Source organism: Kineococcus sp. NPDC059986 (assembly GCF_040702905.1).
In the GTDB taxonomy this organism is placed as follows: Bacteria; Actinomycetota; Actinomycetes; order Actinomycetales; family Kineococcaceae; genus Kineococcus.
In genome coordinates this window covers 227057-284598 of record NZ_JBFBND010000003.1, presented here as the reverse complement: position 1 = coordinate 284598, position 57542 = coordinate 227057, and the positions used below count along the sequence as shown (strand labels likewise).

The 57542-nt window shown below is 73.3% G+C and carries 54 protein-coding genes (2 of these 54 running past the window's edge); 17 read left to right on the top strand and 37 right to left on the bottom strand.

Going from position 1 to position 57542, the window contains the following annotated elements; all coding sequences use genetic code 11:
• The 4 genes from AB0637_RS04845 to AB0637_RS04830 form a co-directional block, all read right to left on the bottom strand.
• Window positions 1–693: the 5' portion of an ABC transporter substrate-binding protein gene (locus AB0637_RS04845; protein ID WP_366170031.1), read on the bottom strand. It extends 360 nt beyond the left edge of the window; only the first 693 of its 1053 coding nucleotides appear in the window; its start codon is at window positions 691–693; the stop codon falls past the left edge of the window.
• A 170-nt stretch (window positions 694–863) separates the two neighbouring features.
• The gene (locus AB0637_RS04840) at window positions 864–1589 is read right to left on the bottom strand and encodes a YcnI family protein (RefSeq protein ID WP_366170030.1); all 726 of its coding nucleotides are present in this window, start codon (window positions 1587–1589) and stop codon (window positions 864–866) included.
• 22 nt (window positions 1590–1611) lie between these two features.
• Window positions 1612–2241: a hypothetical protein gene (locus AB0637_RS04835; RefSeq protein ID WP_366170029.1), complete on the bottom strand. Its 630-nt coding sequence runs from the start codon at window positions 2239–2241 to the stop codon at window positions 1612–1614.
• Window positions 2242–2332: 91 nt separating this feature from the next.
• The gene (locus AB0637_RS04830) at window positions 2333–3304 is read right to left on the bottom strand and encodes a hypothetical protein (protein WP_366170028.1); all 972 of its coding nucleotides are present in this window, start codon (window positions 3302–3304) and stop codon (window positions 2333–2335) included.
• Between the two features lie 173 nt (window positions 3305–3477).
• Here AB0637_RS04830 and AB0637_RS04825 point away from each other — a divergent pair, with 173 nt between their 5' ends.
• Window positions 3478–4329, top strand: a complete 852-nt coding sequence (locus AB0637_RS04825) for a hypothetical protein (protein WP_366170027.1) — start codon at window positions 3478–3480, stop codon at window positions 4327–4329.
• 67 nt (window positions 4330–4396) lie between these two features.
• Here the strand turns inward: AB0637_RS04825 and AB0637_RS04820 are convergent, their stop codons facing one another.
• The 6 genes from AB0637_RS04820 to AB0637_RS04795 form a co-directional block, all read right to left on the bottom strand.
• Window positions 4397–4837: a chemotaxis protein CheW gene (locus tag AB0637_RS04820; RefSeq protein WP_366170026.1), complete on the bottom strand. Its 441-nt coding sequence runs from the start codon at window positions 4835–4837 to the stop codon at window positions 4397–4399.
• A 1-nt stretch (window position 4838) separates the two neighbouring features.
• Complete coding sequence (locus AB0637_RS04815; protein WP_366170025.1) at window positions 4839–7211, bottom strand: chemotaxis protein CheW; 2373 nt, start codon at window positions 7209–7211, stop codon at window positions 4839–4841.
• A gap of 240 nt (window positions 7212–7451) precedes the next feature.
• The gene (locus tag AB0637_RS04810; protein ID WP_366170024.1) at window positions 7452–8075 is read right to left on the bottom strand and encodes an ATP/GTP-binding protein; all 624 of its coding nucleotides are present in this window, start codon (window positions 8073–8075) and stop codon (window positions 7452–7454) included.
• Complete coding sequence (locus AB0637_RS04805; RefSeq protein ID WP_366170023.1) at window positions 8056–8451, bottom strand: DUF742 domain-containing protein; 396 nt, start codon at window positions 8449–8451, stop codon at window positions 8056–8058. The genes AB0637_RS04810 and AB0637_RS04805 overlap by 20 nt, the downstream gene beginning before the upstream one ends.
• 6 nt (window positions 8452–8457) lie before the next feature.
• Window positions 8458–8904 (bottom strand): roadblock/LC7 domain-containing protein, encoded by a 447-nt coding sequence (locus AB0637_RS04800; RefSeq protein WP_366170022.1) that lies wholly within the window; start codon window positions 8902–8904, stop codon window positions 8458–8460.
• Window positions 8905–9027: 123 nt separating this feature from the next.
• Window positions 9028–12228 carry a sensor histidine kinase gene (locus AB0637_RS04795; RefSeq protein WP_366170021.1) on the bottom strand — a complete coding sequence of 1067 codons (3201 nt, stop codon included), beginning with the start codon at window positions 12226–12228 and terminating at the stop codon, window positions 9028–9030.
• Window positions 12229–12420: 192 nt separating this feature from the next.
• Between AB0637_RS04795 and AB0637_RS04790 the strand changes: the two genes are divergently transcribed.
• From AB0637_RS04790 to AB0637_RS04780, 3 genes are read left to right on the top strand one after another with little or no spacing between them, the layout of a single operon-like run.
• Entirely contained in the window at window positions 12421–13026 is a 606-nt protein-coding gene (locus AB0637_RS04790) for an NTP transferase domain-containing protein (RefSeq protein ID WP_366170020.1), read from the top strand.
• A gap of 47 nt (window positions 13027–13073) precedes the next feature.
• Window positions 13074–14057 carry an NAD(P)H-quinone oxidoreductase gene (locus AB0637_RS04785; RefSeq protein ID WP_366170019.1) on the top strand — a complete coding sequence of 328 codons (984 nt, stop codon included), beginning with the start codon at window positions 13074–13076 and terminating at the stop codon, window positions 14055–14057.
• Complete coding sequence (locus AB0637_RS04780; RefSeq protein ID WP_366170018.1) at window positions 14054–15814, top strand: glycoside hydrolase family 15 protein; 1761 nt, start codon at window positions 14054–14056, stop codon at window positions 15812–15814. Before AB0637_RS04785 ends, AB0637_RS04780 begins: the two co-directional genes overlap by 4 nt.
• Before the next feature lie 190 nt (window positions 15815–16004).
• Here the strand turns inward: AB0637_RS04780 and AB0637_RS04775 are convergent, their stop codons facing one another.
• From AB0637_RS04775 to AB0637_RS04760, 4 genes are all read right to left on the bottom strand, one after another.
• Window positions 16005–17687, bottom strand: coding sequence for a hypothetical protein (locus AB0637_RS04775; protein WP_366170017.1), 1683 nt, complete (start codon window positions 17685–17687; stop codon window positions 16005–16007).
• Window positions 17688–17742: 55 nt separating this feature from the next.
• Entirely contained in the window at window positions 17743–18690 is a 948-nt protein-coding gene (locus AB0637_RS04770; protein WP_366170016.1) for a carbohydrate ABC transporter permease, read from the bottom strand.
• A complete protein-coding gene (locus AB0637_RS04765) occupies window positions 18687–19562 on the bottom strand; it encodes an ABC transporter permease subunit (protein ID WP_366170047.1) in 876 nt (291 codons plus the stop codon). Before AB0637_RS04765 ends, AB0637_RS04770 begins: the two co-directional genes overlap by 4 nt.
• A 258-nt stretch (window positions 19563–19820) precedes the next feature.
• Window positions 19821–20693, bottom strand: coding sequence for a sugar phosphate isomerase/epimerase (locus AB0637_RS04760; protein ID WP_366170015.1), 873 nt, complete (start codon window positions 20691–20693; stop codon window positions 19821–19823).
• Window positions 20694–20860: 167 nt separating this feature from the next.
• Between AB0637_RS04760 and AB0637_RS04755 the strand changes: the two genes are divergently transcribed.
• Window positions 20861–21829: an aldo/keto reductase gene (locus AB0637_RS04755; protein ID WP_366170014.1), complete on the top strand. Its 969-nt coding sequence runs from the start codon at window positions 20861–20863 to the stop codon at window positions 21827–21829.
• A 21-nt stretch (window positions 21830–21850) separates the two neighbouring features.
• Here the strand turns inward: AB0637_RS04755 and AB0637_RS04750 are convergent, their stop codons facing one another.
• From AB0637_RS04750 to AB0637_RS04740, 3 genes are all read right to left on the bottom strand, one after another.
• Complete coding sequence (locus AB0637_RS04750; RefSeq protein ID WP_366170013.1) at window positions 21851–22093, bottom strand: DUF6458 family protein; 243 nt, start codon at window positions 22091–22093, stop codon at window positions 21851–21853.
• A 78-nt stretch (window positions 22094–22171) separates the two neighbouring features.
• Window positions 22172–22672 (bottom strand): ATP-binding protein, encoded by a 501-nt coding sequence (locus AB0637_RS04745; protein WP_366170012.1) that lies wholly within the window; start codon window positions 22670–22672, stop codon window positions 22172–22174.
• Window positions 22669–23652 carry a sugar-binding domain-containing protein gene (locus AB0637_RS04740; protein WP_366170011.1) on the bottom strand — a complete coding sequence of 328 codons (984 nt, stop codon included), beginning with the start codon at window positions 23650–23652 and terminating at the stop codon, window positions 22669–22671. The genes AB0637_RS04745 and AB0637_RS04740 overlap by 4 nt, the downstream gene beginning before the upstream one ends.
• Before the next feature lie 333 nt (window positions 23653–23985).
• On the opposite strand from AB0637_RS04740, the gene AB0637_RS04735 reads away from it, so the two are divergent.
• The 5 genes from AB0637_RS04735 to hisS all read left to right on the top strand — a co-directional run bounded on the left by AB0637_RS04735 (window position 23986) and on the right by hisS (window position 30167).
• Entirely contained in the window at window positions 23986–25335 is a 1350-nt protein-coding gene (locus AB0637_RS04735) for a sugar ABC transporter substrate-binding protein (protein WP_366170046.1), read from the top strand.
• Window positions 25336–25463: 128 nt separating this feature from the next.
• Window positions 25464–26318, top strand: a complete 855-nt coding sequence (locus AB0637_RS04730; protein WP_366170045.1) for a sugar ABC transporter permease — start codon at window positions 25464–25466, stop codon at window positions 26316–26318.
• Window positions 26315–27193, top strand: coding sequence for a carbohydrate ABC transporter permease (locus AB0637_RS04725; protein WP_366170010.1), 879 nt, complete (start codon window positions 26315–26317; stop codon window positions 27191–27193). Before AB0637_RS04730 ends, AB0637_RS04725 begins: the two co-directional genes overlap by 4 nt.
• Before the next feature lie 44 nt (window positions 27194–27237).
• Window positions 27238–28725, top strand: coding sequence for a mannitol dehydrogenase family protein (locus AB0637_RS04720; RefSeq protein ID WP_366170009.1), 1488 nt, complete (start codon window positions 27238–27240; stop codon window positions 28723–28725).
• A gap of 176 nt (window positions 28726–28901) precedes the next feature.
• Window positions 28902–30167, top strand: a complete 1266-nt coding sequence (gene hisS, locus AB0637_RS04715) for a histidine--tRNA ligase (protein ID WP_366170008.1) — start codon at window positions 28902–28904, stop codon at window positions 30165–30167.
• 37 nt (window positions 30168–30204) lie between these two features.
• Here the strand turns inward: hisS and AB0637_RS04710 are convergent, their stop codons facing one another.
• The 6 genes from AB0637_RS04710 to AB0637_RS04685 all read right to left on the bottom strand — a co-directional run bounded on the left by AB0637_RS04710 (window position 30205) and on the right by AB0637_RS04685 (window position 36526).
• On the bottom strand, window positions 30205–31200 hold the full coding sequence (locus tag AB0637_RS04710; protein ID WP_366170007.1) for an alpha/beta hydrolase-fold protein: 996 nt from the start codon (window positions 31198–31200) through the stop codon (window positions 30205–30207).
• Window positions 31201–31317: 117 nt separating this feature from the next.
• On the bottom strand, window positions 31318–32268 hold the full coding sequence (locus tag AB0637_RS04705; protein WP_366170006.1) for a glycerophosphodiester phosphodiesterase family protein: 951 nt from the start codon (window positions 32266–32268) through the stop codon (window positions 31318–31320).
• A gap of 55 nt (window positions 32269–32323) precedes the next feature.
• Entirely contained in the window at window positions 32324–33685 is a 1362-nt protein-coding gene (locus AB0637_RS04700) for an ABC transporter substrate-binding protein (protein ID WP_366170005.1), read from the bottom strand.
• Between the two features lie 31 nt (window positions 33686–33716).
• Window positions 33717–34622 (bottom strand): carbohydrate ABC transporter permease, encoded by a 906-nt coding sequence (locus AB0637_RS04695; protein WP_366170004.1) that lies wholly within the window; start codon window positions 34620–34622, stop codon window positions 33717–33719.
• On the bottom strand, window positions 34619–35539 hold the full coding sequence (locus AB0637_RS04690; RefSeq protein WP_366170003.1) for a sugar ABC transporter permease: 921 nt from the start codon (window positions 35537–35539) through the stop codon (window positions 34619–34621). Before AB0637_RS04690 ends, AB0637_RS04695 begins: the two co-directional genes overlap by 4 nt.
• A gap of 159 nt (window positions 35540–35698) precedes the next feature.
• Window positions 35699–36526, bottom strand: coding sequence for a DNA-formamidopyrimidine glycosylase family protein (locus AB0637_RS04685; protein WP_366170002.1), 828 nt, complete (start codon window positions 36524–36526; stop codon window positions 35699–35701).
• Between the two features lie 135 nt (window positions 36527–36661).
• On the opposite strand from AB0637_RS04685, the gene AB0637_RS04680 reads away from it, so the two are divergent.
• Window positions 36662–37984, top strand: coding sequence for a hypothetical protein (locus AB0637_RS04680; RefSeq protein ID WP_366170001.1), 1323 nt, complete (start codon window positions 36662–36664; stop codon window positions 37982–37984).
• Window positions 37985–38066: 82 nt separating this feature from the next.
• Window positions 38067–39038: a glycoside hydrolase family 43 protein gene (locus AB0637_RS04675; RefSeq protein ID WP_366170000.1), complete on the top strand. Its 972-nt coding sequence runs from the start codon at window positions 38067–38069 to the stop codon at window positions 39036–39038.
• A gap of 10 nt (window positions 39039–39048) precedes the next feature.
• Here the strand turns inward: AB0637_RS04675 and AB0637_RS04670 are convergent, their stop codons facing one another.
• From AB0637_RS04670 to AB0637_RS04645, 6 genes are all read right to left on the bottom strand, one after another.
• Window positions 39049–41274: a cation-translocating P-type ATPase gene (locus AB0637_RS04670; protein ID WP_366169999.1), complete on the bottom strand. Its 2226-nt coding sequence runs from the start codon at window positions 41272–41274 to the stop codon at window positions 39049–39051.
• A 4-nt stretch (window positions 41275–41278) separates the two neighbouring features.
• Complete coding sequence (locus tag AB0637_RS04665; protein WP_366169998.1) at window positions 41279–41557, bottom strand: DUF1490 family protein; 279 nt, start codon at window positions 41555–41557, stop codon at window positions 41279–41281.
• A gap of 74 nt (window positions 41558–41631) precedes the next feature.
• Window positions 41632–42717 (bottom strand): aldose epimerase family protein, encoded by a 1086-nt coding sequence (locus AB0637_RS04660; protein ID WP_366169997.1) that lies wholly within the window; start codon window positions 42715–42717, stop codon window positions 41632–41634.
• 10 nt (window positions 42718–42727) lie between these two features.
• Window positions 42728–42982, bottom strand: coding sequence for a hypothetical protein (locus AB0637_RS04655; RefSeq protein ID WP_366169996.1), 255 nt, complete (start codon window positions 42980–42982; stop codon window positions 42728–42730).
• Complete coding sequence (locus AB0637_RS04650) at window positions 42979–44547, bottom strand: PspC domain-containing protein (protein WP_366169995.1); 1569 nt, start codon at window positions 44545–44547, stop codon at window positions 42979–42981. Before AB0637_RS04650 ends, AB0637_RS04655 begins: the two co-directional genes overlap by 4 nt.
• A 46-nt stretch (window positions 44548–44593) precedes the next feature.
• Entirely contained in the window at window positions 44594–45058 is a 465-nt protein-coding gene (locus AB0637_RS04645; RefSeq protein WP_366169994.1) for a PspC domain-containing protein, read from the bottom strand.
• A 114-nt stretch (window positions 45059–45172) separates the two neighbouring features.
• Here AB0637_RS04645 and AB0637_RS04640 point away from each other — a divergent pair, with 114 nt between their 5' ends.
• From AB0637_RS04640 to AB0637_RS04630, 3 genes are all read left to right on the top strand, one after another.
• On the top strand, window positions 45173–46417 hold the full coding sequence (locus AB0637_RS04640; RefSeq protein ID WP_366169993.1) for a PspC domain-containing protein: 1245 nt from the start codon (window positions 45173–45175) through the stop codon (window positions 46415–46417).
• Window positions 46418–46479: 62 nt separating this feature from the next.
• Window positions 46480–47133 (top strand): response regulator transcription factor, encoded by a 654-nt coding sequence (locus tag AB0637_RS04635; RefSeq protein ID WP_366170044.1) that lies wholly within the window; start codon window positions 46480–46482, stop codon window positions 47131–47133.
• A gap of 216 nt (window positions 47134–47349) precedes the next feature.
• Window positions 47350–48360 (top strand): Gfo/Idh/MocA family oxidoreductase, encoded by a 1011-nt coding sequence (locus AB0637_RS04630; protein WP_366169992.1) that lies wholly within the window; start codon window positions 47350–47352, stop codon window positions 48358–48360.
• Window positions 48361–48424: 64 nt separating this feature from the next.
• On the opposite strand, the gene AB0637_RS04625 is transcribed toward AB0637_RS04630, so the two are convergent.
• The 4 genes from AB0637_RS04625 to AB0637_RS04610 all read right to left on the bottom strand — a co-directional run bounded on the left by AB0637_RS04625 (window position 48425) and on the right by AB0637_RS04610 (window position 52030).
• On the bottom strand, window positions 48425–50023 hold the full coding sequence (locus tag AB0637_RS04625; RefSeq protein ID WP_366169991.1) for an MDR family MFS transporter: 1599 nt from the start codon (window positions 50021–50023) through the stop codon (window positions 48425–48427).
• Complete coding sequence (locus AB0637_RS04620) at window positions 50020–50616, bottom strand: helix-turn-helix domain-containing protein (RefSeq protein WP_366169990.1); 597 nt, start codon at window positions 50614–50616, stop codon at window positions 50020–50022. Before AB0637_RS04620 ends, AB0637_RS04625 begins: the two co-directional genes overlap by 4 nt.
• Window positions 50617–50648: 32 nt before the next feature.
• Window positions 50649–51485, bottom strand: a complete 837-nt coding sequence (locus tag AB0637_RS04615; RefSeq protein ID WP_366169989.1) for an alpha/beta hydrolase-fold protein — start codon at window positions 51483–51485, stop codon at window positions 50649–50651.
• A 107-nt stretch (window positions 51486–51592) separates the two neighbouring features.
• Complete coding sequence (locus AB0637_RS04610; protein ID WP_366169988.1) at window positions 51593–52030, bottom strand: DUF6069 family protein; 438 nt, start codon at window positions 52028–52030, stop codon at window positions 51593–51595.
• 130 nt (window positions 52031–52160) lie between these two features.
• On the opposite strand from AB0637_RS04610, the gene AB0637_RS04605 reads away from it, so the two are divergent.
• On the top strand, window positions 52161–52760 hold the full coding sequence (locus AB0637_RS04605) for a TetR/AcrR family transcriptional regulator (RefSeq protein WP_366169987.1): 600 nt from the start codon (window positions 52161–52163) through the stop codon (window positions 52758–52760).
• Between the two features lie 393 nt (window positions 52761–53153).
• On the opposite strand, the gene AB0637_RS04600 is transcribed toward AB0637_RS04605, so the two are convergent.
• The 3 genes from AB0637_RS04600 to AB0637_RS04590 form a co-directional block, all read right to left on the bottom strand.
• Window positions 53154–53471, bottom strand: a complete 318-nt coding sequence (locus tag AB0637_RS04600; RefSeq protein WP_366169986.1) for a hypothetical protein — start codon at window positions 53469–53471, stop codon at window positions 53154–53156.
• 41 nt (window positions 53472–53512) lie between these two features.
• Window positions 53513–54163 carry a hypothetical protein gene (locus tag AB0637_RS04595; protein WP_366169985.1) on the bottom strand — a complete coding sequence of 217 codons (651 nt, stop codon included), beginning with the start codon at window positions 54161–54163 and terminating at the stop codon, window positions 53513–53515.
• A 93-nt stretch (window positions 54164–54256) separates the two neighbouring features.
• Window positions 54257–55765, bottom strand: coding sequence for an MDR family MFS transporter (locus AB0637_RS04590; RefSeq protein ID WP_366169984.1), 1509 nt, complete (start codon window positions 55763–55765; stop codon window positions 54257–54259).
• A gap of 80 nt (window positions 55766–55845) precedes the next feature.
• Between AB0637_RS04590 and AB0637_RS04585 the strand changes: the two genes are divergently transcribed.
• Complete coding sequence (locus AB0637_RS04585; protein WP_366169983.1) at window positions 55846–56466, top strand: TetR family transcriptional regulator; 621 nt, start codon at window positions 55846–55848, stop codon at window positions 56464–56466.
• A 123-nt stretch (window positions 56467–56589) separates the two neighbouring features.
• On the opposite strand, the gene AB0637_RS04580 is transcribed toward AB0637_RS04585, so the two are convergent.
• Window positions 56590–57542: the 3' portion of a methyl-accepting chemotaxis protein gene (locus tag AB0637_RS04580; RefSeq protein WP_366169982.1), read on the bottom strand. Its footprint extends 634 nt past the window's final position; only the last 953 of its 1587 coding nucleotides appear in the window; the start codon falls outside the window, past its right edge — the gene reads right to left on this strand; it ends in the stop codon at window positions 56590–56592.

Here is a 57542-nt window from a genome sequence, read left to right as displayed (position 1 = left end):
GAGGTTGGTGAACCAGAACGCGACGCTGCGGCCGCCGAAGTCGACGCCCGCGGTGGCCTCCGTCGCCCGCCGCTGCAGGTCCGCGACGAGCTCCTCGCCGCGCTGGGCGACGTCGAAGACCTGCGCCAGCTCGCGGACCTCCTGGAACAGGACGTCGACCGTCAACGGCGTCGTCCGCGACTTCTTGCCGCCGTTGACGCTCTGGCCGTCGTCGAGGTCGGTGGGCGAGAGGTAGCTGGCGATCCCCGTCTCGGCCAGCCGGTCGCGGGTCACGACCCCGCCCTGCTCGGCGAAGTGCCGGCCGAAGGAGGCGGTGACGAAGTCCGGGTCCGCGCCGAGCAGCACCTCGTACGTGGGCGCGTTGTCGGCCAGCCGCGGCACCCCCTCGTTCACGGCGGCCAGGGAGTCCAGCACCGGGTCCGTCCACGACGCCGTGCCGACGATCCGTTCGGCCAGGCCGAGGGACAGCAGGATCTCCGTGGAGCCCTGGTCCAGGGAGACGACCCGCTCGGGCGCCTTCTCGACGCGGACCTCGCGGTCGCCGTTGCGCAGGACCAGCGGGTACCGCGTCCGCCCCTCCCCGGCGCTCGCGGTGCTGCTCGGCGGGACGGCTTCGGAGGCTCCGCACCCCGCGAGGGCGAGGACGGCGGCGCCGGTCAGCGGACCGAGGGCGCGGCGGGAGAGGGGGCGCATCGACGACTCCAGGGCAGGCGAGGGGGTGTCCCTCGACGAGTTCCAGGGCGTCAGTGAGGGTAGCCTACCCTTTTGCGGGAGCCGATCCCGGGCGACCGGGGGTCCGCATCGTCGGCCCCTCGCTCCCGATCGGTGGGAGCGAGGGGCCGACGATCCCTCCCCCGCAGGCGTCAGGCGCGGCGGCGGCGCAGCAGGACGAGGACGAGCGCCGCGAGGCCGAGGACGAGCCCGCCGCCGGCGAGCCCGCGGGCGACGGGGTCCGAGGTCTTCGCGGTGCCGGAGGTCGTGGCCGACGCGGCCTCCGTCGAGGCGTGGGCGGCGTGGTCGCCGTCCCCGTCGCCGCTCTCCTTGGCCGTCGTCGTGAACTCCGGCGCGGGGTCCTCCGGTTCGGCAGCGCCCGGGGCGGCGACGTCCGTCCAGTTCGCCACCTCGCCGTCGGCGTACGTCTGGACGGTGGGCAGCAGGACGCGCGTGCCGGCGTCGGGGAGCGGGCCGAGGTTCACCTCGAACTCCTCGAACTGCCCGACCCCGATGCCGCCGGCCCCGGGTTCGGCGGTCCACGTGATCGAGAGCGGGGCCTGCGTGACGGTCACGCCGTCGGCCTGGACGGGTTTGGGCAGCGCGCCCTTGGTGACCGTCGCGACCCAGCCGGGGACGGGTTTCGTCGCGACGTACGTCAGCGGGTGGTCCGTGGGCAGCGAGACCCGCACGGACGTCGTGGCCGAGGAGTCGGACTCGTTCGGGACGCGGAACGTCACGACGCTGTAGCCGCCGGCGGCGGTCGAGGACGGGTCGGCGTGGACGTGGGCGGACGCCGGCAAGGCGGCGAGGACCACTGCGCCGCAGGCGGTCAGGGTGACGGCCAGGGCGCGGGTGGGCAGGGTGGAGCGCTTCACGGGGTCTTCTCCAGGGGTGTCGTCAGGACGTGGTGGCGAGGGCGGGAACCCTCGGTGGACCACGCCTGCGCACCCGGCGCGCGACGACCGACCGCGGCCGCACGGGCTCGGCGGCCGGGACGAGCGGCCGCGGGTCGACCGTGCGGACGAGCCGCACGAGCAACCGGACGACGGGACGCAACCACGCCCAGACCGCCCACACGAGCGCCTCGCCGTGCAGCAACGCCCCGAGCGCGAGGGCCGTGGCCGCGACGTGCGCGAGCGTCATGGCGGTCCCCGGGTCGGCGGCCGCGGCGGCGCCGCCGGCGAACGCGAGCGTCTGGTGGTGCCCCGTCCCGACGACGGTGGCGGCGGGACCGGCGCACGCCTCGAAGACCGTGTGCAGGACGACCTGCCCCCCGCCGAGCAGGGCGGCGAGGACGGGCCAGGAGAAGCGCCGGCCGGCCAGCAGCAGGCAGACCGCGACGAGGACGAGCCCGACAGCGGCCAGCAGGAACGGGCCGGGCAGGTCCCCGCCGGCGCTCAGGTGCGCGCCGGCGGCCAGGCCGAGCACGGTGGCCGCGACGGCCCCGGCCCGGAGCCGCCGCCACGACCCGCGCGCCGGACCGGCGGGACCGGTCCAGTCCACGCGGTCGGGCAGCGGGCTGGGCACCGGGCCACGGTACCGGGCGGGCCGCGGTGCCCCGGGTCCGATCAGCGGGCCACGATCACCGCGGCGATCACCGCGGCGATCACGGCGGCGGTCAGGCGACGCCGAAGGCCGCTTCCCACGGGCGCAGCAGGACGGCGCGCGCGTCGGAGCTCAACAGGTCCGCGACGACCTCGGCGTGCACGACCCCGCTGACGACGTTCCACAGGCCGTCGGCGCCGTCAGCCGCCTCGAGCCCTCCGGCGCGGAACGCGCGCACGGCGAGGAGCTGCGCGACGGCGGCGGTGCGGACGCGGTCGGACAGGTGCACGGCCCACGACGCGTCGTGGACGGCGCTGGCCCACTCCCCCGCCGACGGCCGGCTCGTGGCCGTGACGGCACGCAGGCAGGCGCGGTCGGTGCCGTCGAGGCGGCGCAGCGTGTCCAGGACGCGGGCGACACCGGCCTGCTCGGGTCCGAGACCCGCGGGGTGCTCGGGCAGGGGCGCGAGGTCGCGGACGGCCTGCAGGTAGGGGTGGGCCAGGACGCGGCGGACGTGGTCGGGCAGCCGGTCACCGAGGTAGGCGGACACCGCGGCGTCGGCGAGGACGTCGGCGGCGCGGCCGGAGTCCTCGGTGCGCAGGCGGGGGCCACCGCCGACGACGGGCGAGGACCAGGTCCAGTCGAAGACGTCGTGGTGGACGAGCCGGACGAGCGCGTCGGCGTCGGCGATCGTGCTCGTCTGCAGGACGCGGACGACGCCGGACTCCACGCGGGCGGCGGTCTGCTCGTCCGTCGCCTCCCCCGTGAAGTCGCCGTGCGCCAGGCCGTTGGCGACCTGGTGCAGCACGTCGGTGATCTGGGGGACGTTCCCGGCAGCGTGCCGCACGACCTCCCACGCGCCGGCGCGGGCGGCGGCGTCGTGGCGGGCGGCGAGGACGTCGATCTCACGCGGGCCGCAGTCCAGGGCACGCAGCAGGACCTCGGCGGCGGAGTCGCCCTGGGGCAGACGGACCAGGTCGAACCCCAGGACGGGGGAGCTCACGAGGGAGTAGTGCACGGTCGTCGCCTCCAGGCCTGGAACCACTCCGCCGGTCCCGGCGGAGTGGTTCCACCCTGACACTGCGTGATGCCCGGGACCAGGTGACGTCCACCGTCCGGCCCTGCCCCGGCGTGTCGGACCCTCCCTCCGGCCCACTGCGGGCGACGCCGCTGGGCCGTCCGGGCGACGGGAACGGGGTCCGGTCGTAACGTCGAGTCGTGAGGGACGACGGGCAGGTCGACGGCCTGGTGCACGAGGACGCCCTGCGGGACAGCCGGCCGGACGACGGGACGACCACGGGCGCGATGACGGGCGCGATGACGGGCGCGATGACCGGACGGTGGCCGTCGTGGGTCCTCGTCGTGGCGTGCGTCGTGCCGCCGCTCGTCCTGGCCGAGGCCGCGCGCCGGGTGCTCGGGGGCGACTACGACGAGGAGTTCTACGGCGGCTACCCCTCGGGTGCGGGAGCGTTCGACGGTGCGGCGCCGGAGATCTCGACCGGCCGCCGCTTCGGCGTCCTGTGGGCCCTCGTCGGGGCCCCGGCCCCGTTGTGGGGCGGCGTCGTCGCCGTGCTGCTCCTGCTCGCCGTCGCGCTGACGGGCCGACCGGCCGCACTGGTGCCGGACCGCTGGGGGCGTCGGGTCGCCGCGGGCGGGTCGTTCCTGTCCTCCGCGCTGGCGCTGGGCTGCCTCGTCGGCGTGCTGCAGAACGCGACGGCCCCGGCCGACGAGGCGGGGCCGGGCGCCCTCCGGTTCTTCCTGCGCACCGGGTTGCCCGACGACTTCCCGGCGGTGGCCGGGGCGCTCGCCGTCCTCGTGCCCGCGCTCGTCGCGCCCGCCGTCGCGGGGGTCGTGCTGTGGCGCGAGCCGGCGTCCGTCGCCGCCGCCGGCTCCGGGACGGCCCCGCCTCCCGCCCTGTCCCCGGAGGCCATCCCCGAGGACCGTCCCGCCGACCGCGAGGACCCCGAGCCCGTTCCGCACGGGGCGGCCGGACCTGTCGAACCCCCGGTGCCGACGGGTCCCCCGGCGGTCCCGGAGTCCGACCGGGACCTCTACCGCCGCCCAGGCTGACCCCCGTGCCCCCCGGAACGCAGGACGGGGTGGGACCCGAAGGTCCCACCCCGTCCCGTGCGGTCGATCAGGCCGCGGCCTCCGCGCCTTCGATCTCGAGCGCCTTGTCGACGTCGAGGACGAGCAGCAGCGCGCCGTCGAGCTTGTAGGCGCCGCGGATGAGTTCGCGGATCGGCCCGGACAGCGTGTCCGGCGGCGGTTCGAAGGTCGAGTCGGTGACCTCGATGACGCCCCCGATGGAGTCGACGAGCAGGCTCCAGACCTCTTCGGCGGCACGGACGACGACGTTCATCGCGACCTTGCCCTCCTCGCGGTCGGGCATGTTCAGCCGGCGGCGCAGGTCCAGCGCCGTGACGACCTGGCCGCGCAGGTTGATGAGACCCGCGACGGCGCGCGGGGCCAACGGGGCGGGCGTGCGAGGCTGCTCGGTGAGCACCTCCTGCACCCGCCGGACCTCGACGCCGAACAGGTGCCCGGCGAGGTGGAACGTGGCGTACTGCGTGGACACGTCAGACCCCCAGTCGCTTGGAAGCTTCGGCGAGCTCGTTCTGAGCCTGCTCGGTGAAGAAGTTCGGGTCGGCCGCGAGGATCGCGGACCGGACGTCGAGGAGTTCGGTCACGCGGTCGCGGATGACCGCGGACCCGACCAGGCCGGCGTCGTCGATGTCGCTGTGCGCGTCCTGCCCGGAGACGATGTCGACGATCTCGTCGACGACGATCGCGACGGACCGGCCGCGCGCGGAGTAGACGACTCCCGGCACCGAGGTGACCTCCTGGCCACCGTAGGAACCGCGCGAGCCCCCACCGAGGTGGTGGGACAGCCGCACCAGCGGGAGGATCTCGCCGCGGTAGCGGACGACCTCGCGCCGGCCGACGCGCTCGATGGAATCGGTGCGGAACTCCTCCAGGCGCGTGACCACGTCCAGCGGGATCGCGACGCGGCGGTTCTCCCCGAGGCCGACGACCAGCAGGCGCTGCCCGTCGCCCGTCACGGTCTGCTGCGTGGCGGCCGCGTCGGCCGCGTGCTCGATGCCGTCCGAACGCATGGTGCGCCGGGCCAGCGACTGCACGTCGAGGATGAGCGAGACGCGACCGTCGCCGAGGATGGTGGCCCCGGCGAAGGCGCCGATCGCCTTCAGCGCACCCGAGAGCGGCTTGACGACGATCTCCTCGGTGTCCAGGACGCGGTCGACCAGCAGGCCGAACCGGCGGCCGTCGCACTCCAGGACCGCGATGACGAGGTTCGTCGGGAGTTCCACGTCGGCCGGGCGCTGCAGTTCCAGCGCCTCCTCCAGGCGGATCAGCGGCAGCAGGGCACCGCGCAGGCGGTAGACCTTCGCACCGCCGACGTCCTCGATGGCCTTGCTCATGCGCTCGGTGTCCAGGCTCACCAGTTCCAGCAGGTTGACCTGCGGCATGGCGTAGCGCTGACCGGCGCACTCGACGGTCAGGGCCGGGACGATGGCCAGCGTCAGCGGGATCCGCAGGCGCCAGACCGTGCCCTGGCCGTTGACGGACTCGACGTCGACGGACCCGCCGATGCGTTCGATGTTCGTCTTCACGACGTCCATCCCGACACCGCGGCCCGAGACGTTCGTGACCTTGGCGGCGGTGGAGAAACCGGGCAGGAACAGGAACTGCAGGATGTCGTTCGGGGTCAGCGTCTCGAGCTTTACCGGCGAGACGAGGCCCTTCTCCACGGCCTTGGCGCCGATGATGACGGGGTCGATCCCCTTGCCGTCGTCGCGGATCTCGACGACGACCTGGCCACCCTCGTGCGCGGCGCGCAGCTTCAGGGTGCCGACCTCGTTCTTGCCGGCCGCACGGCGGACCTCCGGGGGTTCGATGCCGTGGTCGACCGCGTTGCGGACGATGTGGGTCAGCGGGTCCTTGACCGCCTCGAGCAGGGTGCGGTCGAGTTCGGTCTCGCCACCCTCCATCTCGAGCTTGATCTTGCGGCCCAGCATGTTCCCGAGGTCGCGGACGACGCGCGGGAGCTTGGACCACAGGTGGTCGATGGCCTGCATGCGGGTGCGCATGACCGTCTCCTGCATCTCGCTCGCCACGAGGTTCAGGCGGTGGCAGGCGCGGGTCAGGTCCTCGTCGCGCAGGGCGCCGGCGCGCTGCAGGATCTGGTTGCGGGCGAGCACGAGCTCCCCCGCCTGGCGGACCAGGGACTCCAGGAGTTCCACGTCGACGCGGATGGTGGAGTCGGCGGCAGAGGCCTTCTCCGACTGACCACCCGTGGCCGGCGCGGGCGGAGCCGCGGGAGCGGCGGGCGCGGCGGCGACGGGGGCGGGGGCCACGGGGGCCGGGGCCGCCTCGACGACGGGCTCGGGCGCGGGGGCCGGCTCGGGCTCGGGCTCCGGCTCGGGCTCAGGCGCCACCTCGGCGGTGGGCGCCGGGGCGGGGGCCGGGGCCGGGGCGGCGGGCGCCTCGGCGGGGGCGGAGGGCACCTCGGCCCCGACACCGTCCGACGGCGGCAGCACGGGCTCCTCACCGTCGAGGACGGCGCGGATGGCGGCGACGACCTGGGCGACCTCGACGGGGCCCTCGGAGTGCGACTCCTCGATCGCCGACAGCAGCGCGCGGATGGTGTCGACCATGCGCAGCAGGACGTCGGTGGTCGTCGGCGTCATGACCAGCTGGCCGTCGCGCAGGCGGGCGAGGAGGTTCTCCCCGACGTGCGCCACCGACTCCAGCTTGGAGAACGCGAGGAAGCCGGAGGTGCCCTTGATCGTGTGGATGGTGCGGAAGACGCTGGCGAGCAGCTCCCGCGATCCGGGCTGCTGCTCCAGCGCCACGAGGTCCGAGTCCAGTTGGTCCAGGTTCTCGTAGCTCTCGACGAGGAACTCTTGGACGATCTCGTCCATGTCGTCCACGTGGGCTCCCACTTCTCGCGGCGGACGGCCCCGGCTGTGGGACCGCTTGTTCTCGTGCTCTGAAGACTCATCGGCAGGCGGCGCGGGAAGCTGAAACGAGCCCGCCCGGCGCCTTGGCCGGAACCCCGTCGAGGTGGTAGGGCCGACGGGCCCGGAACGGACGGGGAACGACGGAACGCCGGCCCCCGCGGTGGGGACCGGCGTTCCGTCGTGCGAGGGCCCGGGGCTGGACCCGGGGGCTCAGGCGGGAGCGTTGAGCCGCGCGAGGGCCGTCTGGACCAGCGTGATGAGGCTGTGCTTGGTGGCGGCCTTGGAGCGGGCGTCGGTGTAGACGAGCGGGACGTGGTCCGGCACCGCGAGGGCCTCGCGGACGGAGTCCAGGTCGTGCTGGGCGACGCCGTCGAAGCAGTTGACCGCCACGACGAAGGGGATGCCGCGGGACTCGAAGTAGTCCACGGCCGGGAAGCACTGGTCGAGACGGTCGGTGTCCACGAGGACGACGGCCCCGATGGCGCCCTTGACCAGGTCGTCCCACATGAAGAGGAAGCGGTCCTGGCCGGGGGTGCCGAACAGGTACAGCCACAGGTTGCCCGGCAGCGCGATGCGGCCGAAGTCCATGGCGACCGTCGTCGACGTCTTGCGGTCGGAGTTCTGGCCCGCGTCGTCGACGCCGACGGAGTGCTCCGTCATGGCCGCCTCCGTGCGGAGCGGTTCGATGTCCGAGATCGAGCCGATGAAGGTCGTCTTGCCGACGGCGAACCCGCCGGCGACGACGATCTTCACGACGGTGGGCGGTGCCTGCGTGTCGGTTCCCGTGGGCGCTCCGGCTCCGGCGGGGCTCACGTCAGAGCGAGGAAATGCCATTGAGAACACTCTCCAGGACGCTGATGGTGGTCGCGGGTTGGGGGGCGGAGGTCATGGTGAGGCCGTGGATGCGGACCTTCCCGGACTGGGACAGGTCGCTGACCACGACGCGGACGACTCCGACCGGCAGGTGGACGTGGGCGGACAGTTCGGCGATCGACAGGTAGGACGTCGTGGTGAGCTCGAGGATCTTGCGCCGTTCCGGCGTCATCCCGATCTCGGGAACCGCCGTGGCCTGCACGAGCGCCTCGACCGGGAGGTCGACGTTGCTCGGGCGGGTCCGGCCACCGGTCACGGTGTACGGACGGACGGTGAACTCCTCGATGTCCTGGTCGTCGTCGTCGGACCAGAGGTCCGCACTACCAGGTGCTGTCACTGGGTGTCACCACCGCGCTGCGACCGGCGTCGACGTGGGCAGGGCAGCCCGCATCTCCGACACCAGCTGCGGGGTGAGGACGGTCTCGGCGCGCTGGACCAGCATCGCCATCTCGTAGCCGATGAGGCCGACGTCGCAGCCTGCCTCGGCCGCGACGGCCAGGACCGAACCGTCGGAGATGTTGACCAGGAAGAAGAACGCGTCGTCCATCTCGATGATGGCCTGGCGCACCTCCCCGGACTTCAGCTGGTTGGCGGCACCGCGGGCCAGGCTGGAGACGCCCGAGACGATCGCGGCGAGCTGGTCGCCCGCCTCGCGGTGGAGCTTGTCGGACATCGCCATCAGCAGGCCGTCGGCGGAGACGACGACGGTGTGGGTGACGCCGGGGACGCTCTTGACGAAGTTGTCGAGGAGCCAGCTGAAGTCGGCGGCCTCGGAGCTAAGCGCGGTCACAGTGGGTTTCCTCTTCTCGGGGCGATCTGCTGGATGTCCGTGCTGTGGGTGGTGCGGCGGGTGGTGCTGTGGGTGGTGGTGCTGCGGGTGGTGCTGGCCCGGCGAGGTGTCCGGGGGTCTGGGTCAGGCCTCACCGGCGGCTCCGCTCTCGGGAGCTGCCTCGGCCTGGTTCTCCCCGGCGCGGCCGCGGGACACGCCGGCCTGGAAGCCGGACAGCATCGAGCGGACGTCCGCGGGGGCACGGCGCTGGCGGTTGGCCGCCGTGCTGCGGGCCGGGGCGGGCTTGGCCGCAGCCGCCGTCGCGCCCGCCTGGCGGCGGACGAGCGGTGCGGAGCCGGCGCCCCGGGAGGGCGTGAAGTTCTGCCCCTCGGTGAGGGCGTTGAGGGCCGTGGCCGCGAGGGCGTTGCGCTGGCGCAGCGCCTCGCCGACCGTGCGGCCCGCGGTCGGAGCCTCGGAGGCGGGGGCCTCTCCGACGGGGACCTCCAGGACGGGGACCTCGGCGACGGGCACCTCGACGACCGGAGCGGGGACGACCGGCGCCTCAGCGACCGGCGCGAGGACGACGGGCGTCTCGACGACGGGCACCTCGACGACGGGCACCTCGGCGACCGGCTCCTCGACGACCGGCGCCTCGACCACGGGGGCCTCGACGACGGGCGCGGGGACCGCGGCCTCGACCGGAACCTCGACGACCGGGGCGGGGACGATCGGCGCGGGGACGACGGGGGCCGGGGCCTCGGAGCGGGTGGCGTCGAGCGCGTCGAGCGCCGAGCCCTTGACCTCGGGCTCGGTCCGCTTGCGGGAGGTCCAGAAGGCCTCGGCCGCGGTCTTCGGCGGGGTCGCGGACTCGCGGACCTGCCGCGGCTTCTTGCCGGCCTTGGGCAGGATGTCCTGCGCCGCAGCCAGAGTGGCAGGCGACGGCTCCTTGCGCTCGCGCTTGGGCATCGCCGCGGCGCCGGCCGGGGCCGTGGCGGGCTTCCAGTCGCTCTCGGGGACCGGCAGGACGGGGATGACCGGGGCGGGAACGACAGGAGCGGGATCGACGGGGGCGGGCGCCGGGGTGGCGTCGACCTTCGCCTGCGCCTGGGCGCTGCGCTTGCGGGTCGGCAACTGCCGGCCCTCGATGGTGGCCTTGGGCGCGTTGACGCCGACCTCGGAGCTCGCCGCCGCCTCGGCCGCCGACTTCGACAGCGTCTCGGACAGCGCGTCGCCGAGGCCGCTGGCGGCCAGCGGGTTGCTGACGATGCTGTTCGGGCCCGACGGGGCCGCGGCCGGACGGGCCGCCTTCGAGCGGGTCGGCAGACCCCCGGCACCGCCCGGGAGCGCCGACGGCGCCTCCGGCAGGGCCGACACGTCGGGCAGCGCGGACACGCCGCCGGGCAGACCCGGCTGCGGCAGACCGGAGTCCAGCGCGGCGAGCTCGGGCTCGGCGCCCTTGACGCTGCCCGGGGTGAAGAGGGCGGCGGGCAGGACCAGCGTGACGGTGGTGCCGTGGCCCTCGGACGTCTCGAACTCCACCTCGACGTCCAGGCGACCGGCCAGGCGACCGACGACGTAGAACCCGAGGCGCTGGGCGCCGACGAACTCCGAGGCGCGGCCACCGGAGATGCGCTGGTGGGCGGTCTCGACCTCGTCGGCGTTCATGCCGAGGCCGGTGTCCTTGATGCTGACCTCGACGCCGCGGTCGGTCTCGGCGGTGCCGACGACGACGCGGGTGCCGGGGTCGGAGAAGTTCGTCGCGTTCTCGAGCAGCTCGGCGATCATGTGCGAGGCCGAGAGGGCGAGGTGGCCGACGACCGGCGGGTCCACCTGCAGGGCCAGGTCGACGCGGTCGTAGTGCTCGATCTCACCGGCCGCGGTGCGGACGACGTCCGACAGCGGCAGCGGGCGGCGCAGGCGGCGGCCGGTGTTGATGCCGGCCAGGACGAGCAGGGACTCGGCGTTGCGCCGCATCCGGGTCGCGAGGTGGTCGAGGGTGAAGAGGTCCTCGAGGGTGTCGGGGTTCTCCTCGGTGCGCTCGAGCTGGTCGAGGAAGGCGAGCTGGCGCGCGAGCAGGGTCTGGTCGCGGCGGGCGACGTTGACGAACATCTCGGCGATCGACGCGCGCAGGGCGGCCTGCTCACCGGCGATGCGGAAGGTCGTCTCGTTGAGGTCGTTGATGACCTTCGTGACGTCGCCGATCTCGTCGTGGCTGACGATCGACAGCGGGGTGAACTCCACGCCCGGGCCCTCACCCGGGGTCTGCATGCGCTCGACCATGCGGGGCAGCTCGTCGCGGACCTCGGTGGCCGCGGTGGCCAGGTCGCGCAGGCGGCGGCCGATGCTGCGGGCGACGCGGACGCCGAGGAGCGTGACGCCGGCGAAGACGAGCAGCGCGCCGGCGAGCAGGGCGATGGTGCCCGTGAGGTCGCTGCGGGCCGCCGCGTCGGCCTGGGTGGCGACGTCGTCGCCGATGGCCGACGTCGCGCTCTGGTAGGCGGCGATCACGTCGTCCGTGGTGCCCTCCCAGGCGCTCTGGGTGAGCGACGGGGTGGCGCTGGCCGCGAAGAGGTTGCGGTCCTGGTTGAGGAAGGCGAGCGCCGACGTCGCGTCCCCGCCGCTGAGCTGGCGGTCCAGGATCGCGCCGCCGCGGGTGCCGAGGCGGTAGCGGGCCTGCTGCTCGAAGTAGGCGCCGCGCTCGATCGAGGTGCTGCGCAGGTCTTCCAGGGCGCTGGTGGAGCGACCCTGCAGGACGAGGACGCCGGCGGTCTGCTCGACGGAGAGGGAGTCCACGCGCTTGAGGAGGTACCCGAAGGCGCCGATCTCCTGCGCCATGTCGCGGTCGGAGGCGTCTTCGGCGACGGCGACCGTGAGGTCCGTGGCGGCCGAGGAGATGCTGCTGTAGGTCGACAGCGCGGCGATGGGCGTGGTCGAGGAGTTGTCGACGGCGTTGCGGACCTGCGGCAGCGTCTGGCCGAGGGCCTTCTGCACGTTGCCGTAGACGCCGCTCGCGGTGCCGGAGGTGAGGTCGAGCCCGCTGTCGGCGATCGCCTTCGTCACCTTCGCGATGGCGGCGTCGGTCGCGGCGCGGTCCGTGGCGACCTTGGCCTTGTCCGCGTCACCGGGGGCGGCCAGGTACTCGACCGTGTCCTTGCGCTCCGTCTGCAGCGCCGTGAAGAACTCGTTGATGGTCGCCGTGGACCCCGCGTAGGCGGCGAGGTGACGACGCTCGCTGGTGGCGACGGCTTCCCGCGCGCTCGTGGCGACGACGGCGACGAGCAGCAGCACGAGGGGCACCACCAGGAGGACCGCGAGCTTGGCTCGGATGCTCAGGTTCCGCAGCATGTCAACCTTCCGTACACGTGGTGAGCGGTCGAAACTGCTCACCGTGGGTCGAGCAGACTCGTGAGTGATCGGAACGCCGGGCCGCGAGGTGTACTCCGCGGGGACGAGACCCCTCGTTCAGCTCATCGGCACGTCGGCGCGCCGCTTGACCTCTCCGGTGAAACGTGCAACTCCTCAGGGGTGGACGGAACCGTGCCGAGGGTCGCCGTGGTGGTCGTCGCCGGGGGGTCCGGGACGCGCTTCTCGGGTCCGGGAACCGGGGGGACCGGCGGCGCGCTGGCCGCCAAGCTCACCGCTCCCCTGGGGACCTCGACCGTGCTGGGCACCCTCCTGGAGGGGCTGGACGGGTGGTCCCGCGCGCTGCCGGCCCCGGCGGGGGTCGTGCTCGTCGGTCCGGGCGGGGTGCGGGAGGACCCGCCGGGCGGGGGGCCGCTCGCCGGTTTCGCCGCCGGGCTGGCCGCGCTGCCCGGCCCACCGCCGCCGGTCGTCGTGCTGCTCGGCGCGGACCAGCCGTTCGCGGCGTCCGCCGTCCCGCGGCTGGTCGCGGCCCTGCAGGCCGCTCCGGAGGTGGACGCCGTGGTGGGCGTGGGACCGGACGGTCGCCGGCAGCCGTTGCTGTCGGCCCACCGCCCCGCCGTCGTCCGTCGCGTCCTCGACGGTCTGCCCGCCGTCCACGACCAGCCGCTGCGGGAGCTGTTCCGCGGCCGCGTCGCGGAGGTGGCGGTGACGGCACGCGAGTGCCACGACGTCGACGACCCCGCGGACCTGCACCGGGCGGCGCGCCTGCTGGAGGGCTGAGGAGCGAGCGGAGGCGGGGGCGCGGGCCCGGACGTAGTGTCCGCAGGGTGCGCGCCGTGATCGTCGATCCCCCCGGTTCCCTCCGCCTCGCCGAGCTGCCCGACCCGGTCCCCGGACCCGGTGAGGTCGTCGTCCGGGTCGCGGCCGCGGGCGTCAACCGCGCGGACGTCATGCAGCGGCAGGGCAAGTACCCCTCCCCGCCCGGTGCCCCCGAGCACCCGGGCCTGGAGGTGTCGGGGTGGATCGAGGCGCTCGGGCCGGGCGTGACCGGCTGGCAGGTGGGCGAGGCCGTGTGCGCGCTGCTCGCCGGCGGGGGCTACGGCGAGAAGGTCGCGGTGCCCGTGGGGCAGGTGCTGCCGGTGCCGCAGGGCGTGGACGTCGAGGACGCCGCCGCGCTGCCCGAGGTGACCTGCACGGTGTGGAGCAACGTCTTCACCCTCGCCGGCCTGCGCCCCGGGGAACTGCTGCTGGTGCACGGCGGTTCCAGCGGCATCGGGACGATGGCCGTCCAGCTGGCCCACCAGGTCGGCGCGCGGGTGGCCGTGACGGCGGGGTCGGACGACAAGCTCGCCCGCTGCGCCGAGCTGGGCGCGGACGTGCTCGTGAACTACCGGACGCAGGACTTCGTCGAGCGCCTGCGCGCCGTCGAACCCGCCGGGGCCGACGTCGTCCTCGACGTCGTGGGCGCCCCCTACCTGTCCCGCAACCTCGACGTGCTGGCCACGGGCGGGCGGCTCGTCGTCATCGCCACCCAGGGCGGGACCCGGGCCGAGGTGGACCTCGGTCTCCTGATGCGCAAGCGGATCTCCCTGCACGGCACGACGTTGCGGGCCCGGCCCGCCGAGGAGAAGGCGGCCGTCGTCGCGAGCGTCCGGGACCACGTGTGGCCGCTCGTCGTGGACGGCGGGGTGCGGCCGGTCGTCTTCGACCGCTTCCCGCTCGCCGACGCGGCCCGGGCGCACGAGGTGCTGGAGGGGTCCTCCCACGTGGGCAAGCTCCTGCTGACCACCGGGGCGCAGGCCCCCGCGTGAGCTCGAGCTCGGCGGAGGAGTTCTGCCGGCAGTTCCCGCCGCGCGTCCTGCGCGACTACGCCCTCGTCGCCGACGGTGCCCGCGGTGCCGTGGTCGGGCCGGCGGGTGACATCGCGTGGATGTGCGCCCCGCACTGGCACGACGACGCCGTGTTCGCCGCGCTCCTCGGCGGCCGCGGCGGGTTCGCGGTGACGCCGTCGCACCCCTTCACGTGGGGCGGTTGCTACGAACCGGGCACGCTGGTGTTCCGGCACCACTGGACCTCCCGCGGCGACGGCACCATCGACTGCCGCGACGCGATGGCCATGCCCAGCGACCCCGACTGCGCCGTCCTGCTGCGGGAGGTGACGGCCGTCGAGGGTGACGCCCACGTGGACGTCGTCTTCGACCTGCGCGCGCAGTTCGGCACCCGTGCGCTGCGTTCGCTGAAGCGGGACGACGCGGGACGCTGGACGGGCCGGACGGGGGACCTGCACGTCCGGCTGTCCGGGCTGGGCGCGGCCGACGTCGACGACGGCGTCCTGCGCGCGCACCTGCGGGTGCCGGCCGGTGAGCGGCACCACCTCGTCCTGGAGGTCGGCACGCGGCTGCGCGACGCGCCCCCCGAGCCCGAGCACGCGTGGACCTCGACGGTCCACACCTGGCGCTCGGCCGTGCCGGAGGTGCGTGACAGCGTCGCCCCGGACGAGGCGGCGCACTCGATCGCCGTCATCCGCGGGCTGACGTCCGACGACGGCGGCATGGTGGCGGCCGCGACGATGTCGCTGCCCGAGCACGCCGACAAGGGCCGCAGCTACGACTACCGCTACGCCTGGATCCGCGACCAGTGCTACGCCGGCATCGCCCTGGCCGAGGCCGGCGGGGCCGACCCGTTGTTCCGGACCCTCGTCGGGTTCGTGACGCGGCGCGTGCTGGAGGACGGACCGGACCTCGTCCCCGCCTACACGGTCCTCGGCGACCCCGTGCCCGACGAACGGTCGACGGGCCTGCCGGGCTACCCGGGTGGCTGGGACATCGCCGGCAACCACGTCCGCGGGCAGTTCCAGCTCGACGCGTTCGGGGAGGTCCTGCAGCTGCTCGCCGCGGCCGCCCGCGTCGACGCGCTCGACACCGACGGGAGGCGGGCCGTGGCCGTCGCGGTCGCGGCCATCGAGAAGCGGTGGGAGGAACCCGACGCGGGGATCTGGGAGATCGAGGACGACTGGTGGGCGCACTCGCGGCTGGAGTGCGTCGCGGGGCTGAAGGACGTCGCGCGGTACTCCGCCCCCGGCGAGGCCGCGCGGTACGCGGCGCTGGCCGACACGATCCTGGCCCGGACGTCGCGGGACTGCCTGCACCCCACCGAGGGCCGCTGGCAGCGCAGTCCCGGCCAGCCCGGCGTCGACGCGGCCCTGCTGCGCCCGGCGCTGTACGGCGCGGTCCCCGTCGACGACCCGCGCTCGCGCGCCACCCTGGCCGCGGTGCGCCGCGACCTCGTCGAGGACCACCACGTCTACCGCTACTCCCCCGACTCGATGCCGCTCGGCACGACGGAGGGCGCGTTCCTGCTCTGCGGGTTCGTCGTCGCGCAGGCGCTGCACGCGGACGGCCAGGAGGTGGACGCGTTCCGGTTCTTCGAGCGCAACCGCGCGGCCTGCGGCCCGGCCGCGCTGCTGAGCGAGGAGTGGGACGTGCGGCAGCGCCAGCTGCGCGGGAACCTCCCGCAGGCCTTCGTGCACGCCGCCCTGCTCTCCACCTCCGTCCGCCTCGCCCGCTGACCCCCACCCCCTTCCCCCACCCCCTCCCACGAGGCGGAAAACACTCTTTCCGCCCTCGGAACACGTGTTCTGAGGGCGGAAAGAGTGTTTTCCGCCCGAGGGACGGGCCGCGAGGGGGAGGGACGGGTGGGGGGCGGCGGAGGGGATCCGCGCCCGCTCCCGGGGACCGGCCTGGAGCGGGCGCGGGGTCTCAGGAGGCGGTCGTGCCCGCCTTCTGCAGCGCGTCCTGGTACTCCGTGCGCATCGCGTCGCCGACGGTGTTCCGCCAGGTGGTGACGAGCGTCTTGAGCTCGGAGAACGGGCGCCGTTCCTGGATGACGTCGTTGACGCCGTCGTTCAAGGTCTTGTCCGCCGTGGCGTTCTTGCTCGAGGCGGTGTTGGAGTACAGCCCCGTCGTCGGGTTGGAGATGCCCGTGGGCACCTCCAGGGACTGGTAGGCGTGCTGGGTGTCGGCGTCCTGCGGCCGGCCCGGCACGTAGACGTTGTAGGGGCTGTCGGCCAGGTACCGGATCGGCAGGACCGTGTTCGCCGTGCCCGTCGGGGTGAGGACGGGGTTGCCGTCGGCGTCGTTCTCGTGGTCCACCCCCTCCTGCCCGAAGAGCCGGTACTTGTACTCCTCGGTGCCGAACGGGGCGGCGAGCCAGTTCAGGACGCGCAGCGCCGTCTTGATCCGCTCCGGGTCGTCCTGCTTCTTGAGCAGGGTGATGGAGAAGAACCCGCTGCCGAGGTTCCACTGGGCCAGCTCACCGGACGTCCGGGTGTAAGAGGGCATGAGGCCGAGTTCGAAGTCGGGGTTCCCGGCGTTGTCGAGCTGGTACTGCACCCAGCCCGGGTACCCGTCGGCCGCGTTGATCGCGACGGTGCCCGCGTTGAACAGCTGCTTGAACGGCTGCGCGGGGTTGAAGGAGTCGGGGTGCATGACCCCCGACTTCCACATCGCGATGAGGTCGGTGACCGTCTGGGCGTACTGGTCGGTCTCGTAGACGTGGGTGAGCTTGCCGCCCTCCTCGGCCCAGATGTTCGGTTCGGCGTTCATCCGTCCGAGCAGCTGCCGCGGCTGGTTGACGAGGCCGAAGGCCCAGCGCCGCTGCTTGGCGTCGGTGAGCGCCTTCGAGGCGTCGACGAACTCGTCGTAGCTCTTCGGCTCCGTCGACACCCCCGCCTTGGCGAAGAGGTCGGCGCGGACGAAGTGGTAGTTGCCGATGGCCCCGCGCGGGATGGGGATGCCGTAGATGCCCGAGTTGTAGACGGTCGAGAGCCAGTGCCGCGTCGGGATGTTCGCGAGGTTCGGGTACTCCTTGACGGCGTCCCCGGACAGGTGCTCGGACAGGTCCGCGAACCGCTTCTCCAGCAGCTGCGGCATGTTGGGCACGGGCGGCGGGGAACCGTTGGGCACCTGCAGGAGGTCCGGCAGCTCGTTGCCGGCGATGACGGTGGGGAACTTCTGGAGGTAGTCGGCGTTGCTGACCATCTGCAGGTCCAGGTCGACGCCGAGCCGCTCGTTGAGCCCGGCCCAGTAGCTGTTGCGGTCCGGCCCCGGCGGGACGGCGAAGTAGATGTTCGCCATCCCCGTGATCTTCTCGCCGTGACCGGGGATGTCCTCCACCGACCGCGGGCTCTCGGCCGGGAACCGTCGGAACGCGGGGTCGACGCCCTGGTCCGTCCCGGGCAGGTCCGGGGTGACGCCGGTGTACGGGACGTAGGTGGGCAGGGTGGCGGTGTTCTCGCCGCTGCCGGACCCCTGGCTGCCGCCGCTGGAGCACCCGGCGAGCCCGCCGGCGGCGGCGAAGGCGGCCAGGCCCGACGTCGCGGCGATGAGCGAACGGCGGCTGACGGGACGGTGCGGCTGGTGGTCGGGCTGGTGGTCGGGCACGGATCCTCCTCGATCCTGGTGACGGGTGGTGGGGTGGGCACCGACGACGTGCCGGTCAGCCCTTGACGGCGCCGATCATCACGCCCTTGGCGAAGTGCCGCTGCAGGAACGGGTAGACCAGGAGGATCGGCACGATGGCGATGACGAGGATCGCCATCTGCAGCGGCAGCTGGGGCGGCAGCGCCTCCCCCGAGGACACCTGGTCGCCGCCGATCGTGGTCTGGTTGACGACGTAGGTCCGCAGGACGAGCGCCATCGGCCACTTCTCGCTCGACTGGATGTAGAGGAGCGCGTTGAAGAACGCGTTCCAGTAGGCGACGGCGTAGAAGAGCCCGATGACCGCGAGCACGGCCTTCGACAGCGGGAGGACGATGCGCAGCAGGACGGTCCCTGCGCCGACCCCGTCGATCGCGGCCGACTCGAACAACTCCTTGGGCAGCTCCTGGAAGAAGGCCCGCATGACGATGACGTTGAACGCGTTGACGAGGACGGGGAGCACGAGGGACCAGTAGGAGTCGAGGAGGTGGAACTCCTTGACGACGAGGTAGCTCGGGATCAGGCCGGGGGAGAACAGGACCGCGCCGAGCACGAGCATGAGGACGGGTTTGGAACCCCACGCCCGCGGACGGGACAGCCAGTAGGCCAGACCGGCCGTCGCCGCGAGGGACAGGAGCGTCCCGACCACCGTGATGGTGACGGAGATGACGACCGCGCGGGTGACCACGCCGCCGGACAGGACGGCCTGGTAGGCGTCGAGGCTGATGCCGCCCGGCCACATGACCATGCCCCCGCCCGCGGCGTTGATCGTCCGCTGGTCCGCCAGGCTGGTCGCGATGACCGACCAGAACGGGACGAGGACGACGGCCACGGCGAACGCCAGGACGATGAACTTCAGCGCCTGGGTGACCGGGTGCGGCTTCTCCATCCACGGGGGCCGGCTGCCGTCCTTGGTGAACGTGCGGACGGTGTCGTCCCCGATGGTCGCGTTCTCGAGCGTGGTCACTTCTCGTACACCCCTCTCTCACCGAAGACGTGGGCCAGCTTGTTCGCCCCGATCACGAGCAGGACACCGACGAGACCCTTGACGAGCCCGGCCGCCGCGGACGTCCCCCAGTTCCCGCCGAGGATCCCGTTGTTGTAGACCCAGGTGTCGAGCACCTCGCTGGCCTGCAGGCCGACCGGCCCCTGCTGGAGGATGATCTGCTCGAACCCGACGGACAGGCTGCTGCCGAGGCGCAGGATGAGCAGCAGGATGATGAGCCCCTTGAGCGCGGGCAGCGTCACGTACCAGAGGCGCTGCCGGGCGCCCGCCCCGTCGACGGCGGCGGCCTCGTACTGCTCCTGGTCGATGCGGGAGATCGCGGCGAGGAACAGGATCGTGCCCCACCCCGCGTCCTTCCAGATCACCTGGCTGGTGATGAGCGCCTTGAACAGTTCCGGGGAACCGATGACCTGGAACAGCGGGAGGTCGTGCTGGAGCAGGAACGTGTTGAGCATCCCCGCGTTGCCGAGCATCTGCTGGAACAGGGCGACGACGATGACCCAGGACAGGAAGTGCGGCAGGTACAACACGGACTGCAGCGTCCGCTTGAGGCGTTCCCCGGCGAGGCTGTTGAGGACGAGGGCGAGGGCCAGCGGCACGGGGAACACGAGGACCGTCTGGATGACCGTCAGGACGACGGTGTTCCACAGCGCGTTGCGGAACTCGGGGTTCCCGTCCCAGAGGAACGAGAAGTTCTGCACCCCCACCCAGTCGGACTCGGTGAGGCCGAGGTAGGGCTGGTAGTCCTGGAAGGCGATGACGTTGCCCAGCAGGGGGACGTAGTGGAAGACGAGCAGGGCCAGCCCTCCGGGCAGTCCCAGGCACACGAGCAGCGCCTGGTCGCGCGTGAGCCGGGGACGCCGGCGGCGGACCTCCAGCCCCGTGTCCCCCGCGCGTCCCCGCGGGCCGGTGGCCGCGGACCTGGTCCCCTCGCGGGTCGGCTGCGTTCTCACTGTCGAACTCCTGCCACGTGTGGTGGATGGGTGTGCGGTACCGGCCCCGCCGTCGGGACCGGGCACGCAATGGATCTGGCAAGCGCTTTCCTCGCCGGCGGGGCTGGACCCCGGTCGACCTGGGCGGGACGGGACCGCTCAGGCGACGGCGACCGCGCCCAGGACCTCCTCCGCCCACGCGAAGGAGAGGCGGTGCGACTCGACGACGTCCCCCACGCTGGGGAAGTCGACCTCGATCGTCCAGTCGCCGTCGTAGTCGTCGGACAGGGCCGCGAGGACGGCCCGCAGGTCGAGGACACCCCGACCCGGTTCGGCCCACAGCCGACCGCTCGTGGACAGAGCGCGGTAGTCGCCCTCCGCGTCCTGCGCGGGCAGGTGGTCGGGGTGCAGGTCCTTGAGGTGGATGCCGCCGGTGCGGTCGGCGTAGCGGTGCAGCAGGGCGACCGGGTCGGCCCCGGCCCAGGCGAGGTGCCCGGTGTCGGGCCCGAACCCCAGCAGTCCGGGGCCGAGCGCGTCGAGCAATCCGGTCACCTCGGCCTCGGTCTCGAACACCCCGCCGACGTGCGAGTGGTGCAACGGCCAGATCCCCTCCGACCGCAGGACCTCGCACACCCGCCCCGCGAGCTCGACCGCCCGGTCGAAGCGGGCGCGGTCGAACCCGGCGCCGACGGCGGGCCGCTGCAGCCGCTCGGGGACGGACATCGACGAGAGCATCGTCCGGTCCAGTCCGAGGGCGGTCTGCTGGCCCGCGAACCGGCGGGCGGACTCCAGGAGCTCCGCGACGTCGACGGAGTCGTCCAGGGGGCTGTTGAACAACCCCGTCGACGGGACGAGCCCGAAACCCTCGAGCCAGTCCAGGTACTCCGCCGTGGTCGTGCCCTCGGGGACGTCGGCCTTGACGGCCGTGAACCCGATCGCGCTCAACGACCCGAAGGCGTCCTCGAACACCTCACGGGTCTTGCCGGCCTGCGACCACCACGGGATGGGGTTCGCTGCGATCCTGCGGGTCACGGGTCCTCCCGGCCGGTCGCGGGCTCCGCGTCGTCGTGGCGCCCTGGGAAGGCACACCGTGCCCGCGTCCTCAGGGAACGGTCAAGATCGATCGATCAGGACGGATCGTTCGATCCAGAGTGCGGGCCGGGCGCGCCGCCACGGGCCGCGTCCGGCAGCATCGGGCCATGGACTACGTGAAACTCGGTTCCTCCGGGCTCGAGGTCTCGCGCCTCGTGCTCGGCTGCATGAGCTACGGCGACCCCCAGCGCGGGAACCACGCCTGGACGCTGCCCGAGGAGGACAGCGTCCCCTTCCTGCACCGCGCGCTCGACGCGGGCGTCACGTTCTTCGACACCGCCAACGTCTACTCCGACGGCTCCAGCGAGGAGATCGTCGGGAAGACGCTGCTGGCGGCCGTCCCCCGCGACCAGATCGTCATCGCGACGAAGGTCCACGGCCGCATGCGGCCCGGTCCGAACGGCGCCGGCCTGTCGCGGCAGGCGATCCTCACCGAGATCGACCACTCGCTGCGCCGGCTCGGCACCGACCACGTCGACCTCTACCAGATCCACCGCTTCGACCCCACCGTCCCGCTGGAGGAGACGCTGCAGGCGCTGCACGACGTCGTCCAGGCCGGGAAGGTCCGCTACCTCGGCGCGAGCTCGATGTGGGCGTGGCAGTTCGCCAAGGCCCTGCAGCTGCAGGAGCACCACGGCTGGGCCCGGTTCGTCTCCATGCAGGACCACTACAACCTCCTCTACCGCGAGGAGGAGCGAGAGATGCTGCCGCTGTGCGCCGAGGAGGGCGTCGGCGTCATCCCGTGGAGCCCGCTGGCGCGCGGCAAGCTCACCCGCGACTGGGACACGACGACGGCCCGGTCCGAGACCGACCGGTTCGGCCAGACGCTCTACCGCGACTCCGACGCGGAGATCGTCGCCGCGGTCGCGCGCGTCGCCGAACGCCGCGGCGTCCCCCGCGCGCAGGTCGCCCTCGCGTGGGTGGCGCGCAACCCCGTCGTCACGGCGCCCATCGTCGGGGCGACCAAACCCCACCACCTCGACGACGCCGTCGCCGCGCTCGACCTCGAGCTCACGGACGAGGAGGTCGCCGAACTCCAGGCGCCGTACGAACCCCACGCGGTCGCCGGGTTCTGAGGCCCGGGCGGTCGACCCGGGTCAGACGTCGCGGCGCGTGGTCTCGCGCCGCGTCGTGCCGGACACCGGGTCGGCCGACGTCACGCTCGTCGTGCGTTGGGTGCGCGGACGGAACATGGCGAACTCCAGGACGATCCCGAGGACCCCGATGACCATGAGGATGACCCCCACGGTCTGGAGGTCGACACCGGCCAACGACACGGTGACCGCGAAGGTCAGGATCGCCCCGACCGCCAGCAGGAAGATGCTCGTTCCCAGACGCATGGGTCGACTGTGGACCCGGTGCGCCCACCCCGCGAGCCGACGGTCGCACGAACGGGTCAGCGGACGGGTGGTCGCCGGTCAGCCCTCGACGCGCAGGACCTCCTCGCCCTCCCCCGACGGCGGTTCGAACCGTGCGAGGAACCCGTCGAGCAAGGCCGCGTCGACGGGGAACGCCGCGTTCGCGTCGAACCGCGTGCTGCGGCCCGCCAGCCGGCGCAGCAGCACCTCGCGCGGCACGTCGAGGTGCACGAGGCGCCAGCGCGCTCCCGCCTGCTCCACGACGCCCTTGTACCGGTCGCGGCTGCCGCGGCTCCAGAACCCGAAGTCGACGACGACGTCCCGCCCCTGGGCCAGGAGGGCGCGCAGCTCTTCGAGCAGGACGTGCTCGGCGACGTGGCTGTACTCGTCGTAGACGTCCTCGGGGTAGTCGAGGCCGTAGCGGCCGAAGCGGGCCCACAACTCCTCGTCGATCGAGAGCCGCACGTACCCGTCCGCGACGAGCCGCGCGGCGAACGTCGTCTTGCCCGCGCCGACCATGCCGCACAGCAACACGACGACGGGCTCAGAGGCAGGGGTCACCGTCCGCAGGCCAGGACGGCCCGTGCGTGCGAGGCGTGGGTGACGAGCGTGGACACCATCCCGCTGCGCAGCACGCTCGCCGTCGCCTCGGCGCGGGCGGGCAGGTCCCCGCAGGCCATGGCCGTGACGTCCGGGGTGGCGTGCAGCTGCGCCCCCGTGACGCCGATGACCCGGTCCGCCAGCGCCTGCACCTCCCGGCCGTCGCGGCCCACGAGGACCCCCGTGACCTCGGCGACGACACCCGCGGCCGAGAGCGCCTCCTGGTCGGCCGTGCCGAGGGAGTCCAGTGCCGTCGACTCCCCCGGCCGCCAGGCCCCGACCGAGACGACGGCCTTGGTGAGCCGGTCGAGCTCGGCCAGCGCCTCGCTGATGCCGGACTGCGAGCGCAACCCCTCGGCCGTCGCCGCGTCGGGGACGGCCAGCGGCGCGTAGAAGGTCGTGGCCGAGGACCGGGTGGCGTCCGCGGCCCGCCGGACGAGGTCGACGGCGCTGCCCTCGACGTCGGGACGGGGCAGCGCGCCCGAGAGCTGGACGAAGCGGCAGCGCAGGTCGGCCGAGAGCGCTGCCGTGAGAGCGGAGATGGTCCGCCCCCACGCGAGACCGACGACGTCGTCGGGGGTGACGCTCTCCTCCAGCAACCCGGCGGTGAACCGGGCCACCGCGCGCCGCTGGGCCGGCAGCTCGAGCTCCTGCGTCCGCAGGACGTACGCGGACCGCAGACCGAACGTCCCGCGCAACCCCTCCGCGAGCTCGCCGTCGAGGGACTCGGGGACGACGACCTGGATCCGGACGAGGCCGGCCTCCTGCGCGTCGGTCAGCAGCCGCGCCACCTTGAACCGGCTGACGCCGAGCTGGCGGGCGATCTCGACCTTCGTCTCCCCCTCGACGTAGAACCGGCGGGCCGCGGCGGCGGCCAGGGCCAGTGCGCTCGCCGAGCCCTGCGCGACGCCCGACCCGGGCCGTGCTCCCCTCCTGGCCATGACCCTCCCCGGTTCGTGGTTCCGGCACCCGGACCGGGTGCTGTGCGCCCCGCGGTTGACAACGACGTCACAGCGGCGCGACGATTTGCTCGGTTGAGATTACCTTGCTCATCTGAGCGAGGCTAGAGGTCAGGGCACGGCGGTTCCGGGTCCCCCACCGAGGGGGTGACCCCGACCGCCACCCACCCGTCGACGACGACGACCGAGGGACGACCACCGAGGGAAGGACCGAGGAACATGGCCGGACTCCACCTACCGGGCGAGGGACCAGGCGTGGGACCAGGCGTGGGACCAGGCGCGGGACCGGGGACGTCCCCGACCGCCGCGCGGACGCTGCGCCGGCGCACGGCGCTGGCCCTGGCGCTGGGCGGGGGTGCCACCCTGCTGGGCGGCTGCGCCGCGGGCGCCGGCGCGAGCACCGGCAGCGGCGGGGACGACAGCATCAACGTGCTCATGGTCAACAACCCGCAGATGATCGACCTGCAGTCGCTGACCCAGGAGTTCACGAAGGCGTCCGGGATCCGGGTGAACTACACCGTGCTCCCCGAGAACGACGTCCGCGACAAGATCAGCCAGGAGTTCTCCAGCCAGGCCGGGCAGTACGACGTCGCGTCGATCTCCAACTACGAGGTCCCCTTCTACTCCAAGCTCGGCTGGCTCGAACCCCTCGACGGTCACCTCGCCACCGACACCGGCTTCGACCAGCAGGACGTCCTCGCCCCCCTGGCGACCGCGCTCACGGGCGACGACGGCAAGGTCTACGCCGAACCCTTCTACGGGGAGTCGTCGTTCCTCATGTACCGGGCGGACCTGCTCCAGGCCAAGGGCCTGACGATGCCGGACCAGCCCACGTGGGACGAGGTCGCCGAGCTCGCCGCGCAGCTGGACGGCGCCGAGCGCGGCATGCGCGGGATCGCCCTGCGCGGCCAGCCCGGCTGGGGTCAGGTCTGGGCGCCGCTGACGACGGTCGTGAACACGTTCGGCGGGACGTGGTTCGACGAGGACTGGACCGCGCGCGTCAACGCCCCCGAGTTCGTGGACGCGGTCACGTTCTACGTCGACCTCGTCCGCAAGCACGGTCCGACGGGTTCGCCCCAGGCCGGGTTCACCGAGTGCCTCAACGGGGTCACCCAGGGCCAGGTCGCGATGTGGTACGACGCGACCTCGGCCGCCGGATCGCTCGACGCGAAGACGTCCCCCGTCGCGGGCAAGATGGGGTACGCCCCCGCCCCGGTGCGCGAGACGGCGTCCTCGGGGTGGTTGTTCGCCTGGTCCTGGGCGATCCAGGCCGCCTCCGCCCGCAAGGAGGCCGCGTGGAAGTTCATCTCCTGGGCCAGCGGCAAGGACTACGAGAACCTCGTGGGTGAGCGGATCGGTTGGCCGAACGTCCCCGCGGGCAAGCGCAGCTCCACCTACGAGAACAGCGAGTACCAGGACTCGGCCGGGCCGTTCTGGAAACCGACGATCGACGCCATCAACGCCGCCAGGCCCGACGACCCCGGGGTCCAGCCACGCCCCGCGCCGGGCATCCAGTTCGTCGCCGTGCCGGAGTTCGCGAACCTCGGAACGCTCTCCTCGCAGGGCATCAGCGCCGCCATCGCCGGCAAGACCAGCGTCCGCGAGGCCCTGGACGCCGCTCAGGACCTCGCGACCACGCAGGTCACCGACCAGTACAAGAGCTGACCGAGCCGGAGGACCCCGTGAGCACGAGCACCAACCCCCCGACCACCGGGGCGACGAGCACCGGCCGGGACCGCCTGCAGGTCGGCGGCGCCCGCAGGACCGCCGACTGGGCGCGCCGCGCGCCGCTCATGCCGGCCCTGGTCTTCACGATCATCGTGACCCAGTTGCCGTTCGTCGCGACCATCGTCATCTCGTTCATGGACTGGAACGCCTACCACCCCGAGGAGCGCGGGTTCGCCGGCTTCGGCAACTACGTCCGCGTGTTCCAGGACGCGTCGCTGCGCTCCTCCGTCTGGAGCACCGTCGTCCTCACCGTGACCGTGGTCGCCGTGAGCCTGGTCCTCGGCCTGCTCATCGCGCTGCTGCTCGACCGCAAGTTCGCCGGCCGCGGTGTCGTCCGCACCATGATGATCGCGCCGTTCCTCGTCGTGCCCATCGCCGCGGCGCTGCTGTGGAAGCACGCGCTGTTCAACCCGAACTACGGCCTCTTCAACGGCGCCATCACCTGGGTGTGGCAGCTGTTCGGCAGCGACAACCCGCCGCAGCCGGACTGGCTGTCGGCCGCACCGAAGATCGCCATCGAGGCCTCCCTCATCTGGCAGTGGACGCCGTTCATGATGCTCATCCTGCTGGCGGGGTTGCAGTCCAAGCCGTCGGACGCCGAGGAGGCCGCCCGCATGGACGGCGCGGGGGCGTGGCAGATCTTCCGCTACCTCACGCTGCCGCACCTGCGCCAGTACCTCGAGCTCGGCGGCCTGCTGGGGGCCATCTACATCGTCCAGAACTTCGACGCGGTGTTCACCATCACGTCCGGCAGCCTGGGCACCGCGAACCTGCCGTACACGATCTACCAGACCTTCTTCTCCGCCCACGACTACGGCCTGGCCTCGGCCATGGGCGTCGTGGTCGTCATCGCCACCATCGCCATCTCGACGTTCGCGCTGCGCACCGTGGCGTCCATGTTCAAGCAGGAGAACCGATGAGCGCCCAGACCCTGACCCGCCCCTCGAACGTCCCCACCAGCCGCGCCGAACGGCGCGCCCGGCGGATGCAGCGCACCAACCCGCTGTGGGCGGTGCTCGCCTGGGTCGTGGGCGTCCTGTTCGTCCTGCCCGTGCTGTGGATGGTCCTGACGTCGTTCCACTCCGAGGCCGACGCCGCGACCAACCCGCCGTCGATCGCCGCCTCGCTCACCCTCGACGGGTACCGCAACTTCTTCGCCGCCGACCCGGCCGTCCCGCTGCTGAACTCGGCGTGGGCCTCGATCGTCTCCACGGTCGTCGTGCTCGTCCTGGCCATCCCGGCCGCCTACGCGCTGTCCATCCGGCCGGTCCGCAAGTGGACCGACGTCATGTTCTTCTTCCTGTCGACGAAGTTCCTGCCGATCGTGGCCGGGTTGCTGCCGCTGTTCCTCTTCGCCAACGCGACACGACTGGTCGACAACATCTGGTTCCTCATCGTCCTCTACACGGCGATGAACCTGCCCATCGCGGTGTGGATGATGCAGTCGTTCCTGGCCGAGGTGCCGGTCGACATCCTCGAGGCGGCGTCCATCGACGGTGCCGGTCTGCTGCGGACCCTGCGGACGGTCGTCGCCCCCGTGGCCATGCCCGGGATCGCCGCGACCGCCCTCATCTGCTTCATCTTCAGCTGGAACGAGCTGCTCATCGCCCGCACGCTGACGGCCACGGTGGCCGGCACCTCACCCGTGTTCCTCACGAGCTTCGTCACGAGCCAGGGCCTGTTCCTCGCCCAGCTCTGCGCGGCGGCCACCGTGATCTCGCTACCCGTGCTGGTGGCCGGGTTCGCGGCCCAGGACAAGCTCGTGCAGGGTCTGTCCATGGGTGCGGTCAAGTGATCCGCACCGACGAACGCCGCCGATCCGACCTCCGGGAGACGCCCGTGACCGCCCCCGTGCCCCTGACGACCGCGAACCTCGCCGAGATCGGCCGGGACGTCCCGGTCCCGACCTACGACCGGACGCAGGTGACGCCGGGCATCGTCCACCTCGGCGTCGGGGGGTTCCACCGCGCGCACCAGGCCATGTACCTCGACCGCCTGATGAACGACGGCAAGGCGCTGGACTGGGGCATCCGCGGCATCGGCGTCCTCCCGCACGACGCGCGGATGAAGGAGGTCATGGACGCGCAGGACGGGCTCTACACCCTCGTCCTGAAGGACCCCGACGGCTCCCGTGAACCCCGCGTCATCGGGTCCATCCTCGACTTCCTGCACGCCCCCGCCGACCCCGACGCCGCGGTCGAGGCGATGGCCGACCCGCAGATCCGGATCGTCTCCCTCACCGTCACCGAGGGCGGCTACAACATCGACGCCGTCACCGGGGACTTCGTCCTCGACGAGCCGGGTGTCGCGGCCGACCTCGCCGACGGCGCCGTCCCCCGGACGACCTTCGGCCTCGTCACCGAGGCCCTGCGCCGGCGGCGCGACCGGGGTGTCCCGCCGTTCACCGTGATGTCCTGCGACAACGTGCAGGGCAACGGGCACGTGGCCCACAAGGTCTTCGTCGCCTTCTCCACGGCCAAGGACGCCGAGCTGGGGGCGTGGGTCGAGGAGAACGTGCGGTTCCCGAACTGCATGGTGGACCGCATCACCCCGGGGACGACGGACGACGACCGCGCCGAGGTCCGCGACCGCTTCGGGATCGACGACGCCTGGCCCGTCGTCTGCGAACCCTTCGTGCAGTGGGTCCTCGAGGACGACTTCGGCCTCGGCCGTCCACCGTACGAGGACGCCGGCGTCCAGGTCGTCGAGGACGTCGAACCCTACGAGCTGATGAAGCTGCGGCTGCTCAACGCCAGCCACCAGGCACTGTGCTACTTCGGCTACCTCGCCGGGTACCGGCTCGTGCACGAGGTCGCGCAGGACCCGCTGTTCGCGCGGTTCCTGCTCGACTACATGGAGCGGGAGGGCTCCCCGACGCTGCCGCCCGTCCCGGGCATCGACCTCGACGCCTACCGGCACGAGCTCGTGCACCGGTTCTCCAACGGCGAGGTGCGCGACACCGTCGCCCGCTTGTGCAACGAGAGCTCGGACCGCATCCCCAAGTGGCTGCTGCCCGTGGTCCGCGAGCAGCTGGCCTCCGGAGGGGAGTTCCACCGCGCCGCCGCCGTCGTCGCGAGCTGGGCCCGCTACGCCGAGGGCGTCGACGAGCAGGGCGAGCCCATCGAGGTCTCGGACCGGATCGCCGAGCGCCTCGTCGCGACGGCGCAGCGCAACCGCGAGGAGCCGACGGCCTTCATCGCCGACCGCTCGCTCTTCGGCGACCTCGCCGACGACGAGGCCTTCGTCGCGGAGTACAGCGCCACCCTCGCGTCCCTGCACGCCCACGGCGCCCGCGCCACCCTCGAGGCGCTCGTCGCCCGCGACTGACCCCTCCCCTCCCCCGTCCCCCTCCCCCAGCTCCCTCCCCCGCGCGGAAAACACTCTTTCCGCCCTCCGGAGGGGGTCGGGAGGGGCGGAGAGCACGACATCCGCCCCGTTCCCAGCGCCCGGAGGGCGGAAAAGGTGTTTTCCGCGCGGGGGAGGGGCCGCCCTACGATGGGCGCATGGCTTCCAAGGTGGTCCCCGCACGGGGCATGCGCGACGTCCTGCCGGTCGAGAAGGCTCGCCGGGAGCACGCGCTGCACGTCATCCGCGAGGTCTACCGCTCGTTCGGCTTCGACGAGGTCGAGACGCCCGCACTGGAGGAACTGTCGCGGCTGGAGTCCGGCCAGGGCGGCGAGAACGAGAAGATGCTGTTCAAGGTCATGCGCCGCGGCCTGACCGCCGACGAGCCCCTGCTGCCCGCGGACGCGGCCGACCTGGGCCTGCGCTTCGACCTCACCGTCCCGCTGTCCCGGTACGTCGCCTCGAACGCCGCGGCCCTGCGGATGCCGTTCAAGGCGCTGCAGATCGGTCCCGTCTGGCGCGCCGAGCGGCCGCAGAAGGGCCGCTACCGCCAGTTCGTCCAGTGCGACATCGACATCCTCGGCGAGGCGGGCAGCCTCGCCGAGGTCGAGCTCGTCACGGCCACCCACACCGCGCTCACCCGCCTCGGCCTCACCGGGACGACGCTGCGGCTCAACGACCGCGGTGTCCTCACCGGTCTGCTGACGGGGTGCGGTTTCGACGAGGCCGACCACGGCAGCGTCCTCATCACCGTCGACAAGAACGACAAGGTCGGCCTCGACGGGGTCCTCGCGGAACTGCGCTCCAAGGGGTTCGGCGAGGAACCCGTGACCGCGCTGGAGAAGGCCCTGACGGACCTGCTCCCGCTGCGGGACGTCGCCCGCCTCGGCGACGGGGCGCTGCCGGAGACCGTCCCGGCCGAGTCGGTCGCGCGCCTGCAGGAGATCGCGGCCGCCGTCGCGGTCAGCGCCCCCGACCTCGCGGTGGAGTTCGACGTCACGCTCGTGCGCGGCATGGGCTACTACACCGGGCCGATCTTCGAGATGTCCCTGCCGGGTGGGGGTTCCTCCATCGCCGGTGGCGGCCGCTACGACGGCATGATCGGCCGGTTCACCGGCCGGGACGTCCCGGCGGCGGGTTTCTCCATCGGTTTCGAGCGCATCATCGACGAGGTCACGCTGCCCGCGGACGCGGCCCCTGCGGTGGCGCTCGTGCACCCCGCCGGGGTCGACGCGGGCGAACTGCTGCGCAAGCAGCGCGAACTGCAGTCGACCGGGGCGCGGGTCGCCCTCGTCAAGCAGGCCAAGCGCCTGCAGCCGCTCTTCGACGCCCTCGTCGCCGAGGGGTACTCGCAGGTCGTTCGGGCCCGCGTGGAGGAGGGCCGGCTCACGTTCTCCGAGCCGACCCCCCTGTCCGCCAGCTGATCCCACCCATCCAGTCGGGCCCGGCGGGCCCCGGCCGTCACTGCGGCCGGGGCCCGGCCAGGTGCTTGCTGAAGAAGGCGAACACCTCGGGCATGGCGGCCTTGAACGACGTGGTCAGGTGCTTCCCGCCGTCCTGCAACGACACCTGCGCGGTGGACGGCGCCTTCACGAGACCGGCGAACCGCTGCGCCTGCTGGACGTCCTCGGGGCTGTCGGTGCCGGCGACCAGCAGCCAGGCCAGCGTCCCGGGGAAGGTCGGCGCCAGCGCCGTGGGGTACTGCGCCAGCGTCGCCGCATCCTTGTGCGGGAGCTTCGTCTCCATGTCGAAGTACCCGGCGATGCTCACGACGGCGCCGTACTCCCCCGGCTTGCGCAGGGCGATGGCGGAGGCGCAGTAGGCACCGGACGACGCCCCCGCCGCACCCCAGCCCTTCCCCGGCGGCAGCACCCGGAAGTCGTGCTGCACCATCTCGGGAACGTCCGTGTCGAGGAACGTGCCGACCTTCGGCTGCCCGGGCAGGTCGGTGCACTCGGTGTCGACGTTCTTGGAGACCTGCATCTCCGGCATGACGAAGACGAACGGCAGGACGGAACCGTCCTTCGCACCGGAGTCCACGACCTCCTGCGCCGAGTAGGACCGGTCGGTCCAGTTGTTGTACGTCGCGCCGTCACCCCCGGGGTAGAGGAACAGCACGGGGAAGTCCTTGTGCGCGTGAGCGGGGTCGTCGTACTGCGGCGGCGTCCAGATCCACACCTTCATCGAGACACCGGACGCGGCGCCGTGCAGCGTCGTCTCCAGCACGTTGTCCGCACCGAAGTTCACGGTGGTGAACTCCTGGCCGTCGGAGGTGTGCGTGCGGGTGGCCTTCGGCGTCTCCGACGACGGGGACGCTCCCGCGGTCGTCGTGGCGGCGCCCGAACCGTCCGCACCGGAGGGCATCGTGCGGTGGTCCGGGGCTGACCCGGAGCAGGCGGCGACGAGCAGGGCGACGCCGAGGACGGCCGGGAGGGCGGGGAGAGAGCGGAACCTCACGTGTCGATCCTGTCGGCCGCCGCGCCCGGCCGGGGCCGGCCGCGCCGACCTGCACGGTTCCACCACGGCTCCCCCCGAACGTCGTCGCGGGGGGACGCCGTGGCCCGGTACGACCGGTCAGGCCGGGGTCAGCCGGGACGCCGGAGCCCCCTGCCGCGTCGCGGCGAGGGTCAGCTCCTGTCGGTCCTCGGGGGCCTCGTCCTGCGAGGCGCGGACCTCGCGGGCGTCGAGGAAACCGCGCAGCCGTGCGGGGTCGTCGGTGATGACACCGTCGACCCGGTTGCGCAGCAGGTCGGCCCACAACCGCGGTTCGTCGACCGTCCACGGGTAGGTGGCGACTCCCGCCGCGTGGAGCTCGGCCACCACGTGCGGACTGGCCACGAGCGCACCGACGTAGGGGTTCACCGCGACCACCCCGAGCTCGGCGACGGCCCGCGCGGCCTGCGCGCGGGCCTGCCCGGCCGGGGTCGACAGGGCGGTGAACGGGTCGTGCGCCAGATCGCGGAACGACTGCTCCTGCCCGTCCGGGCCGACGGGGACCCCGGGGTGCAGGACGAGGAGCGCGCGCCGGACGTCGGGGGCGACGTCCCGCAGGGCCGCGACCGTCTCGACGTCGAAGCTCTGCACGACGCTGCGGTCGGCCACCCCGGCCGTCCGCAGCGTCGCCACCGCACCCGCGACGGCCGCCGGGGCCCACGCGCCCTTGAACTCCACGAGGAGCCCACCGGACCCGTGCAGCGCGACGAGGTCCACGACCTCCTGCAGGGTCGGGACGCGCTGACCGGCGAAGGCCGGCGAGAACCACGCGCCCGCGTCCGCGGCCCGCACCGCGGCGCTCGACAGCTCCGCGACGGCCCCGGACCGGTCGGTCGTCCGGTCCAGGGTCTCGTCGTGCAGGACGACCGGGACGCCGTCCCCGTCGAGCTGCACGTCGAGCTCGAGCAGGTCCGCACCGGCGCGCAGCGCCACCTCGAAGGCGGCGAGCGTGTTCTCCGGCGCGAGCGCCGAGGCCCCCCGGTGCGCGATGACGAGCGGACGGGCGGGCGGGCGGACGGACGGACGGTTCACAGGACCAGCATCTCCCCTGGGGTCGGGCGGCGGGCGGACGGCGAGGCGTGCGGGGTCAGGACTTCAGCAGCGGCTTCACGTCGGAGGTGAAGGACTGCTCGACCTCGCCCTGGGCGGTGCCCCACGCGTCCTTGGACGCCGTCCCCTGCAGCATGACCTTCTCCCACGCCGTGACGGTCGACTGGTCGCCACCGGGCACGAAGACGCGGGCGTAGTCCTGCGTCCGGGTCTTGGACAGCTGGTCCACGGCCGTCTTGAACAGCGGGGTCTGCGCGTAGACCTGCTGCATCGTCGAGGAGTTCACAGCGCCCGTCGTGACCGGCATGTACCCGGTGTTCTGGGAGAAGTAGGCCGTGTTGTCGTCCTCGGCCAGGAAGGCCAGGAACTTCGCCGCGGCGAGCTGCTGCTCGGGGGTGCGCTTGGCCGGGACCGCGAACCCGGCGCCACCGGTCGGGGTGAACTGGCCCGCGGGACCGCCGGGGAGGAAGGCGTTGCCGACCTCGAAGTTCGCCGCCTTGAGGATCCCGGACAGCGAGCCCGTCGAGCCGATGACGGAGGAGTACAGCCCCGCCCCGAAGTCCGAGGCCTGGTCGGAGGAGGAGACCGCCGCGTAGCCCTTGGTGATGTACGAACGGAGGTAGTCGCTGGCCGCGAGGACCTTGGCGCTGTCGACCGTCATGGTCCACTCGTCGGACAGGGCGCCGCCCATGCCCCAGATCATGTTCTGGAAGATCCAGGTCGCGTTGCCCGTGCCCTTGCCCAGGCCGTAGGGGGCCTGGGCGCCGGTGCCGGCGGCCTGCAGCTTCGGCAGCCACTGCTCGAACTCCGACCAGGTCTGCGGACCGCGGTCCGGCAGGCCGGCCTTGGCCCAGTGCGCCTTGTTGTAGTAGAAGACGGGCGTCGACCGGCAGTAGGGAACCGCCCACTGCGACCCGTCGTACTGGTAGTCGGCGTACAGCCCCTTCTGGTAGTTCGTCGTCGTGACCCCGGCGGCCGGCAGCAGGTCCTGCAGCGGGGCGAGCTGGCCGTTGAGGGCGTAGCGGAACCACCAGACGTCGCTCAGCAGGACGAGGTCGGGCAGGTCGGAGCCGGTCAGGGCCGCCTGGAACTTCTGGGAGATCTCGTCGTAGTTGGACCCGGCGGTGACGAACTCGACCTTGATGTCGGAGTTGTCCTTGTTCCACCGGTTGAGGAACTCGGCTTCGACGGCCTGGGAGGACCCGGGGTGGTTCGTCCACACGGTGACGGAGTCGGCCGGGGTGACCTTCGACCAGTCGGTCGTCGAGGCGGAGGCCGTGCTGCCGCTCGAGGACGCGGTCGAGGGGCCGGAGCACGCGGCGAGGCCGAGCCCGGCCGCCCCGAGGCCCGCGAGGCCGAGGACGCCGCGCCGGGGCAGCACGAAGGACGAGGTGTTCACGAGGTTCTCCTGAGGCAGGGGGAGGAGCGGGTCAGTTGGCGACCGCACCCGTGGCGAGACCCGCCACGAGCCGACGCTGGAAGAAGAGGAAGACGAGGAGGATCGGCAGCATGACCAGCACCGTGCCGGCCATGAGGACACCCCAGTTGGTGATGCCGTCGTTGTTCTGCAGCAGGGTCAGACCCACCGGCAGCGTCATCATGTCGGACCGGTCGGTGACGAGCAGCGGCCACAGGTACTGGTTCCACTCCCCCACGACCGAGACGAGGGCCACGGCCGAGACGGTGGGCGCGGACAGCGGGACGACGAACTGCCACAGCCGCCGCCAGTGCCCCGCGCCGTCCATGGTCGCGGCCTCCAGGACCGAGACCGGCAGCGTCTGGAAGTGCTGGCGGAAGAGGAACGTCCCGAGCGAACTGGCCAGCCCGGGCAGCACGATCCCCTGGTAGGAGTTCAGCCAGCCGACCTGGGCGATGAGGGTGTAGTTCGGGATGAGCGTCACCTGCGGGGGCACCATGAGCGCCGCGAGGACGACGAGGAACACCAGGCGCTTGGCGGGGAACTCCACGAAGACCAGCGCGTACGCGCACATGAGGCCCAGGACGACCTTGAGCCCGGCGCCCGCGACCGTCGTGATGACGCTGTTGAGCAGGAAGTGCGCGAAGGGGACGGTGGCGAAGACGTCCGCGTAGTTCTGCCACTGCAGGGCGCTCGGCAGCCACCTCGCCGGGATCGTGTAGATCTCGTTGCGCTGCTTGAAGGACGCCAGCAGCATCCAGAGCATCGGCACGACCATGACCAGGCCGGCCACGACCAGACCGGTGTAGCCGAGGACGTCGACGCGGCGTCGGCGGGGGCGGGACGACGGCTCCGGGCCGCCGGACCGCGGGGCCGGGATCCGGCCGGATCCCGAGGTGGTCCTCTCCTCGACGCTCACCGGTAGTGCACCTTCCGTTCCACGACGACCATCTGGACGACGGTCACGACGAGCAGGGCGAGGAAGAGCAGCGTCGCGATGGCCGAGGCGTAACCGGCGGAACCGTCGACGAAGGCCTCCTGGTAGACCTGGTAGACCATCGTCGTCGTGCCCTCCAGCGGTCCGCCCTTGGTCATGGCGCGGATGATGTCGAAGGACCCACCGGCGTTGGACTCGATGAACACCGTGACCCCGAGGAAGAACGTCGTGGGCGACAGCAGAGGGAACACGATCGACCAGAAGGTGCGCAGCGGCGAGGCGCCGTCGATCTGCGCGGCCTCGAGGATGTCCTGCGGGACCGACTGCAGGGCCGCGAGGTAGATGATCGCGACGTACCCGACGTACTTCCACAGGTACACGATGCAGACCATGGCCAGGGACCAGTCGGGGTCGTTGTACCAGTTCGGCGACCCCAGGCCCACGGCACGCAGGACCCCGGCGACCAGGCCGTACTGCGGGTCGAACACGAACAGCCAGCACATGCCGACGGCGACACCCGAGAGCACGTAGGGGGCGAACACCGCGGCGCGGACGAAGGTCCGGCCGCGCAGGTTCCGGTCCAGCAGGCGGGCCAGCGCGAGGCCGAGGGCCATGCAGCCCCCGACGGTCACGACCGCGAACACGAGCGTCGTCAGCAGGACCGTCGGCGTCTTCGGGTTCTGGAAGTAGTTCACGTAGTTCTGCAGCCCGACGTACGTCGCGGTGTCGGAACCGAGGTTCCAGTGCAGCAGCGAGTACTGGACGTTCTGCACGAGGGGCTTGTAGACGAACACGACGAGGAGCGCGACGTTGGGCCCGGCGAGCAGCAGGAAGGTTCCCCACGACCGCCACGCAAGTTTCCGGGTGCGCGGTGCGGGAACCTGGTGGAGGGTCGTCAACGCGACCTCCTCCCAGGTCGGGAGCGGGCTGGACGTCAGGAACAGTAGTTCGCGTCGCAGCGCCCCCGGACCACTCCGGCACCGGATCGGGGAACGGTCATCGACTGTTCACCTGCAACGATCGGACGGGACGCCCGGGACACCGTCCGTTCACCCGTCTCAGCCCGGTTGGCAGTGCGGGCACCACCACGTGCGGCGCCGCTCGGGATCACCCGGGACCTCCGCCTCGACGAGCACCGTCGTCCCGCAGCGCAGGCAGGGTCTCCCCGCGCGCCCCGACACCCAGTGCTGCCGGCCCGGGCGGGTGTCACCCGTCGTGACCTGCGGCGCCCGGGACGGACCGACGGAGAACGTGAGCATCCTGACCGCCAGCCGGACCAGGGGCACCAGGTCGACGTCCCCCACGGGAGCCCACGGGGACCGGCCCCGCAGGAAGCACAGTTCGTCGGCCCACAGGTTGCCCAGCCCGGCGAGGTTGCGCTGGTCCAGCAGCGCCGCCTTCAGCCCCCGCTCGGGCCGCAGCGCGAGGTTCGCGACTGAACGCTCCACCCGCTCGTCCACGGTGAGCGCGGCGTCGAGCAGGTCGGGACCGAGGTGCCCGACGACCGTGTGCTCCAGCGCCGTCTCCACGAGCTCGACGACGGGCATCCGCAGGGCCACGGCCGTCGGTCCGTCCGTCTCGAGCACGACGCGGACGTCCGGGTCCAGCCGTCCGGGGAGCCGCTTGCCGGGGCCGAGCACCGTCCACTCCCCGTCCATCCGCAGGTGGGTGTGCAGCGTCGTGGGCGCGGCGAGCGCGGCCCCGGCCTCCGGGACGAGGCGGGTCAGCAGGTGCTTGCCCCGCGAGACCACCTCGACCAGGCGCGTCCCGGACAGGTCGGCCGTCGCGAACCGGGGGACCCGCAGGTCGCTGCGCCGCACGGGTCGACCCGCCAGCCGGGCGTTCAGACGGCGGGCGAGCAGGAACACGGTGTCGCCCTCGGGCACCCGTCCACCGTGCCCGAGGCCGGTCCGGGCCGCCCGGTGGAGCTCCCGGCCGGTCCGTCCCCACGTCCGCGCACGTGCACGGCGTCTCCACACGGGAGGAGTGGCTGCGGCGGGCGCCGGGGGTGAAGCTGAGGCATGAGCTCGCGTCGCCTGCCCCTCCTCGTCGCGCTCTGCGTCCTCGTCCTGGGCACCGTGGCCGTCCTCGCGGTCGCCGCGCTGCCCGGCCAGCGCCGGCCGCCGTCCCGCTCGGTCGTGCCGGAGGTCTTCCCCGGGTACAGCCCGCTGACGGCCGCCGTGGCGACCAACCCCGTCGGCGCGGCCGTCGCGGTGTACCGCCAGGAGGCGGCGACGGGGATCGCCGGGGTGACGCAGACGCTCGTCCTCGGAGCTGACGGCAGCAGCACGCGGGTGCTGACGCAGGCCGCCGTCCGCGGCGGTGCGCTGGCGGGCTCGCTGGAGCCGGCGGCGACGGTCCTGTCCCCGGACGGGCGGACGGTGGCCGTCGGCGACGGTCCGTCCACCGCCGGCGCGAACGGCGGCACGACGGCGACGCGGCCCGGGGTGGCCAGCTCCACCCTGGCCCTCGTCGACCTCGGCACGGGGGACACCCGCGTGCACGTCGTCCCGCGCGTCCCGACGGTCGTCCCGCTGTCGTGGAGCGCCGACAGCACCCGACTCGCCTACCTCGGGACCAGCGCCGACGCGGGGTCGGAGGCTGGGTCGGAGGCTGGGGCCGCGACGGGCCAGCTCTTCGTCTTCGACGCGCGGTCCGAGCGGGCCGTGGCCGTGCCGGGGGCGCAGGAGGTGGTCGCGGCGGCGTTCAGCCCCGACGGCAGCCTCGTCGCGTTCCAGACGCCCGGCAGTTCCGTCGTCCGCGTCGTGGCCCCGTTCGCCCCCACGCCGGCCGACGGCACGCCGGAGTCCCGCGAGGTGCCCGTCCCCGCCGGGGCGGTGCTGGCCGACGGCCCGGCCTGGTCACCCGACGGGTCCCTCCTCGCGCTGACGGCCGGGGCCGGCACGCCGTCCGCCCGCATCGAGTTCGTCGCCGCCGGCGCCGACCGCGACGTCCCCGCGGCGGTGCCGGGGCAGGACGTCCTGGGCTGGTCCTCCGCCGGGGTGCTGGTCCACGGCACGGCCCCGAGCTCCGACGGCGACCTGGGCGTCGTGCGCACCGAGCTGCGGACGGGGGCCACCCAGGGCTACCTGCGGGTGCCCACCGACGGCGGGCACCACCCGGCCGGGGACCTGACCCTGGCGAGCGCCCTGCTCGCCCGGGCCGTGTCGACGTCGTCCTCGTCCGTCGACCGCGGTCCGTGGCCGCTGCCCGTCCGGCTGGGGTTCATCGCCGCGGCGGCCGTCCTGTCCGTACCCGCGACGGTGGGGCTGCTGCGCCGCCGGGACCGTTGGGCCGCACTGACCGCGGTCCCGGAGTGGGCGCGGGACACGACCCGCGGCTAGGCCCGCGCCCGGGCCGGTGTCCGAGGGCTCCCGTAGCGTCCCGTGGACGGGTCGGGTCAGAGGGACGGACGGGAGAACGGTCGTGGTGCAGGTCGGGCGGGACGCGTACGGGTGGTTGCTGGCGCACTTCCGGGAGGACCCGGACGGGCACGCGGAGAAGATCCACTTCTCCCTCAGCCGCGACGACTCCCCGCTGCGCTGGGACCCGTTGTGGGGTGGCGAACCCGTCCTGGAGTCCCGGGTCGGCACGACCGGGGTGCGCGACCCGGCGATCGTGCGCGACGACGCGGGACGGTTCCACGTGCTGGCGACCGACCTGCGGGTGTGGGACGGCGGTGGCCTGCGCTGGGACGAGTGGCGGCGGCACGGCAGCCGGTCGCTCGTGCTGTGGGACTCCGACGACCTGCTGACCTGGGAGGGTCCGCGGCTGGTCGAGGTCGCGCCGCCGACGGCGGGGATGGCGTGGGCCCCGGAGGTCACGACGGACCCGGCGACGGGCGAGCACGTCGTCTTCTGGTCCTCCCGCCTCTACCCGCCGGAGGACACCGAGCACGCGAGCGAGTCCTACAGCCGCATCCTCGCCGCCCGCACGCGCGACTTCACCAGGTTCGGCCCGACGGAGGTCATGGTCGACACCGGCGGGCGGGACATCATCGACACCGCCGTCCTGCAGGAGCACGGGCGGGTGTACCGGTTCTCCAAGGACGAGGAGCGCAACGGCGGCTGGGGCATCTTCCTGGAACGCGGATCGGGGTTGTTCGCCGACGACTTCGAGGTCGTCACGACGAACATCGCAGGGGACCGGTACCCCGGCGGGGTCGAGGCCCCGCTCGTCGTCAAGGCTCGCGACCGGGACCGGTGGTACCTGTTCCTCGACCAGTACGCCGAGTGGCCGCAGGGGTACTTCGCCCTGCAGTGCGACGACCTGGACTCGGGCCGGTGGGAACCGGTGCCCGCCGAGGAGGTGTCCATCCCGCCGTCGACGAAGCACGGCACCGTGCTGCCCCTCTTCCGGGACGAGTGGGAACGGTTGCGGGACGCGGCGTTGCGCTGACCGACGACCCTCAGCGACGCGCGCTCGACGTCCGCGGGGGAACCCGTCGTGCGCTGCCCTCCTGTGCCTGGATCCGGTACCTGATGAGGCGCGCGGAGTTCACCGCGACGAACACCGACGACGCGTTGTGGGCGATGGCCGCCAGGACCGGCGACAACGCCCCCGCGGCCCCGAGGGCCACGCCGAACCCGTTGACGGCGATCGAGGCGCCGTAGTTCTGACGGATGAGACCGAGGGTCCGGTCGCCCAGGTCGCGCAGCTGCAGGAGCCGGCGCAGGTCGTCGCCGACGAGGGCGACGTCGGCGGTCTCCACGGCGACGTCCGTACCGGACAACCCCATCGCGATGCCGAGGTCGGCCAGGGCGAGTGCGGGGGCGTCGTTCGTGCCGTCCCCGACGACGGCGACGGTGTACCCCTCGGCCTGAAGGGACCGCACGACGTCCTGCTTGTCCTCCGGCATGACCTCGGCGCGCCACTCGGTCACCCCGAGTTCGGCCGCGACGGCGGCCGCGGTCCGCTCGTTGTCGCCCGTGAGCATGACGATCCGCTCGACCCCGGTGCGGCGCAGTTCCTCCAGCACCCCGCGCGACTCCGGGCGCACCTCGTCGCGCAGGCTGACGAGCCCCGTGAGGACACCGTCGACGGCCAGCAGCAGGGGGGTTTCGGCCGCGGACTGCAACCGGTCCACCCAGTCCTGCGCCGTCGCGTCCACCGCGACCCCCTCGCGGCGCATCAGCCCCGGTGACCCGACCAGCAGCACGCGGCCGTTGGCCTGCACCCGCATGCCGAGACCGAGGATGACCTCGCACTCCTCGTGGGTCGGGATGACGAGGTGGCGTTCCTCGGTGGAGCGGATGACGGCCTGCGCCAACGGGTGCCGGGAGTGGACCTCGGAGTTCGCGGCCTCGGACAGGACCTGTTCCGGCGTCCAGTCGTCGCGGAAGCTCAGCACGTTCGTCACGACGGGGCGCCCGACGGTGAGGGTGCCGGTCTTGTCGAACACGAACGCGTCGACGCGGCCTGCGGCCTCGAGGTGGGAGCCGCCCTTGACGAGGATCCCGCGCCGGGCCCCGTTGCCGATGGCCGCGCTGATGGCCGTGGGGGTGGCGAGCCCCACCGCGCACGGGCAGGCGATGAGCAGCATCGTCATGGCGCGCCGGACGTCGCGGGTCAGGACGAGGGTCGCGAGCGCCAGCCCGAAGGAGGCGGGGACGAACTTCCGGCTGAACCGGTCCCCGACGGTCTGGACGGGGGCGCGGTCGGCCTGGGCGTCCTCGACGCGGGCGACGATGCGGCCCACGGCGGTGTCCTGCCCGGTCGCGGTGGCCCGGACGACGAGGCGGCCGCGCAGGGCGACGCTCCCGGCGAGGACGTGGTGCCCGACGGCGCGCTGGACGGGGAGGTTCTCCCCCGTCAGGGCGGCCTGGTCGACGACGGCCTCGCCCTCGACGACCTCGCCGTCGACGGGGACGGTGGACTGGTCGTGCACGACGACGAGGTCGCCCACCTCGAGCTCGGCGAGGTCGACGCGCTGCTCGACGACGTCGCCGTCGACGGTGGTGCGTTGCACCCAGGCGCTGGTCTCGCTGCCCTGCAGCAGGTCCGCGATGGCCCGGCGGGTCCGCCGCAGGGTGAGGTCCTGCAGGTACTCGCCGATGTTGAGCAACCACAGGACCGTGAGCGCCACGACGTTCTCGCGCAGCAGCAGGCTCGCCACCGTCGCGGCGGACACGAGTGCGTCCGTGCCGGCGCTGCGGCGGCCGACCAGCGCGCCGACGGCTCCCTTGAGGAAGGGGTACCCCGAGAAGACGGTGACGCCCGTCGCGACGAGCCGGGACGTCGGTCCGAGCAGCGGCGGGCGCCCGAAGGCGAAGCGGCGCAAGCCGAGCAGGGCCAGGGCGGCCCCGCCGACGGCGATGCGGGCGACCTCGCCGTTGCCGACGTCGGCCGACCGCGGCGTGCGGGAGGGTTCGGCGTCGGCGGGGACGAGCGCCACCCCGGCGACGGCCGCGAGCAGGTCGGGGAGCGTGAGCGCCGCGGGGTCGTAGTGGACGACGACGTTGCCCGTCACCGGGTAGGCGCGGGCCAGCCGGGTCCCGGTCAGCCGGTCGAGGGCCTCCTCCGCGGCGACGGCCCGCCCCGGGCTGCGCCGCAACCAGTCCGCCTGGAAGCGGGCCCGCCCGGGGACGTCGGCGAGGACGTGGAGCGGGCCGAGCTCGACGGTCGCTGTCGCCACCGGGTCAGTGCTGGTGGTCGTGACCGGCCTGCGGGGTGGCCGGGACGGGCGGCTGCTCGCCCATCTCGTCGTAGGCCTGGGCGACGATGTCACCGGCTCCGAGGCGCAGGCGTTCCACGCCGGTCTCGGCGGCGCGCGAGGTGCGGATGCCGACCTTCGTCCCGCCCACGGCGAGGCGGCGCAGGGCGGCGGTTCCCCGGCCGTCGCTGACGGCCTTCACGAGCCCGGCCGACGCGGCGGCGGTGATCACGAGACGTCCGACGGGGGCGGCGATCGGCAACATGGTTCCTCCAGGTGAGATCTGTTCTCATTGGACCACACCGTCCGCCGTGGTGCCCAGCGCCCGGGAGGACGGGTCTAGCCCACGGAGAACCGGAACTCCGTGACGGAACGGAACTCCTCCCCGGGCAGCAGGACGGTCGTCGGGAACTCCGGACGGTTGGGCGCGTCGGGGAACGCCTGCGTCTCCAGCGCGAGACCCGTCCGCGGGCCGTACGGCACCCCCGCTGCGCCCACCAGGGTTCCCGCGAGCGAGCCCCCGGTGAAGAACTGGATCCCGGGCTGGTCGGTCCGGACCTCCAGCGTCCGGCCCGAGACGGGTTCGGAGACGACGGCCGCGAGCGCCGGGGCCCGCCGGCCGCCGGGGACGTCCGCGAGGACGTAGCAGTGGTCGAACCCCTTGCCCCGCTCCAGCTGTTCGTCGTCCTGCTCGACCCGGTAGCCGACGGGGACGGCCTCGCGCAGGTCGAACGGGGTGCCCGCCACGGACCGGAACTCCCCCGTCGGCAACCCGGTGGGGTCCACGGGCAGGAACGTGTCGGCGAGGACCTGCACGAGGTGCGCGTCGACGGTCCCGGTCCCTTCCCCGGCGAGGTTGAAGTACGCGTGGTTGGTGAGGTTCAGCACCGTGGGGGCGTCGGTGGTGGCGGCGTAGGTGACGGTCAGGGTCCGCTCGTGCAGGGCGTAGGTGACGTGCACGGACAGACCGCCGGGGAACCCGTTGTCGCCGTCGGGGCTGAAGAGGGAGAACCGGACCCCGCAGACGCCCTCGACGGGGTGGGCGGACCAGAGCCGTTCGGAGAACGGGTGCGGCCCACCGTGGATGGCGTTGCCGCGGTCGGTCGCCGGGACGGTGACCCGCTGCCCCTCGAGCTCGAACGTCCCGCCCGCGATGCGGTTGGCGAACCGGCCGATCGTGGCGCCGAACGAACGGCCCTTGCCGGTGTAGGGGGTCAGGTCGGAGAACCCGAGCACGACGTCGGCGCACCGGCCGTCGACGTCGGGGGCGAGGACGGACTGCAACCGTGCCCCGTGCTCGACGAGCCCGACCTCCAGGGGTCCGTCCTGCAGGATCCAGCGCCCGACGGGCGTGCCGTCCTCGAGGCGTCCCCAGTCCTCTTCGCGGCGCACCGCGGATCCCGTCCGGCCGTCTTGATCGCTCACGACGGCGACGCTACCGGGGGCCGGGTCCCGTGGCCTGCTCGTCGCGCGGACGGCGCAGGGCCGCCACGGCCGAGGAGAGCAGGACGCCGACCCCGGCGGTCAGCAGGACCCCGGCGGCCCACACCTTCCAGTCCCAGCCGAGCCCGAACAGGACGTGGACGGCGACGGCGGCGCCGACGGCGACGAGGACGAGGCCGCCGAGGACCGCGCCGAGGTCGGGTCCGCGCGGAGGTGTCGGACCGGGCCGGGGCTCGGGGGTGCTCACGACGCCTCCAGGGTGCTCGACCCGGCGGGACCGATGCGGACCTCGCCGGCCCAGTCGGTGGCCAGGACCCGCGGAGTGCCGGCGGGGACCTCCCAGCCGGCGGGGTCGTCCCCGCGGACGGTGACGGCGGCGGCCAGGGTCGCGGCCTCCGGGCCGACGGCGAAGACGCGGCGCAGGTTCACCCCGCCGGCGACCGCGTCACCCGCCTCCCGCTGGGTGTCGCCGCCCAGCGCGTCCCGGCGCAGCGCGTCGTCGCCGACCTCGACGACGTCGGCGCCGGGGGCCCACCGGACCGATCCGGCCAGGACGGTGACGTCGAGCAGGACGGTCCGGTCGGTGGGCACGACGACGGCGAGCCGGCCGGCGGCCACGGTCGCCGTGGCGGTGCCGTCGGCCAGGGCGCTCGGGTCGACGACGAGGCGGCCCACCGCGGCGCTGAGTGACGACGTGCCGCCGGGGGTCCACGTGCGGTCCACGTCCCCGGTCCAGTTCCCGGCGGGCGGGGCGAGCGCGGTGGCGGTGGCGACGAGCGCGACGGGCCACGCGAGGCCGAGGAGCGCGGTCCGTCGTCCCCGCAGTCCGGCCAGGACGGCGCCCAGGCCCAGGACGACGGTGGCCGCGGCGGCGGCGAGGGGCAGGGTCCGGTCCTGCAGCGGCTGGGCGATCGAGGTGCCCTGCCAGGGGCCGGCCGCCGTGAGCAGGGACGCCGCGACGACGAGCCCGACGGCGAGCAGGGCGACCCCGAGGGTCGCGGTGGTCAGCAGGGGTGACCCCGGTCGGCGGGCGACGCGGGCCCGGTCCGCCGCCACCTGGGCCTCGCGCACCTTCTGCTGCGCCTTCTCGTGCGCGGCGCTCAGGCGGGCCTGTTCGCGGGCCAGCCGGGCCGCGGCCCGTCGTTCGGTGGGCGAGCCGTACCCCGCCGCCGGACCGTCCGGGGCCGGGGGCGGCGGTTTCTGCAGGGACAGCGGGACGGTCGGCGCGCCGGGGTCGGGGACCGGTGCCGGGGCGGCGGCGTCCGGGACCGGCGCCGCACGGCGGGCGGGGTCCAGGGGCGGGATGCGGAAGTCGCGCAGGAACCACCAGCCGAGCAGGGCCAGCAACCCGGTGGTGAGGAAACCCCACCCGGGACCGTCGAGGTTCTGGTTGAACAGGCCGAGCAGCGCGCGGGGCAGGGCGAGGTCGGCCAGGACGAGGGCCCCGGCGAGCCAGGCGGACCCGGAGACGTCGCCCCGCAGGACGGCCTCGGCCTCGATGCGGCCGGGGACGCGCGGAGCGCCGGACGGCTCGGGACGGTCGTCCTCCTCGTCGGTGCCGGTCGGTCGGGCGGACGTCCCGTCGGGCAGCAGCAACCAGCAGACGCCGTAGGCGGCGAGGCCGAGACCGCCGACGACGGTCAGCGCGACGAGGACTCCGCGCACGAGGAGCGGGTCGACGCCCAGCCGCTCGGCGACGCCGCCGCAGACGCCCGCGAACCACCGGTCCGGCGAGCGTTCGACACCGCTGGACCGGACGGCGGCGAAGAACTTCGCCACCCCGCGCGGTCCGTTCGTCGTCGTGGTGCTCACGGTCCGACCCTCCCATCCGCAGCCGGCAGAGGTCACAGGCCTGAGGTCAGAAGACCCAGCCGAGCCCGAGCAGTCCGTTGCCCAGCACGAGGTCGAGGACGACGAGGCCGACGGCGAGGGCCAGGGCGGCCGAGACGTCACCGCGCTGCGCGGCCTGCGCCTCGATCCGGCCGGTGACGTCGGGCAGCAGGGCCCACGCGAGGCCGTAGAGGCCGAGGCCGATCCCGCCGAACAGCGAGAGGACGACGAAGCCGATCCGGACGGCGTTGACGTGGACGCCGGTGCGCTGCGCGACCGCGCCGGCGACGCCGGCGACGCCGGCGACCCAGCGGTCCCGGGAGCGGACCAGGCCGGTGCGGCGGATGGAGGCGAAGAAGCGGTCGGCGGCGGTGGGCTTGGCGGGCTGGTCCGCGGTGTGGTCGGTGCAGTGGTCGGTGTAGTCGCTCACGGGAGTCTCCTGTCCGGGGGTCTGCTGGGTCTTGTCGAAGCTGAGGTGCTCGCTCGTGGTCATGTCTCGAGGTTGCCGTCCGGGGACCCCCGGTCACATCGGGTGAGACCCTGAGCCGACCCTGAACTCCGGCGTCGGGGGGATCCCCGGGGTGGGGGTGCGTGTCACGATCGGCGGGTGCTGACAGCGACGGGGGATCCCGCGATGGACCCCGCGGGGAGGCCGGTGGACGGTTCCCGTCCGCCCCTCGTGCGCAGCACCGCCCACCGTCGGGTCGCCGGGGTGGCCGCGGGGATCGCGCAGCACACCGGGGTGCCGTTGCCGAAGGTCCGGACGGTGTTCGCCGCGTCGGCGTTCCTCGGGGGTTTCGGTGTCGTCCTCTACGTCGTGCTGTGGCTGGTGCTGCTCGACGACCGGCAGCTCGCGCTGCCCGAGGAGAGTCGTCCGGACCCGTCGGGCTGGGTCCTCGCCCACCGCAACGCCCTCGTCGGGGTGGCCGTCGTCGTGGGGTTGGGGCTCGTCCCGGCCGTGAACCTCGTCGACGGTTCGGCCCGGTTCGTCGTCCCGGTCCTGGTGGGCGGCACGGGGATCGTCCTGGCCTGGAGCCAGCTCGACGCGACCCGGCGGCGCCGGCTCGTCGAGGAGGCCGGGGACGGGCGGGGTGCGGTCGTGCGGGTCGTGGCCGGTGCCTCCCTCGTCGTGCTGGGCGCGGTCCTGTTCCCCGTCGTCGTCGGCGACGTCGGGCAGTTCTGGCGGTCCGCGGTGGCCGGGGTCGTCGTCATGGGCGGCCTCGCGCTCGTCGCCGCGCCGTGGGTGGTCAGGTTGTGGCAGGACCTCGGCGCCGAACGGGCGGCGCTCGCCCGCGAGCAGCAGCGTGCGGAGTTCGCCGCCCACGTCCACGACTCGGTGCTGCAGACCCTCGCCCTGATCCAGAAGCGCTCGGCCGACGCGGGCGAGGTCGCGCGGCTGGCCCGACGGCAGGAACGCGAACTGCGGCAGTGGTTGTACGGCGACCACGGGACGTCGGCGGGAACCCTCGGGGCCGCGCTGCGGGCCGCCGCGACGGAGGTCGAGGACGTGTCCGGCGCGGTCGTGGAGGTGGTCCTCGTCGGCGACCTGGACACCCTGGCCCTGGACCGCGGCACGACGGCCCTGGCCCAGGCGGCCCGCGAGGCCCTGCTCAACGCGGGCCGGCACGCGGGTGGGACGGTGTCCCTGTACGCCGAGCCGGCGGGCGGTGGTGTCGAGGTGTTCGTGCGCGACCGGGGCGCGGGGTTCGACCTCGACGCGATCCCCGAGGACCGGCTGGGCGTGCGGGAGTCGATCGTCGGGCGCATGCAGCGCGCCGGCGGGTCGGCGACCATCCGCCGTCCCGCCGACGGGGGCACCGAGGTGGCCCTGCGGATGCCGGCCGGTGGGTGAGCGGGGTGGGTCGTGAGGAGGAGGGTGTCGTGATCAGGGTTCTCGTCGTCGACGACCACCGGATGGTCCGCACCGGCGTGCGCGCCGAGCTGTCGACCGCCGACGACCTCGAGGTCGTCGGCGAGGCCGCGGACGTCGCGGGCGCCGTCGCGGCCGTGGGCCGGTTGCGCCCCGACGTCGTGCTGCTGGACGTCCACCTGCCCGCCGGCCCGGACGAGAACCCCGCCCCCGGTGCGGGATCCGGTGGGGCGCAGGTGCTGGCGCGGTGCGCGGACCTGCTGGCCGCCGACCCTCCGGTGCGGTTCCTCGCGCTGTCGGTGTCCGACGCCGCGGACGACGTCATCGCCGTGATCCGCCGCGGCGCCCGCGGGTACGTGACGAAGTCGATCAGCGGGGACGACCTGGCCGCCGCCGTCCGGCGGGTCGCCGACGGTGACGCCGTCTTCTCGCCCCGCCTGGCCGGTTTCGTCCTCGACGCCTTCGGGGCGGGGGCCGGCGAGGTCGCCGCGGCCGACGACGAGCTGGACCGCCTGTCGGCGCGCGAGCGGGAGGTCATGCGCCTCATCGCCCGCGGCTACGCCTACAAGGAGGTGGCCAAGGAGCTGTTCATCTCGGTCAAGACGGTCGAGACGCACGTGTCCGCGGTGCTGCGCAAGCTACAGCTGTCCAACCGCAACGAGCTGACCCGCTGGGCCGCCGCCCGCCGCCTCCTCTGACCCCCTCCCCCCACCGTTCCCACCTCTCCCCCGCCCCTGCCCCGCGCGGAAAACACTCTTTCCGCCCTTCAGGGCGCGATCTGAGGGCGGAAAGAGTGTTTTCCGCCGTCCCGCAGCGCCGGGTGGGGGCTGGTCGCGTTGACCCCGGGGCCGCCGCGTCCCTACCCTTTGGACCGGTCCACCAGCGTCCCCCGCCACCGTCCTGAGAGGACAGAGATGTCCCAGCCCGTCCGCTTCGCGCTCCTCGGCACCGGCCGCATCGGCCAGGTCCACGCGGCCTCGATCCACCGCAGCCCGGACGCGGTCCTCACCGTCGCGGCCGACGCGATCGTCGCCGGGGCGGAGCGGACGGTGGCCCAGTACGGCGGCCGCGCGACCGCCGACCCGTACGAGGCGATCACCGCCGCCGACGTCGACGCCGTCGTCATCGCCTCCCCCACGCCGACGCACGTCGACCTCCTCGCCGCCGCGCTCGAGGCGGGCAAGGCCGTGTTGTGCGAGAAGCCGATCGACCTCGACATCACCCGCGTCGACGCCGTCCGCGACCGCGCCCGGACTGCCACGACGCCCGTCGTCCTGGGCTTCAACCGCCGCTTCGACCCGCACTTCGCCGAACTGCGCCGCCGGGTGCAGGCCGGCGAGGTCGGTCGCCTGGAGCACCTGGCCATCACGAGCCGCGACCCCGAGGCCCCGCCCGCCGAGTACGTCCGCGTCTCGGGCGGGATCTTCCGGGACATGGCGATCCACGACTTCGACATGGCCCGGTCCTTCGTCCCGGACATCGTGTCCGTCACGGCCGTGGGCCTGCGGCAGTTCGACGCCGGCATCGCCGACGCGGGCGACTTCGACGCGGCCGTGACGACGCTCGTCGGGGCCGGCGGTGAGTCGATCACCATCACGAACTCCCGGCACAGCGCCTACGGCTACGACCAGCGGATCGAGGCGTTCGGTGCCGACGGTCTGCTGGAGGTCGACAACGTGACCCCGACCCTCGTCCGGTCCTCGACGGCGACGGCGAGTTCCACGGGTGAGCCGTACCGCCGGTTCTTCCTCGAGCGCTACCGCGAGGCCTACGAGCTCGAGCTCGCGGCCTTCGTCGCGGCCGTCCGCGGCGACCTCGCCCCGGGGGTGCCGGGGTTCGAGGACGGCCGGGCAGCGCTGCTGCTGGCCGACGCCGCGCAGACCTCGGCCCTGGAGGGGCGGACGGTCGCGGTCGACCTCGGCTGACCTCGTCCGCGACGACGAAGGCCCCCACCCGGCAGCGCCGGACGGGGGCCTTCGTGCTGTGCGGTCAGTCGTTCACGGGCGCGGGGGACGCGGGCGACGTGCCCTGGGCGGGGACGGCCACCGCGTCCGCACCGGCCTCCTCGTCCACGTCGGCCGCGGCCGTGCTCGACAGCGGAACCTCGGGGAGGAAGAACGCGATGACCGTGCCGAGCAGGAACATCGGGACGAGCCAGACGAACATCGGCACGAGCGAGTCGGCGTAGGCGTTCACCACCCGGTCGGCGACGTCGGCGGGCAGAGACGCGACCAGCGACGGCGTGAGGCTCGACGAACTCTCGACAGAACCCCCGAGGGCGCCGCCGAGACGGTCGGTGAGCCGACTGGAGAACACCGTCCCGAGGACGGCCGTCCCGACCGTGACACCGAGTTCGCGGAACAGGTTGTTCGAACTGGTCGCCGTCCCGATCTCGCGGGGGCTGACGGCGTTCTGCACCGCGAGCACGATGATCTGCATGAACAGGCCGAGGCCGGCACCGAGGATCCCGACGTACAGGCCCACGAGCACGAGAGAGGTCGAGACCGTCAGCGTCGAGAGCAGGAACATCGCCACGGCGGCGGTGAACGTCCCGGCGATCGGGAGGACCTTGTAGCGTCCCGTCCTCGTCACGGCCGCACCGGAGGCCAGGCTCGTCACGAGGAGGCCGGCGACCATCGGGAGCAGCAGCAACCCGGACTCGGTCGCGTCGACGCCGTAGACCATCTGCAGGTACGTCGGCAGGTAGGCCAGCGCCCCCATCATCCCGGCACCGACGACGAGCCCGAGCAGGGTCGTCACGACGAACGTGCGGTTGCGGAAGAACCGCATCGGGATGACGGGTTCGGACGCACGGCGCTCGACGAGGACGAAGGCGACGGCGGCCACGACCGTTCCGACGACCAGACCCACGACGGTCGGCGAACCCCACGCGTACTGCGTTCCGCCCCAGCTCATGACGAGGACGAGACCGGTGCTGGCGAGGGCCAGCAACGCCATGCCCGCGTAGTCGATGGACGCGGTGCCGTGCCGCCGGGGTAGGTGGATGGTGAGCGCGGCCACAGCCAGCGCGACGATGCCGAGGGGCAGGTTGATCCAGAAGACCCAGCGCCAGTCGACGGAGTCGGTGAGCCAGCCCCCGAGCAGCGGACCGGCGACGGCGGACACGCCGAACACCGCCCCGATGGGTGCCATGAACTTCGCCCGGTCCCGGGCCGGGACGACGTCGGCGATGATCGTCTGCGACATGATCATCAGCCCGGAACCGCCGAGGCCCTGCAGGAACCGGAACCCGACGAACTCCACCATGGACTGCGAGAAACCCGCCAACGCCGACCCCAGCAGGAACAGCGCGATGGCGACGATGAACAGCCGCTTGCGGCCGACGAGGTCACCGACCTTGCCGTAGACGGGCATGGCCACGGTGATGGCGAGCGTGTAGGCCGTGATGGCCCAGCTCATGTGCTCGAGCCCGTGGAGCTCCCCGACGATCGTGGGCAGCGCCGTACCGACGATCGTCTGGTCGAGGGAGGCGAGCAGCATGACGAGCATGAGGCTGGCGAAGATCCAGCCGATGCGGGGTTTCGCGGCGAGGGGTTCTGCGGCGAGGGGTTCCGCGGTGGTGCTCACAGGGTCCTCCGGTCGGTGGTGGTGAGGGTGCGCAGCGCGGCCCAGGCCGCGCGCGTGGAGGTGAGGGGGTCCGGTTGCAGACCGGTGATCCAGCTCGTCCCGCTGACGCGGGCGAGGGCTCCGGCAACGGCGGCGATCGTCCGCGCCGTGAACTCGTCCACCTCACCCCGCGCCGTGACGGCGGCGGCGAGGGCCTCCTCGCTGGCGGCGATCCGGGCCAGCAGCCCGGGCAGGAGTTCAGGGGACGCGTCGACGAGGCGCATGACCTGCAGCACGCGGTCGCGGTCCGGGGCGTCGCTCTGGGCCTGGGCGACGAAGAGCTGTTCGACGGCGTCGAGGAGCGGCGCCGTGGAGGCGGTGAACTCCTCCAGTGCGCCGGGCCGCCAGGCCATCGCGTCGTGGAAGAGGGCCTCGTCCTTCGTCGCGAAGTAGTTGAAGAAGGTGCGGCGGGAGATGCCGGCCCGTTCGGCGATGTCGTCGACCGTGACCTGGTCCCAGCCGCGGTCCAGCGCGAGGTCCAGGGCGGCCGCGGCGACGGCGGCCGTCGTCTCGGCCCGCCGCCGGTCCCGCAGGGAAGGGGGAGCGTCGTTCACGCTTCAAGTTTGCACTGAGTGCAGACTCTGCGTCAAGTGCAACCATGGAACGCCCAGCGGAGGGCGTCCGGGAGCAGCACCCCGGCGTGCTGCGGGCTGTGTCCCCCGTCCCCGACGACCAGCCGCACGTCCTGCCCGGACTCGGCGAGCGCCGCCGCGACCCGCAGGTTCTCCGCGAACCAGTTGTCGTGGGACCGGTTCCAGCCGAGGTCGCGGTGCGCGGCCTGCAGGAACCACCGGACGGGCCGACGGGCACCCGCCGCCAGCAGCCGCGGGTACGGGTTGCCGCCCGGCATCTGCGCGAAGCTCGACAGGAAGCACACGGCCTGACCGAACCGGTCCGGGCGGTGCCAGGCGGCCGTGAAGGCCGCGTTCCCGCCGCTGCTGCCGCCCACGACGACCGTCCGCGCCGGGTCGTCCGTCAGGCGGTGCTCCCGCCCGACCCGCGCCAGCACCTCCTCGACCAGGAAGGTCGCGTACCGGTCGTCGTCGGCGTCGTACTCGACGTTGCGGTGCTTCGGACCGGGGCCCGCGAGGACCCCCGGGTCCACGAACACCCCGATCGTCGGCGGCACGGCTCCCGCAGCCACGAGGTTGTCCAGGACGACGCCCCCGCGGACCTCACCGTCGGGGTCCAGGTACCACCAGCCGTCGTTGAACACCGCGACGGCCGCCGGTTCACGCGGGTCGAGCCGCGCCGGGACGTGCGTCCACACCGTCCGGGTCGTGCCCGGGTAGACGTCGCTCGCGTCCAGCTGCCACGCGGTGGTCCGACCCTGCGGGACACCGGGGCGGGGCGAGGAGTCGGGGCCGTGGGCGTAGCGCACGTCGGACAGGTCCAGCGGGAGCGGGCGGTACGGGACGGTCACCGGTCGACCCTGGCACCGGGGGCGGGTGGCGTCGACGGGATTCCGTCGCGTGCGGGGACGACGCACCGGCCCGCGGCCGGGGTCATCCGCCCTCGTCGCGGCGGCCGCTACCGGGGGGCGAGGTGGCGCGAGGCCCGGGCGTAGGCGGGGAGGGCGCAAGCCAGGACCACGAGGTGCATCAGCACCAGCGCGACGACCGCCGGCACGTTCGTCCCGGGGATGAAGCGCAGCGCGAGCAGCAGGACGTCGGGCACGAACGAGGCGAGCGCCACGACCGGGACGAGCCGGCGCAGCCTGCGCCGGGGGTCCGCGGCACGGCGGTGGACCGCGAGCCAGCCGAACCAGCCGATCACCACGCCCGCGACGGCGAGCGTCGCGTGCGCCGGGAGCATCAGCGGGCCGTAGGACGGCGGCGCTCCGGCGGCGACGGCCGCCTGGGCGATGAGCGCGTCGACCCCGACGGCCACGACGGCCGCGAGGCCGAGGGTGAGCGCGGCGCGAGGTCGGGTGCGTGGGGTGGGGCGGGTCGTCGGCAACGCGGACATCGTCAGTCCTGGCCCGGGGCGCGGTGGCCCCGTGGCCGGCGCCGGTCGATCCCGCGCAGCCCGTAACGGTACCGGACGGTACCGTTAGTGCGTGAGACTACCTCTCGGGGCGAACGGGGACAATGGCTCCATGCCGCCGTCCGAGGTCTCCGGAACCACCGGGAGGCCTCGGGACCCCGCGGTCGAACTCCGGATCCTCACCGCGACGCAGGACCTCCTCGCGGACCACGGGTACCCGGGGACGACGATCGCCGCCGTCGCCGCGCGGGCGCGGTGCAGCAAGGCGGCGATCTACCGCCGGTGGACCACGAAACCCGAACTCGTCGTCGCCGCCGTCCGCGCCGCCCAGCACGTCCCGGAACCCCCGGACACGGGTGACCTCCGTGAGGACCTGCTGGCGGCCGCGATGCACTTCGCCGAGTCCGAGGACCGTTCCGGCGTGCTGCTGGCCAGCGTGCTGAGCGAGATCGGCCGCGACCCGGAGTTGTACGAGGCCGCGCACCGCGTGGTGGGCGGACCCCCGGTCGCCGTCCTGGTCGCCGTCATCGAGCGGTGGATCGCCCGGGGAGTGGTTCCGCCGCACGTGCACGTCCGGCTCCTCGCCGACGTCGTCCCGACGGCCGCGTTCGGCAGCGTGGTCCTGCGCAAGCGGGCACTGGACCCGTCGACGGTCGAGGAACTGGTGGACTTCGTCCTCCTCCCGGCCCTCACCGCCCCCGGTGTCCGCTGACCCCAGGTCGTCAGTGCCCCGCACGGTCGCGCACCGGTCGTCGGCACGGCCCCCCAAGCCACGGGGTCGTCCACGACGACGCCACCGCGGGGTGCGTGACGTTCCCGCACCCCGTCGACCGCCCGGAGTGCCGGGACGCACCGCACCGGCGCGTGCGGTGCGTTCTCAGCCGCGAGGATCCTCCGGCTGCGGGGCGTCCGCGACGACCGCGGGTCCGTCACCCGCGCCGCGCCCTCCTCGACCACGACGCCGTCCGTTCCGCGCCCGACGGCACCCCGCTCGCCCACGGGTCCGCCGACATCCGGCGACGACACGGGAACGGGATCTCCTCGGGCGACAGGGCCTCCCACACCGCGGCGATCCCGGCCAGGGCGGCGCCGCGGTCGGTGTGGCCTACTCGTCCCCCGCCCGTCGTGCGAACCAGTCGGCGTACTCCGTCGTCCGGGCCAGGTGCCGGGTGAGGTCCGGAGAACCGTCGTCCCACCACACCGGCCCGCGCTCCCCCAGCTCGTGCTTGGCCGCGTCGACGCGGGCCCGGGCCGCTTCGCGTCCCGCGTCGTCCGCCGCGTCGCGCTTGGCCCGGCGGGCGGCCATGAGCTCGTCGACGAGTTCCTGGCGACGGTCCTCGGGCAGGTCGGGGTTCGACCTCCGCCACAACCTGCCCCGGACCACCAGGTAGCGACCGTCCGGGGTCACGAGGGGTTCGGCCACGGACCGATCCACCTCGCGCCCATCCCGGGACGCGCGTCGGCTCAACCCGCCGCGGCACCCGGTTCAGAACCGCCGACCTCGACCGCCGTGGATCGGAAGACCCCTCCCGGCACTCCGAGGTCGGAGAAGTCGCGCCAGCCGAGCGGGTAGCGGCCGGACAGGACGACGTCGTTCGCCGGGAAGTCGCCGTCGCCCCACCGCAGTTCCCCCTCCAGCCGGGTCCCCTCGTGGATGCGGAAGGCGCGATCCCGGGTCGTCGCCGCGGACGAGGGTTCGCGCCAGAGGCCAGCGACGTTCGTCAGCATGATCGCGACGCCGTTCTGCGTACTCGTGGACGTCGCCTCGAGGCGTGCGACGTCTCGCACGAAGTGCAGGCGGGCCAGATCGGTGGCGGCGTGGTCCTTGAGGTGGAACTCCTCGCCGGCCACCTGCGCCTGGAGGCGGGACGTGAAGTACTTGAGTTCGATCGACGTGGCCGACGGACCCCGAGGGTCCACGACGAGGACGTCGACGTGGGTGGACCGTTCCGCCCGCACCGGGACCTCCAACCGCACACGCCAGTCCGGACGGGCACGGGCGATGAGGGCAGCCAGACTGTGCTGGAAGTCCGCCTCCGAGTGGAAGACGGGTCGCTCGGTCGCCAGGTCCGCGAGCAACTGGTCGAGTGGCAGTCCGCCGGCGATGAGAGTCACACCGGCAGCCTCCCGCTGGATCGCCGAGGGGAGAACCCGGCGAGTGTCGCGAGCGGCCGGTCCCCCCGCCGGGAACCGGCCGTCGCGGAGCGGTCAGTGCACAGGCGTCCGGGGCCCGGGGACGACCGGCGGGCGCCGCACGAGCAGCGACAACCCCAGCGCCACGAGCGAGATGACCCCTCCCCACACGAAGGCGCCCTGGACGCCGTTCGCGACGGCGTGCAGCTGGTCGGTCCCCGCCGCGAGGCTGTCGGCCGACCGCGTGGACAGGACCGTGACGAACAGCGCCGTCCCCGCCGCGCCGGCGAGCTGCTGCACCGTTCCGACCGTGGCCGAGCCGTGCGCGTACAACTCGGCGCGCAGGGAACCCAGCGCCGATGTGAACAGCGGCGTGAACATGAACGCGAGGCCGATGCTGAGGAGCGTGTGGACGACGACGACCATGCCCGCGGGAGTTCCCGGGTGCAGCGTCGTCAGCAACCACAGGGCCCCGCTGACGAGGACGGCACCCGGTGTCACCAGCGGCCGGGGGCCGTAACGGTCGAACAGCCGGCCGACGACGGGCGACAGGATCCCCATGGTGGCCCCGCCCGGCAGCAGCAGCAGACCGGTCTCCAGGGAGCCGAGCTGCAACACCGTCTGCAGGAAGATCGGCAGCACGATGAGGGTCCCGAACAGGCCCATGAAACTCGTGACGAGCACGACCGTCGACACGGTGAAGGAACGGTTCGCGAACACCCGCAGGTCCATGAGCGGAGTCGAGGTGCGGGTCAGGCGGAGCTGGCGCACGACGAACGTCGCGAGCGCGGCGACCCCGACGAGGACGGGGATCCACGGCGCGACGGGGGCGTGTCCGCTCGCGGACTCCCCGATGCTCGACAACCCGTAGATGAGCCCGCCGAAACCGACGGCGGACAACGCGAGGGAGAGGACGTCCAGGCGTGCGGGCCGGGGCGTCGTGACGTTGCGCACCTTCCAGGCGCCGGCGCCGAGCGCCAGGAGCGCGATGGGCAGCACGATGATGAACATCCACCGCCAGGACAACGAGTTCAGGATGATCCCCGAGATCGTCGGGCCGATGGCCGGCGCGACGGAGATGACGACGGAGATCAACCCCATGGTCCGGCCACGGCTGGCGGCGGGCACGAGGGTCAGGGCCGTCGTCATGAGCAGGGGCATCATGACCGCCGTCCCGCTGGCCTGGACGATGCGCCCGACGAGGAGCACACCGAAACCGGGGGCGACGGCGGCGATGGCGGTGCCGAGGCTGAACAACCCCATGGCGGCGACGAACACCTGACGCAGCTGGAACCGCTGCATGATGAAACCCGTCGCGGGGATCACGACGGCCATGGTGAGCATGAACCCCGTCGTCAGCCACTGACCGGTGGCGGCCGTGATGCCGAGATCGGCCATGAGCCGCGGCAACGCCACACCCATGATCGTCTCGTTGAGGATGACGACGAAGGCGGAGACCAGCAGGAGCCCGATGACGGTGGCGTCACCGGGCGCGAGGCGGTCGCGCTCACCGGGGTCGGCGGGAGCGGCGGCGGGCGGGGCGGACGCGACGGGCTGCAGGGCCGCGTCCTCGTTCGTGGACATGGGTGAGGACTCCTCGTGGTGGTGACAGTCACAACCCTAATGGCAGTCACTGCCAACTCGACAGTCGTTATCCTCATTCCGTGACCACGACGCCCCCCGGCACGGACCTGCGCGAGCGGCGTCGCCTCGCGACGCAGGCCGAGATCGAGCAGGTCGCCCTGGACCTCTTCGCCCGCAACGGCTCCGAGCGCACGACGGTCGACGACATCGCCGCGGCGGCCGGGGTCTCCCCCCGCACCTTCTTCCGCTACTTCGCCACCAAGGAGGACGCGGCCCTCGGCGCCAACCGCGCCTTCGACGCCGCACTGGCCCGGCGCCTGGAGGAGCGCGTCGGGGCCTCGACGTCCCTCGCCGACCTCGAGGACTGCATCGCCGACGTGCTGGCGGCGTTGTCCGCCGAGGCCGGCTCGATCGAGCGGATGCTGCGCGTGCGGTGCCTCGTCATCGAGGACGCCGGCCTGCGCGGGGCCCTCCTGCGCCTGGACGCCGAGCAGACCGTGGCCTTCTTCGCCCGCGTCGCGGCCGCCACCGGCGCGAGCACCGTGGACCTGCGCACCCGCGTCGTCGCCGAGACCCTCGGCGCCGGACTGCGGGCCGCGCTGGACGACTGGGCCGCCCGCCGTGAGCAGGGCGAGGACGCCGACCTCGTCGCCACCTACCGCCGCACCTGCGGCGTCCTGCGCGACGTCACCACGGCCTGACCCGCCACCTGAGCCCGCGCGGAAAACACTCTTTCCGCCCTCAGAACGCGTGTTCCGAGGGCGGAAAGAGTGTTTTCCGCGCGGGGGTCGGGGGGGGTGGGGACGACCCGTGACGGGTGGTCGTCAGAGGGTGAAGGCGGCGGTGAGCTCCTGGAGCCGGGAGGCGGCGCGGGACACCTCGGCGGCCGTGGTGGCCGTCTGCTGCGCTCCACTCGTCGTCTGCCCCGCGGCCGAGGCCACCCCCGAGATGTTCAGGGCGATCTCCTGCGACCCGGCGGACACCTCTCCGACGTTGCGGACCATCTCGCCCGTCGTCGCCGACTGCTCCTCGACGGCCGCGGCGATGGTCGCCTGCAGGGCGTCGATGCGGGTGATGACGTCCCCGATCCCGTCGATCGCGGCGGCGGCCTCCCGCACGTCGGTCTGCGTGGCGCCCACGCGGGCGGTGATCGACTCGGTGGCGCGGGCGGTCTGCCCCGCCAGCTCCTTGACCTCGCCGGCGACGACGGCGAACCCCTTGCCCATCTCCCCGGCCCGCGCGGCCTCGATCGTCGCGTTGAGCGCGAGCAGGTTCGTCTGCTCGGCGATGGAGGTGATGAGCTTGACGACGTCGCCGATCTCCCGGCTGGACGCCGACAGGCGCTGCAGGATCTGGCCCGCCCCCTCGGCGGCCGCGACGGCCGAGGCCGCCGTCGCCGACGCGTCGGCCGTCGAGGTCGCGATCTCCCCGATGGCGGAGGTCATCTGCTCGCCGGCCGCGGCCACGGTCCCGATGTTGGCGCTGATCTCCTCGGCCGCGGCCGACACGACCTGCGCCTGGGCCGCGGACTCCTCGGCCCCGGCGGAGAGCTGGGTGGCGACGGCGGACAGCTCCTCGCTCGACCCGGCGAGGACCTGGGCGGTCGCGGTGATCTCGGTCATCGTCGAGGACAGGGTGTCCAGGGTCTCGTCGACCGCACGCGACAGCTGCCCGATCTCGTCGCCGGCGGCGTACCCGACGCGCTGGTCCAGCCGACCCTGCGCCAGCCCGCGGACCACCGCGGCCGTGCGACCCAGGGGCCGGGTGATGGAGCGGG

Excerpts from the sequence above, each read along its gene's own strand:
- AB0637_RS04680 (WP_366170001.1), top strand. The coding sequence starts at position 36,662 with ATGAGCTCGCGTCGCCTGCCCCTCCTCGTCGCGCTCTGCGTCCTCGTC.
- AB0637_RS04605 (WP_366169987.1), top strand. The coding sequence starts at position 52,161 with ATGCCGCCGTCCGAGGTCTCCGGAACCACCGGGAGGCCTCGGGACCCC.
- AB0637_RS04635 (WP_366170044.1), top strand. The coding sequence starts at position 46,480 with ATGGTCCGCACCGGCGTGCGCGCCGAGCTGTCGACCGCCGACGACCTC.
- AB0637_RS04750 (WP_366170013.1), bottom strand. The coding sequence starts at position 22,093 with ATGCGTCTGGGAACGAGCATCTTCCTGCTGGCGGTCGGGGCGATCCTG.
- AB0637_RS04645 (WP_366169994.1), bottom strand. The coding sequence starts at position 45,058 with ATGACCACGAGCGAGCACCTCAGCTTCGACAAGACCCAGCAGACCCCC.
- AB0637_RS04725 (WP_366170010.1), top strand. The coding sequence starts at position 26,315 with ATGAGCGCCCAGACCCTGACCCGCCCCTCGAACGTCCCCACCAGCCGC.
- AB0637_RS04665 (WP_366169998.1), bottom strand. The coding sequence starts at position 41,557 with ATGTTGCCGATCGCCGCCCCCGTCGGACGTCTCGTGATCACCGCCGCC.
- AB0637_RS04610 (WP_366169988.1), bottom strand. The coding sequence starts at position 52,030 with ATGTCCGCGTTGCCGACGACCCGCCCCACCCCACGCACCCGACCTCGC.
- AB0637_RS04810 (WP_366170024.1), bottom strand. The coding sequence starts at position 8,075 with ATGGCATTTCCTCGCTCTGACGTGAGCCCCGCCGGAGCCGGAGCGCCC.
- AB0637_RS04630 (WP_366169992.1), top strand. The coding sequence starts at position 47,350 with ATGTCCCAGCCCGTCCGCTTCGCGCTCCTCGGCACCGGCCGCATCGGC.
- AB0637_RS04590 (WP_366169984.1), bottom strand. The coding sequence starts at position 55,765 with ATGTCCACGAACGAGGACGCGGCCCTGCAGCCCGTCGCGTCCGCCCCG.
- AB0637_RS04740 (WP_366170011.1), bottom strand. The coding sequence starts at position 23,652 with ATGGCCAGGAGGGGAGCACGGCCCGGGTCGGGCGTCGCGCAGGGCTCG.
- hisS (WP_366170008.1), top strand. The coding sequence starts at position 28,902 with ATGGCTTCCAAGGTGGTCCCCGCACGGGGCATGCGCGACGTCCTGCCG.
- AB0637_RS04755 (WP_366170014.1), top strand. The coding sequence starts at position 20,861 with ATGGACTACGTGAAACTCGGTTCCTCCGGGCTCGAGGTCTCGCGCCTC.
- AB0637_RS04730 (WP_366170045.1), top strand. The coding sequence starts at position 25,464 with ATGCCGGCCCTGGTCTTCACGATCATCGTGACCCAGTTGCCGTTCGTC.
- AB0637_RS04795 (WP_366170021.1), bottom strand. The coding sequence starts at position 12,228 with ATGCTGCGGAACCTGAGCATCCGAGCCAAGCTCGCGGTCCTCCTGGTG.